49 protein-coding genes (2 of these 49 cut by a window edge) are annotated in these 57671 nt (G+C 40.7%); 7 read left to right on the forward strand and 42 right to left on the reverse strand.

Going from position 1 to position 57671, the window contains the following annotated elements; all coding sequences use genetic code 11:
* The 5 genes from GQY27_RS00265 to glpX all read right to left on the reverse strand — a co-directional run.
* On the reverse strand, nt 1-1411 hold the 5' portion of the coding sequence (locus GQY27_RS00265) for a response regulator (protein ID WP_160031523.1). 170 nt of this gene lie to the left of the window's left edge; the window shows 1411 of its 1581 coding nt (coding positions 1-1411); the start codon lies at nt 1409-1411; the stop codon falls past the left edge of the window.
* Nucleotides 1399-3228, reverse strand: coding sequence for a cache domain-containing sensor histidine kinase (locus tag GQY27_RS00270; RefSeq protein WP_236570413.1), 1830 nt, complete (start codon nt 3226-3228; stop codon nt 1399-1401). The genes GQY27_RS00265 and GQY27_RS00270 overlap by 13 nt, the downstream gene beginning before the upstream one ends.
* Nucleotides 3229-3553: 325 nt before the next feature.
* Nucleotides 3554-3775, reverse strand: a complete 222-nt coding sequence (locus tag GQY27_RS00275; RefSeq protein ID WP_160031524.1) for a hypothetical protein — start codon at nt 3773-3775, stop codon at nt 3554-3556.
* 74 nt (nt 3776-3849) lie between these two features.
* Nucleotides 3850-4371 carry a hypothetical protein gene (locus tag GQY27_RS00280; RefSeq protein WP_160031525.1) on the reverse strand — a complete coding sequence of 174 codons (522 nt, stop codon included), beginning with the start codon at nt 4369-4371 and terminating at the stop codon, nt 3850-3852.
* A gap of 190 nt (nt 4372-4561) precedes the next feature.
* Nucleotides 4562-5680: a class II fructose-bisphosphatase gene (gene glpX, locus GQY27_RS00285; protein WP_236570414.1), complete on the reverse strand. Its 1119-nt coding sequence runs from the start codon at nt 5678-5680 to the stop codon at nt 4562-4564.
* 257 nt (nt 5681-5937) lie between these two features.
* On the opposite strand from glpX, the gene GQY27_RS00290 reads away from it, so the two are divergent.
* A complete protein-coding gene (locus GQY27_RS00290) occupies nt 5938-6723 on the forward strand; it encodes a glucose-1-dehydrogenase (protein WP_160031526.1) in 786 nt (261 codons plus the stop codon).
* 406 nt (nt 6724-7129) lie between these two features.
* The gene (locus tag GQY27_RS00295) at nt 7130-7690 is read left to right on the forward strand and encodes a hypothetical protein (RefSeq protein ID WP_160031527.1); all 561 of its coding nucleotides are present in this window, start codon (nt 7130-7132) and stop codon (nt 7688-7690) included.
* Nucleotides 7691-7834: 144 nt separating this feature from the next.
* On the opposite strand, the gene GQY27_RS00300 is transcribed toward GQY27_RS00295, so the two are convergent.
* Both GQY27_RS00300 and GQY27_RS00305 read right to left on the reverse strand, forming a co-directional pair.
* Nucleotides 7835-8623 (reverse strand): AAC(3) family N-acetyltransferase, encoded by a 789-nt coding sequence (locus GQY27_RS00300; RefSeq protein WP_160031528.1) that lies wholly within the window; start codon nt 8621-8623, stop codon nt 7835-7837.
* 59 nt (nt 8624-8682) lie between these two features.
* Entirely contained in the window at nt 8683-9963 is a 1281-nt protein-coding gene (locus GQY27_RS00305; RefSeq protein WP_160031529.1) for an SGNH/GDSL hydrolase family protein, read from the reverse strand.
* A gap of 356 nt (nt 9964-10319) precedes the next feature.
* On the opposite strand from GQY27_RS00305, the gene GQY27_RS00310 reads away from it, so the two are divergent.
* The gene (locus GQY27_RS00310) at nt 10320-12023 is read left to right on the forward strand and encodes an RICIN domain-containing protein (RefSeq protein WP_160031530.1); all 1704 of its coding nucleotides are present in this window, start codon (nt 10320-10322) and stop codon (nt 12021-12023) included.
* 143 nt (nt 12024-12166) lie between these two features.
* Here GQY27_RS00310 and GQY27_RS00315 read toward each other — a convergent pair whose 3' ends face one another.
* From GQY27_RS00315 to GQY27_RS00325, 3 genes are all read right to left on the reverse strand, one after another.
* Nucleotides 12167-12475 (reverse strand): hypothetical protein, encoded by a 309-nt coding sequence (locus GQY27_RS00315; RefSeq protein ID WP_160031531.1) that lies wholly within the window; start codon nt 12473-12475, stop codon nt 12167-12169.
* Nucleotides 12476-12488: 13 nt separating this feature from the next.
* A complete protein-coding gene (locus tag GQY27_RS00320) occupies nt 12489-12911 on the reverse strand; it encodes a hypothetical protein (protein ID WP_160031532.1) in 423 nt (140 codons plus the stop codon).
* 185 nt (nt 12912-13096) lie between these two features.
* On the reverse strand, nt 13097-13678 hold the full coding sequence (locus GQY27_RS00325; protein ID WP_160031533.1) for an LOG family protein: 582 nt from the start codon (nt 13676-13678) through the stop codon (nt 13097-13099).
* Between the two features lie 85 nt (nt 13679-13763).
* Here GQY27_RS00325 and GQY27_RS00330 point away from each other — a divergent pair, with 85 nt between their 5' ends.
* Nucleotides 13764-14081, forward strand: a complete 318-nt coding sequence (locus GQY27_RS00330; RefSeq protein WP_160031534.1) for a MazG nucleotide pyrophosphohydrolase domain-containing protein — start codon at nt 13764-13766, stop codon at nt 14079-14081.
* Nucleotides 14082-14255: 174 nt separating this feature from the next.
* Here the strand turns inward: GQY27_RS00330 and GQY27_RS00335 are convergent, their stop codons facing one another.
* The 11 genes from GQY27_RS00335 to GQY27_RS00385 all read right to left on the reverse strand — a co-directional run bounded on the left by GQY27_RS00335 (nt 14256) and on the right by GQY27_RS00385 (nt 28096).
* Nucleotides 14256-15062 (reverse strand): polysaccharide deacetylase family protein, encoded by an 807-nt coding sequence (locus GQY27_RS00335; RefSeq protein WP_160031535.1) that lies wholly within the window; start codon nt 15060-15062, stop codon nt 14256-14258.
* Nucleotides 15063-15317: 255 nt separating this feature from the next.
* Nucleotides 15318-17078: a thiol reductant ABC exporter subunit CydC gene (gene cydC, locus GQY27_RS00340; protein WP_160031536.1), complete on the reverse strand. Its 1761-nt coding sequence runs from the start codon at nt 17076-17078 to the stop codon at nt 15318-15320.
* A gap of 13 nt (nt 17079-17091) precedes the next feature.
* A complete protein-coding gene (cydD, locus tag GQY27_RS00345) occupies nt 17092-18858 on the reverse strand; it encodes a thiol reductant ABC exporter subunit CydD (RefSeq protein ID WP_160031537.1) in 1767 nt (588 codons plus the stop codon).
* Nucleotides 18858-19871 (reverse strand): cytochrome d ubiquinol oxidase subunit II, encoded by a 1014-nt coding sequence (gene cydB / locus GQY27_RS00350; RefSeq protein WP_160031538.1) that lies wholly within the window; start codon nt 19869-19871, stop codon nt 18858-18860. Before cydB ends, cydD begins: the two co-directional genes overlap by 1 nt.
* Nucleotides 19858-21267: a cytochrome ubiquinol oxidase subunit I gene (locus GQY27_RS00355; RefSeq protein WP_160031539.1), complete on the reverse strand. Its 1410-nt coding sequence runs from the start codon at nt 21265-21267 to the stop codon at nt 19858-19860. Before GQY27_RS00355 ends, cydB begins: the two co-directional genes overlap by 14 nt.
* A gap of 254 nt (nt 21268-21521) precedes the next feature.
* The gene (locus GQY27_RS00360; protein ID WP_160032003.1) at nt 21522-22160 is read right to left on the reverse strand and encodes a response regulator; all 639 of its coding nucleotides are present in this window, start codon (nt 22158-22160) and stop codon (nt 21522-21524) included.
* Nucleotides 22161-22378: 218 nt separating this feature from the next.
* Nucleotides 22379-23215 (reverse strand): formylglycine-generating enzyme family protein, encoded by an 837-nt coding sequence (locus GQY27_RS00365; protein ID WP_160031540.1) that lies wholly within the window; start codon nt 23213-23215, stop codon nt 22379-22381.
* A gap of 134 nt (nt 23216-23349) precedes the next feature.
* A complete protein-coding gene (xynA, locus tag GQY27_RS00370; RefSeq protein ID WP_160031541.1) occupies nt 23350-23985 on the reverse strand; it encodes an endo-1,4-beta-xylanase XynA in 636 nt (211 codons plus the stop codon).
* A gap of 296 nt (nt 23986-24281) precedes the next feature.
* Complete coding sequence (gene araA / locus GQY27_RS00375) at nt 24282-25706, reverse strand: L-arabinose isomerase (RefSeq protein WP_160031542.1); 1425 nt, start codon at nt 25704-25706, stop codon at nt 24282-24284.
* Nucleotides 25707-25782: 76 nt separating this feature from the next.
* Nucleotides 25783-26478 (reverse strand): L-ribulose-5-phosphate 4-epimerase, encoded by a 696-nt coding sequence (gene araD / locus GQY27_RS00380; protein WP_160031543.1) that lies wholly within the window; start codon nt 26476-26478, stop codon nt 25783-25785.
* Between the two features lie 16 nt (nt 26479-26494).
* Nucleotides 26495-28096 carry a xylulokinase gene (locus tag GQY27_RS00385; protein ID WP_160031544.1) on the reverse strand — a complete coding sequence of 534 codons (1602 nt, stop codon included), beginning with the start codon at nt 28094-28096 and terminating at the stop codon, nt 26495-26497.
* A 343-nt stretch (nt 28097-28439) separates the two neighbouring features.
* Here GQY27_RS00385 and GQY27_RS00390 point away from each other — a divergent pair, with 343 nt between their 5' ends.
* Nucleotides 28440-29522 (forward strand): GntR family transcriptional regulator, encoded by a 1083-nt coding sequence (locus tag GQY27_RS00390; RefSeq protein WP_160031545.1) that lies wholly within the window; start codon nt 28440-28442, stop codon nt 29520-29522.
* A 68-nt stretch (nt 29523-29590) separates the two neighbouring features.
* Here the strand turns inward: GQY27_RS00390 and GQY27_RS00395 are convergent, their stop codons facing one another.
* Entirely contained in the window at nt 29591-30487 is an 897-nt protein-coding gene (locus GQY27_RS00395) for a LysR family transcriptional regulator (protein ID WP_160031546.1), read from the reverse strand.
* Between the two features lie 135 nt (nt 30488-30622).
* On the opposite strand from GQY27_RS00395, the gene GQY27_RS00400 reads away from it, so the two are divergent.
* On the forward strand, nt 30623-31813 hold the full coding sequence (locus GQY27_RS00400; protein WP_160031547.1) for a coenzyme F420-0:L-glutamate ligase: 1191 nt from the start codon (nt 30623-30625) through the stop codon (nt 31811-31813).
* A 174-nt stretch (nt 31814-31987) separates the two neighbouring features.
* Here the strand turns inward: GQY27_RS00400 and GQY27_RS00405 are convergent, their stop codons facing one another.
* The 4 genes from GQY27_RS00405 to GQY27_RS00420 all read right to left on the reverse strand — a co-directional run bounded on the left by GQY27_RS00405 (nt 31988) and on the right by GQY27_RS00420 (nt 34552).
* Complete coding sequence (locus GQY27_RS00405; protein WP_160031548.1) at nt 31988-33151, reverse strand: erythromycin esterase family protein; 1164 nt, start codon at nt 33149-33151, stop codon at nt 31988-31990.
* 37 nt (nt 33152-33188) lie between these two features.
* Nucleotides 33189-33710, reverse strand: a complete 522-nt coding sequence (locus tag GQY27_RS00410) for a hypothetical protein (RefSeq protein WP_160031549.1) — start codon at nt 33708-33710, stop codon at nt 33189-33191.
* Nucleotides 33635-34153 (reverse strand): LPXTG cell wall anchor domain-containing protein, encoded by a 519-nt coding sequence (locus GQY27_RS00415; protein ID WP_236570415.1) that lies wholly within the window; start codon nt 34151-34153, stop codon nt 33635-33637. The genes GQY27_RS00410 and GQY27_RS00415 overlap by 76 nt, the downstream gene beginning before the upstream one ends.
* Before the next feature lie 105 nt (nt 34154-34258).
* Nucleotides 34259-34552 carry a putative periplasmic lipoprotein gene (locus GQY27_RS00420; RefSeq protein WP_160031550.1) on the reverse strand — a complete coding sequence of 98 codons (294 nt, stop codon included), beginning with the start codon at nt 34550-34552 and terminating at the stop codon, nt 34259-34261.
* A gap of 288 nt (nt 34553-34840) precedes the next feature.
* On the opposite strand from GQY27_RS00420, the gene pelA reads away from it, so the two are divergent.
* Entirely contained in the window at nt 34841-35788 is a 948-nt protein-coding gene (gene pelA / locus GQY27_RS00425) for a pectate lyase (RefSeq protein WP_160031551.1), read from the forward strand.
* A gap of 168 nt (nt 35789-35956) precedes the next feature.
* On the opposite strand, the gene GQY27_RS00430 is transcribed toward pelA, so the two are convergent.
* The 16 genes from GQY27_RS00430 to GQY27_RS00505 all read right to left on the reverse strand — a co-directional run.
* On the reverse strand, nt 35957-37048 hold the full coding sequence (locus GQY27_RS00430) for a CHAP domain-containing protein (RefSeq protein ID WP_236570416.1): 1092 nt from the start codon (nt 37046-37048) through the stop codon (nt 35957-35959).
* A 96-nt stretch (nt 37049-37144) separates the two neighbouring features.
* Nucleotides 37145-37948, reverse strand: a complete 804-nt coding sequence (locus tag GQY27_RS00435) for a hypothetical protein (protein ID WP_160031552.1) — start codon at nt 37946-37948, stop codon at nt 37145-37147.
* Nucleotides 37949-38171: 223 nt separating this feature from the next.
* Nucleotides 38172-40142 carry a hypothetical protein gene (locus tag GQY27_RS00440; RefSeq protein WP_160031553.1) on the reverse strand — a complete coding sequence of 657 codons (1971 nt, stop codon included), beginning with the start codon at nt 40140-40142 and terminating at the stop codon, nt 38172-38174.
* Nucleotides 40143-40228: 86 nt separating this feature from the next.
* Complete coding sequence (xynC, locus tag GQY27_RS00445) at nt 40229-41908, reverse strand: glucuronoarabinoxylan endo-1,4-beta-xylanase XynC (RefSeq protein WP_328802921.1); 1680 nt, start codon at nt 41906-41908, stop codon at nt 40229-40231.
* 124 nt (nt 41909-42032) lie between these two features.
* Nucleotides 42033-43418 (reverse strand): ABC transporter substrate-binding protein, encoded by a 1386-nt coding sequence (locus GQY27_RS00450; RefSeq protein ID WP_160031554.1) that lies wholly within the window; start codon nt 43416-43418, stop codon nt 42033-42035.
* 26 nt (nt 43419-43444) lie between these two features.
* Entirely contained in the window at nt 43445-44263 is an 819-nt protein-coding gene (locus tag GQY27_RS00455; RefSeq protein ID WP_160031555.1) for an alpha/beta hydrolase, read from the reverse strand.
* A gap of 105 nt (nt 44264-44368) precedes the next feature.
* A complete protein-coding gene (locus tag GQY27_RS00460; protein ID WP_160032007.1) occupies nt 44369-45361 on the reverse strand; it encodes an endo-1,4-beta-xylanase in 993 nt (330 codons plus the stop codon).
* A gap of 181 nt (nt 45362-45542) precedes the next feature.
* A complete protein-coding gene (locus GQY27_RS00465) occupies nt 45543-47864 on the reverse strand; it encodes a glycoside hydrolase family 95 protein (protein ID WP_160031556.1) in 2322 nt (773 codons plus the stop codon).
* A gap of 27 nt (nt 47865-47891) precedes the next feature.
* Entirely contained in the window at nt 47892-48389 is a 498-nt protein-coding gene (locus GQY27_RS00470; protein ID WP_160031557.1) for a DUF1854 domain-containing protein, read from the reverse strand.
* Nucleotides 48382-50580 carry an ABC transporter ATP-binding protein gene (locus GQY27_RS00475; RefSeq protein ID WP_160031558.1) on the reverse strand — a complete coding sequence of 733 codons (2199 nt, stop codon included), beginning with the start codon at nt 50578-50580 and terminating at the stop codon, nt 48382-48384. Before GQY27_RS00475 ends, GQY27_RS00470 begins: the two co-directional genes overlap by 8 nt.
* 118 nt (nt 50581-50698) lie before the next feature.
* Nucleotides 50699-51649, reverse strand: coding sequence for a carbohydrate ABC transporter permease (locus GQY27_RS00480; RefSeq protein WP_160031559.1), 951 nt, complete (start codon nt 51647-51649; stop codon nt 50699-50701).
* A 17-nt stretch (nt 51650-51666) separates the two neighbouring features.
* Nucleotides 51667-52578, reverse strand: coding sequence for a carbohydrate ABC transporter permease (locus GQY27_RS00485; RefSeq protein WP_160031560.1), 912 nt, complete (start codon nt 52576-52578; stop codon nt 51667-51669).
* Nucleotides 52575-55139 (reverse strand): DUF5696 domain-containing protein, encoded by a 2565-nt coding sequence (locus GQY27_RS00490; protein ID WP_236570417.1) that lies wholly within the window; start codon nt 55137-55139, stop codon nt 52575-52577. The genes GQY27_RS00485 and GQY27_RS00490 overlap by 4 nt, the downstream gene beginning before the upstream one ends.
* A gap of 16 nt (nt 55140-55155) precedes the next feature.
* Nucleotides 55156-55782, reverse strand: coding sequence for a YIP1 family protein (locus tag GQY27_RS00495; protein WP_160031561.1), 627 nt, complete (start codon nt 55780-55782; stop codon nt 55156-55158).
* Nucleotides 55779-57239 carry a hypothetical protein gene (locus tag GQY27_RS00500; protein WP_160031562.1) on the reverse strand — a complete coding sequence of 487 codons (1461 nt, stop codon included), beginning with the start codon at nt 57237-57239 and terminating at the stop codon, nt 55779-55781. The genes GQY27_RS00495 and GQY27_RS00500 overlap by 4 nt, the downstream gene beginning before the upstream one ends.
* 16 nt (nt 57240-57255) lie before the next feature.
* Nucleotides 57256-57671: the 3' end of a carbohydrate ABC transporter permease gene (locus GQY27_RS00505; protein ID WP_160032009.1), read on the reverse strand. Its footprint extends 448 nt past the window's final position; only the last 416 of its 864 coding nucleotides appear in the window; its start codon lies off the right edge, out of view; the stop codon is at nt 57256-57258.

The following is a 57671-nucleotide window of genomic DNA, read 5'->3' on the forward strand; positions in this document are numbered from 1 at the left end:
CGACAAACGTCTGACCCGTTTCCTTCTTCATAAGTCTTCCCAAGTGTCCTGGGCTGATAAAAAATACAGCAGCGGTGCTTGCAAGTCCCACATTAGGATCCCTCATATGATTCTCTAAGTACGCTTTCACCTGACTGATCAGATTACCTGCTTTGACCTGATTCTTCATGTTAATAATATTTGAAATGGTAAGAACGTAACTTTCGAGTATTCTTTTTAGTTCTGGCAGATTATCCGCCGTTAGAATGGAAACGAGTGTCTCTGTATTCAACGTATGCTCGTCCTCGATGCCCCGCTCCATCGCTGCGCGCTGGCACTCTGTAATCACATCCATGGCCGCCGTACGGAACTGCCCTGCACTGGAAAATGAAGCATCAAATATTTGTGTTAACATCTGAGCCGCCCTTTCTGTCGAACCGACGCTGATATAGAAATGCAGCTCCTGAAGAACCTCTGGCTTAGATCGGTAATGATCTTCCCTGCCTTCCATGATATCTTTGAAGCAGACCACCTGATTATGACCTGCAAAAATTTTATAATGAAGTGCCCTGTTCGCTTCTTGATAACTGAGATGAACTTCTTCGATATTGCCGCGCTTTCTCCCAATTCCGATGTTTACGAAACATGGAAGTGAATCTATGAGAATTAATTTAAGGGACTCACAATCGTCGACAATCCTTCCATCTCCGCTAAATGAAATAATTACAATACGGCCCTCTGTTTCGGATAATATAATCACTTCTGAATCTCGTGAAAAAAATGCCTCTATTCGTTTTTTGCATTCCATTCCGAGCAGAATCAGTTGTTCCTCCGTCTGCTTCTCTTGGGATGTAGAGATTTCTATAATAGCTAGCTGGTATGCGGCTCTGCAGTTGAACATAGGAAATCTAAAGAATTCGGCTTTCTCATGAATTTCTTCTATAGAAAGAGTTCCTTTAAGCCATTGATATAGAAATTTTTCTCTGAGATAGGGAAAATTCTGCTCCAATTCTTGCTTCAGCTTCTCCAGTTCTAGATCCCGTCTACGTTCTTCATTAATTATACGTTTTAACTTTTCGGTAACATGGAGTAAATCGGAAGCTCGAATCGGTTTAAGAATAAAGTCAGAAATTCCAATTTTAATACTCTGGTGTGCGTATTCAAATTCATCATGACCAGTAACAACGACAATTTTAATGTCCGGATATTTTTTTAACACTCTGCTGCTAAACTCAATTCCGTTAATATAGGGCATATAAATATCTGTGAAAATGATGTCTGGTCTCTGTTTATCTACCATATCCAGGGCTTCCTGAGCATTTGAAGCTTCACCTATAATGATCAAACCTTGCTCTTCCCAATTCATGCGCATTCTAAGGAGACTTCGAATCAGATATTCATCATCCACAATTAAAACTTTCAATTTTCCCACGAGGTATCCACTCCATTCGGTATCGTAAGTGTAATATGTGTTCCTTTCCCCGGTACGCTGTTAATATGTATACAATCCTTGTTGCCATAAAATATACGCAATCGTTCCATCGTTCCCCATAGTCCAAAACTCTTGATTTCTCCCTTTCTCTCCGTAGTAAGAATTTCCTCAATTTGTTCTTTCGACATGCCAATCCCATCATCAGATATGGTTATTATTACTACATCCTCCGCACTTCGTGAACTGATTCGGATTGTACCTTTTGTTCCACTGGGCCTTATCCCATGATAAAGCGAATTTTCAACCAATGGCTGTATAATCAGTTTGGGAATCGGGGACTGACAGCTGTTTTTATCTACATCAAATTGTGCCTCAAACGCATCTTGATAACGTACCTCCTGAATTTTTAAATAATTACGAACCATCTCTATTTCTTCACCGACTGTGATTACCTCTCGTCCTTTACTCACACTGATGCGGTAATAGCTTCCCAAAGCTTCAACCAGCTCGCATACCTGTTCGTTTAATCCCAACATGGCGAGTGAAGATACGGAGTCCAGCGTGTTATAAAGAAAATGCGGTTTGATTTGGGACTGGAGTACATTTAGTTCTGCCTTCCGAATTGTTTTTTGTTCTTCCATCATGCGCTTGAGCAGTTGATCAATTTTTTCTATCATGTGGTTATATCCGTTATATAGTTGTTCAAATTCATAACTATTAAGCTCTACGTTTATTTTCATAAAGTTACCGCTTTGCGCCCTGTTCATGGAACGAAGAAGCTTATGAATTGGATTAATAATACTGCGTGAAATGATAAATGAGCTCAAAAAGAAGATCACTCCATTAACCACCAGCAAAATCAGCGCAAGAAGAACAAGCGATTTATTGGTAGACTTCGTCGTATTGTACGGTGTGATGCTCACAAATTTCCATTGATTCTCCTCGCCCAAAACATACGAAGTCGTATATCTCTGTGAATTCAAACTCATTGTAAGGACTCCTGATCTGTTTTGCTGAAATTGCTCTTCAAATCGGTCTTTGTTTGTTGCAAGGATTTCTTTAAAGACGGCATCACTTTGAGCTTCAGCGGAATCAGCTACGATGATCTCATTGTTTTCATCTAAAATAGCAATTTCAAGCAGGTTTTGACGGAGCAAATGAGAATAGGCCTGTACAAAAGCATCGTCTTTAATATTAATAACAAGAATCCCAAGACGAGATGTATTGTCTATGTCCCGAATCAAACGAATGAAGGATACGAAGTTTCCATCAGGATCACTCTCTGAAAAAGTTCCGCTGCCATTTAATCTCAGCATATACTTTCCTTTATTTTGTACCACTTGCTCATACCAGGGAGCATCGTCTAAATTTACTCCCGTTAAATACGGTGATTCCTCTGTCTCTACTGAGAAACGATGGCCTGAATTATCAAAAATATGAACAGAGTCAATCACTGGAACCGCTTGCATAAGATTGTACAAATAAGCGCTGACTTTAGACTGGAGTTGAAGGTTGGAATAGACGTTTCCTTGCCTTAACAAGCTTTGCAGGTTAGGATCTGAAAATATCATTTTGGAATAGTTATTTACGTTGTCGATCATTAAATCCACATTTGCCTGTATAGAAGTAATGGTCTGCAGTGATGCCTCATTTACTTTTTTCTGAGCTGAATTGGTAGTTATTTGATACAAGACCAAGTAACTGAAACCGACGGTAATTAAAATGACCAGGAAATAAGAAAAGGATATTTTAAAAGCTAATTTTCTAGGTTTGTGGTGAAATAAAGATCTTATACTTCTTATCATCTGATTTGTCACTATACAATCCCCCACCTCTTATGTTATATCTCGCCTTTTTAAATATAATCTGAATCAACTACATAACACACATGGAAATGGTGAAATTGTAACTATATGTTTAAAGAAGAAACATGCTCTTCTAGATCCAGCACAGATTATAGCAACTAAAGGTTGTATGAAATTGTTTTTAGTGTCAGAGTAATAAGAAAAAAGCCGCCATTAGCGACTTCGTTTTGTATGTATTAAGATAAACAACCTTTTAAGTTCATGCATTGAGAAGGAATGAAATATAAATCATTTTTTCTAATGTTCTTCTTTAAGTATTTTTCACGTTACTCTCTGTTCATCTCGTGTATCTTTCAACATCATCAGTGTATGTGTTTCTCTTATATTGATCCATCTCCGAATTGACACTATTCTTCACTTGTACGATCGTTCCCCACCCTGAGATAACTAACAAGAGAACTCCCATTAGTGCATATGCGAGAGTGAAGTATTCCAAATAAAAATTTAATACAATACCGCCAATGACAAGAATCAAGCTGCTCCACAAGATCCACTTCATAATGCTTCCTCCTAATAAAACGATTGAAATTCTTACTTTATTATTCCTTCTACGAAATATTTAAAGAAGCGTTTCTAATCCCGCATGATTTCTACATTCGTCACCCTATCTTGTTCGTCAAAATCAAACACAAGCCACTCACTATCAATAGAAATAAAGCCACGCTCATTGCCAAGATAATACACCGACCGATTAGGTGCTTGAAAATAGGCAGTTTCCGTTTCTTTGCCAAGTATTGATTCTATCGATAATGCATCCATACCAACAAAGTCGTATTTTGCTAACAGGTCGTCTACCATCCAAACACGGTTCTCCGGCTCAGCTACCCAATGAACCATCGTAAAATGTGATTTTTGCTCATGCACCCATAATTGGTACACAGCTCCCGCAAAAATAGTTAAACATATCACTAATGCTGCATGGGTGCCCCAACTGCCTGCTTTCCGATTGACCATATATAATGCAATCAATAAGATAAGTGGCAATACTATACCGGTAATACTGAACAGATTAAAAGTGCTATGCATCAATTGAATCCAGCAATAATAACCCGCGAATAAAACAATGAATAATAACACATATATTCTCCACATCATTTTCACAGTGCAGCCCACCTTTCTAATTTGAGATCTACAAGCAAGGAAAAGTATAAGCAAGATGATTGTACCATCGTGAACCTTTTATTATTAAAAATAGCGCTTATGGTCTTCTTCTATAGAATAAGGAATTCTAATGTTCGAAGACCACAAACGCATATTCTGCTCCATACTCAAACAGGTCTGAACATCAGCCTTTTTTCGCTGTTTCTATCACTGGCCCTTGTCCTGATTCTCTTACTGTTACTTTCAATGACTCAGCGAGACTCTCCTCTTTTTGTACATTCACCTGCTGCTTAAGTTCACTCGCTTCCTCCGATTCCTCTGCCGCTTGTGCTTTTCTAACCTTATGAAGTACTTCCTTCCCTGGAAGGAAATGCTGTGTTCGTATGTAGCGAATTGTTTTGGTTTTGACTCTCATGACAATGGAATGTGTCTCCGCTCTGTCGTCAGCAAGATATCGTACTCCCCCGAGGATTTCACCAGGGGTCACTCCGGTAGCCGCAAAAATAACATCGTCCTTGCCGATCATGTCCTCCATCGTAAGCACTCGATAAGGATCAGCAATTCCCATCTTCAAGCAGCGCTGAAATGCATCCGCATTAGCAGGCATGAGTCTTCCCTGGATTTCGCCGCCAAGGCAAGACAACGCAGCTGCCGCAAGTACTCCTTCAGGTGCTCCACCTGAACCCACATAGATATCAATACCTGCTTCGGGAAATGCAGGTGCCATGGCTCCTGCCACATCACCGTCACTCAAAAATTTAATTCGAACGCCCACCTTCCGTAGTGTCTTGATAATGCTCTCATGACGATCACGATCCAAGATCATTACGGTCAGGTCAGAAATATTTTTGTTTAACTCTGCAGCAGCTTTGCGAATGGTCACATCTATGGGATCCTCAATACTTACTTTTCCTACAAGTGCAGGACCAACAGCGAGCTTTTCCATGTACATATCGGGCGCATGAAGCAAATTTCCTTTATTCGCAACTGCGATAACGGAGAGTGCGTTGTTAAGTCCCTTCGCTACAATTTCCGTCCCTTCCAGAGGATCGACTGCAACGTCCACTTCAGGACCCTCACTGTTTCCAACCTCTTCGCCAATGTAGAGCATGGGCGCTTCGTCCATTTCACCTTCTCCAATGACTACGGTTCCCTTAATAGACACCGAATCGAACATGGCGCGCATCGCCAAAGTCGCTGCCTCATCCGCACTGTTCTTATCACCTCTGCCCATCCAAGGAGCAGAAGCCAATGCTGCAAGTTCGGTTACCCTAACGATCTCAAGCGCCAATTCACGTTCCACTTATCTACACACCCTTTCTCCTGTTTGAGACTTATGATAATAGAAGTAGAATCATAAATCTACCAATACGTTCCATGTTTTGTGTGTAAATGGATGAAAATTGGATGAATATTTCTTCATACTTTTTTAAAATTAGCCTGCTTTCAGAATCACAATACCTCATGATCTTTAAAATTCAAAGCTAAACTGCTTACTTTTATGTAAAGAGTTTAATAATAAATAGACAGCTAAACTTATTCATTCTTCAGGAGGTTACTATGTATACAGAATTGGAAGGCAAAACAGTCATCATTACGGGTGCATCTACGGGATTAGGAAAAGCAATGGCACTAAGATTCGGCCGGGAGAAAGCAAATGTAGTCATTAATTATCACAGCAAAGAAGAAAACGTGAAAGAAATCATTCAAGAAATCGTCCAAAATGGAGGCCGTGCGATCAGTCAGAAAGGCGACGTTTCAAAAGAAGAGGATATAAAAGCACTGATACAAAGCGCACACGAAAGCTTTGGGTCAGTTGATATTTGGGTTAATAATGCGGGAATTGAGAACGAAGTTCCATCGGAAGAAATGACACTCGAGAACTGGAAAGAAGTAATGGATGTAAATCTGACCGGTACCTTCTTAGGATGCCGTGAAGCGATCAGTTACATGCTGGACCATCAAATTAAAGGGAAAATAATTAATATATCTAGTGTTCACGAGCAGATTCCATGGCCTCATTTTGTTCATTACGCAACTAGCAAAGGCGGCGTCAAATTAATGACCGAAACACTGGCACTTGAATTTGCACCTAAAGGTATCCGAATCAATAATATCGCGCCAGGTGCTATTGAAACCCCAATTAATGCGGTGAAGTTTGCAGATCCAAAATCGAGAGCCGCTGTTCAAGATCTGATACCGATCGGTTATATTGGGAAGCCGGAAGAAATTGCATCCGTAGCAGCTTGGTTAGCTTCAGACGAATCCAGCTATGTGACGGGTACTACCATTTTTGCTGACGGAGGAATGACGAAATATCCTTCCTTCCAAGGCGGTAATGGTTAAGTTAACGTATATAACTAGATCTTTCTTCGCATTTTATTCTATAGAAATGAGATTTGCTATAACAGTTGAAAATATAAAGGCGTACAAATAATAACTTTAGTTGTTATTCGTACTCTTTTTATTCTATTCTTATCGATTAGTTCGATCAATTCCCTCTTTTTTCTGCTTCCTCTATACTATCAAATCTTTGCAAGACACTATTAATCTCATTAACATCTCCATGCAATTAGTTTCCTAGGTTTCTTTCTATTCTTTTTGCTTATTTCAACCCTCTAATCATATCCCTTTTTCATAGATTCTACTTACAATTATTGAGGAAATAGTATTAAATAGATAAAACAAACTATAAGGACTTCTATCTTGCTTAAAATGTATGGTATGATCGTTGAATAAGGAGAGGATTTTTATGCGTAAGAAGAAAACTTGGATCATCCTTCTAGCTTGTCTTGTTGTGCTTTTCTTCGGAGGAAAGTGGGCATATGATACCGTAATTCATACGGCTGCAAATCAAATATCAGCAGAACTAGCTAAGCCGGAAGTAGAACAAGCAATTAATCAATTGAAAGAAGAGTATTTAACAGGTGACTCCAAAAATCTAACAAACGATTTAAAAAATATAGCAAATGAAAACAAAGGTATAACTCAAGATGAGATTAAAGGCTTAACCAAAAATGATACTTCAGATATAACTAAGAACACGAACAATTCAACAAACAATACTGCGAAAGATAACACAGTAGAAACCTCCTCTAAAGATAATAAAGAGGACAAAGAGGATGCGGTGTTCAAAAATCAAGATGAGGCTTTAAAATTCGTCGTCAGCCGAGTATCCGTATCTGATCTAAAATATGTCAAGGAAATCGCATCTGAAGGGCTTACCGAAGAAAACAAACAGAAACTACAAAAAATGGCGCTAGAGAATTTCACAGTTGAAGAAATCGAAGCTGTACTCGAAGCGTTACAATAAAAGTTCATATCTATTCGTACATGGTGCTAAACGGTACCAATCTAAGACTAAATGAGCAAATAATCAGATAAAAAGCAACCACACCTTAATAAAGTGGTTGCTTTTTACGTTTTCTTCTATAGCTTTATTGTAGATATTTAAATATTACTGAACGGACTTCACTAATAAGTACTCACGATCCAAGGGGTTATTATCTGAGAATAAATCCGGATTTGCTTCAAGCATTTCAGTGATGATGCTCGCCGTCTTAGCTGCATCACATACCCTGACAGTGGCATCTCCAAGCTGTCCTTTAACCATCGCACCGTTATTTTCAAGAACCTCATCTACTTTCCAAAAATGCTCTGACCACGATAACCCGCAATGTCTGCGGGACGGTACAGAAATTTCGGTTCCATCGGGTAAAACGGTGTAAAGCATCTCATGGGTATCGGTTAATCTGCCTGGTATGTCCACCCACTCTTCCACTCCGTGAACAAAGGTGTTGCGTTTTAAATCGACCCCAACTAATAATATAGTCGCTTTTCGATCTAATAGTTTTCCCCATGCGGAACCTCTAGCACATGGAGTATCAAACCGATGATCATCCTTAGTAAACTCTACTGCATCCTGACCTAATGCTGCCACCGAATGAGTAGGATGTAAGGAACGCACAACATCTTGCCGTTTACGAAAAAGCTCAGGCAGGATTCCAACACAGGAAGGTGACTGTTCCACATTAAATCTTGGGTTATCTCCATTTATGTACGACCATGTGTGGGTTGGCAGCACCAACAGACCGTCCTTCATATATCCTGAAAACGCATCCAAAACTGTTTCTGCACCGCCCTCGACCGGCCCGATACTCTTCATCGAAGAATGTATCAATAACGTACCTTGCCTATCAATGTTCAGCTCTTCTAATTGTTTCATTAAACTTTCTACCGTGTACATGTTTATCCCCCTCTCTGTGGGCTATTATATCAAACTTGCAGTACCGCGGTAACCTTTACTTATGAAACATAGCCGAATCCTAGGATTGTAAATCGCTTATTTTCCTGTCTTTCTTCCATTCTAATCTCAATCGTATGCTCATCCGTTTCCTGTTCATTGTATAATAAAATCGCATTACAATGAGTCCAATTCACCTTATGCGGATCCGCTGTCCTTACCCGTTTACCATTGACCCAAATACTTGCAGTTCCAAAATCCTCATTTCCCGAGTCTTTAAAAACCATGATGAGCCGTTTGCTTCGCAAGGTCATCTTAAAATAGTGTTTATCTGATGTGCTTGTATGCATCCAATTATTAGGAAATAATATAGTACCAAACGAATGATCATCCATCTCTGCCTTCTGCAGATCAGTATCTACCTCCTGAAAACCACCTTCATCAATTACAGCAATATGGTCGCCGTTCAGGCGATCCAGCAGTTTTATGTCTACAAAATCATTTCCGATCAGCGGCGGCTTCCCACTTGCATCATCTTCTATGTCAGGTAAAGATCGGTCGACCTCTTCAAATAACTTTCCAAGACAATCGCTCATGATCTGATGCCCTGCATTCGTTGGGTGATAAATATCGTAAAAAAAATCTTTTTTAGAAATGACGTTTCCTTGTTCCTTGGTCCACTGAAATTGATCTACTACGGCATCCTTCACACTAACCATAGGCAGCTCATAATGCCAGCCGACAGGAGCGAGCCGATCTTGAAGATTCCAATCACTTTCAAACACGCTAAACAATAAGATGACCGCTGGCTTGTTTTCTGCACCAAGTGCTTTAAGGACAAGACTTTCGTAACAATTCCCTTTTGTCTCATCGTCAGCATCATTTACAGCAAACTCTATGATCACGATATCCGGCTCGGCTGCACCATCTCTCAGCACATCTCGTTCATAACGGACAATCCCAAGCTCTGAGGGCGTCCCCCCCACACCTGCTTTAATCAAGCGTACGGAGCTCTCATCTTCTCCAGCGAACATACGCTTAAATAGATCATATGACCGGTAAGCATAACAATTTAGATGAAGCGGCACTGCACCCGCCCCGTGAGTAATCGAACCTCCAATAAAAGCCACCGTGACAGGCTCACCACGTTTTGCTTTCTCAATTGCCTTTTTCAGTCTATAGTTATTTCCTTTGCTTAAAAGCGACTTATCTATCATATTACGATAGGCTTGTGATTCAAAATCAATTGCAGGCTCATCCAAAGATGAAGGAACTTGGGAGGGATCGCGCGGTGCTGTCGGACCCTTCGCTTCATTCATTGAATCCTGTGCAGAGTTAGACATGTATCATCATCCTTTCGATTGCGTTTTATTAGGGATCTTCTAAGTAATCATAATGGTTTTTGGTGTGCCGGTTTACGCGTTCATCCCATTATTGTATCTGTAATTTTCATTTACGCCTACCTGCCAATATTGGTTTGAATCATGAATCTATCACACATCAATATTTTGACAGGTTGTTATCTTCTCTAATAAGATTGTACACTCCTTTTGCAAGCGCATACAATACTGGGTTATCTAGTTGCTTTGATGATATCTGCACTAGATACTCTTAGAAATGGAGGTGATTTTCCTTATATCCAGCAGCCAAAGTCACACATACTTGGAACGCAAAAAATCATGAAGGAGTTGACTGATTAATGCAGAGGAGAAGTATGATCTGGACAGTAAAATGCCTGCTCGTGGTAACCCTTATGATCCCGATATTACTGAACGGACAGACGGCAAATGCATGGGAAGGTGTGCCTGCACCAAAGCTTCACGTTAGTGGAAACCAGCTGGTAAACAGCAGCGGCCAAACGGTTTTATTAAATGGATGGCATCAACCAGGGGGCTCCTACTGGACTTACCAGGCTAGTAATTACTATTTAGATCGTAACGGCGGTAACCGACATGCAGCAATTTTGGAATATTTAAAGGATATTACGAATACGTTTACCGACACTTCTCCGAAATATGGAAACAGCCATGGATGGTATATGAATCAGGTTCGCCTATTTATCGACAGAGAGGACATGGGCGATGTTGCAGCAGGCACATACAATTTTGCTGGTGCACAATCATTTACGCAAAACGTCCTTATTCCTTATATTGAATATGCCAAGACTAGAGGCGTTTATGTAACAATCGGACTCGATTTTACACTGAAAGACAATCAAGCCACCACGAAAGAAAATCTTGATAAGTTCAATCAAATCTGGGGCTATCTTGCCTCTGAGCCGAAGATTAAGAGTGCAGATAACGTGATGTTTGAACTCGTTAATGAACCAGTGCTGTCTTATGCTAACGGAAAATGGGGAGGTCATCCAGGCCAATCTGATTTTGTAGATCACTGGCGCGCACTTAATGATTTCCAGAACTCCATGATCTCAACGATACGAAGCAAAGGTGCAGATAATGTGATTTGGGCTGCAGGATTAGGCTGGGATCAGTACTATCAGCTGTGTGCATCTCACCCGCTAACCGATCCGCTGAACAACATCGGGTATTCTGTCCACTGGTATCCAGGTTATGGTGCCAAAGATGACTATACAACCTTGCAACAGCAATGGGATACCAATATCAAGCCTTGTGCTGATAAATATCCTATTAATATTACAGAAACAACTTGGTTCAAAACACTTCCTGGAGATTCATCCTATTGGGAGCTGTTTAATGGTTCCAATGAAGGTTTTGGCAAAAACACAAAAGCAATCTTCACGACTGCAGGCAATGTCAGTATTGCCGTTCATATGAATGGGTTTTTGCTTGGCACAGGCCCAAGAAGTACTTTTGCAGACCCAACGGCCGGTTTGTTGTATGACGGAAACACTTCTCGGGATGGCATGGCTCGCTTTATTTTCGAATGGTATTATGAGCGTGCGCAGATGAACCCTTGGAATGGGGTCTGGAACGGAATCACATCCGGCAGCACCTATAAACTAATCAATCGAGCTTCTAGTAAAGCCATTGACGTGCCTGGAGGTCAGAACACAAATGGACTACAGCTTCAGCAGTGGCCTGATAATAATGCAACAGCTCAGCGCTGGGTAGTTCAGGACCTAGGCACTTACAACAATTTTTACAAACTTAGCAGTGTAAGTTCAACCGATCATAAAGTCATGGATGTACGAAACGGAACGAAAAACAACGGGGAACCGATTCAGTTATGGGAGGACTTAGGCAATACTGCGCAACAGTTCAGATTAATTAAACTAAGCAGCGGGTATTGGAGCATCCTTAATATGAATAGCAATAAGGCTGTAGAGGTAGCTGGCTCCTCAACGGCTGACGGGGCGAAGCTACAGCAGAACCTTTACCGCGGTAATCTTAATCAACAATGGCAATTAGTCAAAGTAGACTAAGGAAATGATTGGATTGTAAAGATCACACAATAAAACACGAAAATATATACAAAGAAAATAACCGGAACTGAACCAAGTTCTGGTTATTTTTCTATTTTACCTACTACTAGACTTTACATATTAGCTGTGATCTTCAACACCAATTAAAAAGATATTGTTGCTTCTGGCACGATATCACCAGTATTTTTGACCCTAACTGCAACTTTATCCTTATATTTGTCAACATTAAGCCAGCCGATAAAATCATCTGGACCAAACACATTTACATAATCAGCAAATGATATCTCTCCATCACTTTCCACAAACTCTGTATATATTCTAAATGGGTGATTTCCTTCGATCGTTCTCATCCAGCTATCAAATTCATGTTTTAATTTCTCTAAATTAGTACCAACCTCATCGATTACATTATAGTAAAATGGATCATCATGTATCATAATTGCAATAATCATAATAGTAATCACCTCATGTCAGTTTTAGGATTTTCATTCCCTCAATTAATCCGGGAGCGAGGGTTACTACCGATAGAAAGTATTCTATTAAATCCTCATACGTAAGCAGCGCGATATACCTACTATGCTTATTTAGCAGTTCTTCCTCATTCTCTTTAATATCAATTACAATCATTTCTACCGTATTATTATAAAAATAATGTCTTTCCCCTCTTTCGTGAATTCCAATGGAAGCTACCGCATAAATAGTTTTCAGATCTTGAAGCTCACAATTCGAGAGAACTTGTTCTAGTATCGATTTTATGGTTGTGATATTTATCTTCTGTTGAAAATCAGAATTTTGTTCTGGTGAAAAAAACATTTCTGATTGTCTATAAGTATCAATGAGCTGATTAATAATCTCGACATTTTTTTGTGCGATCAGATACATTATCATTTTTCACCTCCTTGGACGTACTATAAAATTGATTCAACTAATAAAAAAAGAGCATCTCCCTATGATGGGTTACGGATGAGGTGAAACCTCAATCCCCATCTAGAGAATACTCTAAAAAGAAAGTTTAAGAGGGAAGCGATACAAGACTCCCCCTTAAATGATTCTAAACTCATACTTGCCTAACTTTACGTCTGAGACTGTGTAATATATGTTTTTATTGCAGGAGGTTCATAATTCTGGAACAATCGAAGCAGTTCTCCTATATCCTCCGAAGATATCGCCATTCCTCGGTATTTTTCCTGTAGAAAGCCCTCTTTCACCATATGATCAAATAGGGTTAACAGCGGATCATAATATCGATTCACATTCAGAAAACCAAAAGGTTTTTGATGCAGCCCTAATTGAGCCCATGTAAAAATCTCAAAGAACTCTTCCAAAGTACCTGGACCGCCTGGTAACATGATAAATCCATCTGCTAGTTCAGCCATTTTCGCTTTTCTTTCATGCATGGATTCTACTACAATGAGTTCTGTTAAACTTTTGTGGGATATCTCTCTTTCTTCTAGGAACCTAGGCATGATGCCAGTAACATGACCCCCGTTTTCTAAGACCGCATCTGCTACTGCTCCCATGACCCCTACACTGGCTCCTCCGTACACAAGGCCAATATTATGTCTCGCTAATTCTTCTCCTAACCTCTTAGCCGCCTCCTTATACTCAATACTTGCTCCATCGCTTGATCCACAAAATACAGCTATTTTTCTCATTTAACTCTCCCCCTTATACCATATATTGTATCAAACAACTTATTATATGTTAAACTAAACTGTGCGATAGAGAGGATGAATACATATGGATGTAAGAGAATTTCAAAAGTGGGTTCAGCTATACTATGAACAAAGGGGATGGTCTGAGTTAGATATTTTCATTCGTATTGGGTTTTTAGCAGAAGAAACGGGTGAGGTGGCTCGCGCTATAAGAGATTTGGAAATCGGTAGAGATCGTCCCGATGAATTATCCAGTTCATATCTGGATAAGAAACAAGAGTTAACAGAGGAATTAGGCGATGTTCTAGGCAATCTCACTGTTATAGCAAATAAGTATAATATTTCTCTTGAAGATATTTTTCTATCACATAAAAATAAGATTTCTAAGCGATATTCAGAATAGATAGTTTACTTATATGGTCACCCCTGCTTCTAAGCAAGAGGTGACCCTATTTTATTTTACCGCTAGGATTGTTTCTTCCCTTCTCATCGCATGGACCGTTTGCATTACTCCATTAACAACAGTAGCTACCAGTATATTCGTCAAATTTCTGTTTTTACCAATCAGGCTATATAATTAGAATAACGTTAGAGTCTCTCCCCCAGGAATTTTAACTGGCTGCTCGTCGAGCAGTATCCACACACTCTGAGCAGAAGGGTTAAAGACCAAATGTTGATCTGCTGAAAATCTAAGATTCTTGTATGCCTTTACATAATCAACGATCTCTATATTCGTGGCATACCATATATCTTCTCGCCCGCCAATATACTCGCAGAACTGTTCTATGACATCCCAATTGTCTTTATCATCAAATTCGTAACTATGACCCCATACATACATCAGATTAATATTCTTTGGAGGCAGAGATACAAACGTCTCGGCATACTGCATCAGATTCTGATTGTGGTGACAGGTGGCTTTCCACTCCAAAAAGTTTTCTGGAAGCTGATATCCGCCCGTTGTCTGCACTACCCTTGCATATTCAATTCCGAAAACAGGCAGCATTTCGATAATCTCCTGGCTGTACGAACCATTAGGATAAGACATTCCTCTAACCGGATACCCAAATAGCCGTTCCAGATTCTTTCGATCATCCATGATTTCATAGAGGACTTGCTCCTTAGGACAGCGGGCAATCGAAGGATGAGTAACCGTATGTACGGACACTTCATGACCTTGATACACTTCGAGAGATTCTTCTTCACTCAGCCTGGCCCGATACCTTGTATCGCCAAACATCCCTGAGTTAATATGAAAGGTTCCCTTGATTCCATTCTTGTTAAAAATCGAAGCCAGTCTCCTGTCAGACAGGACACCATCGTCATAGCTCATCGTGAGTGCTTTCAGCTTACCTTCTGGATAACAGCTAAGAATTTTTGGCATAGGAATACAGCCCCTTTTTCATATGATAATCACCTACAAATTGTAACATACAAATAAACCATAAATTACATGATAAGTAATTTAAAAATCAAATAAGGAGAGTGTATAAAATTCCTATACTGCAATAAAAACTGATTAATACATAACAAAAAAGAGCGAAATGATAGCTACATCCTTCTAATGATAGCCAACATTCGCCCTTTTCTGATTTTAATCTATGAACAATTCTTATCGGATAACCTTACAGTGTTCCCATCACAATGAATATGAAAAATGGTCCAACTCATATAGATTTCGATATCTATCATTTGCCATTAGCGTGTGATGACTTCCTCTCATTTTTACGAATCCATCCTCCATAAAAATGATCTCATCCATTTGTTCAAGTCCCGTTAGATGATGTGTAACCCATACAAGTGAGCGATCCTTCAGCACATCAAGTATAGTATCAATCAGTTTTTTCTCTGTGATTGGATCTAATCCCACAGTAGGTTCATCTAATAACACAATGGGACGATCTTGGAGCAATACACGCGCCAAAGCAATACGTTGTCTTTCTCCGCCCGAGAAACGACTTCCTGCCTCATGCATAGAAGTATGAATGCCTTGCGGAAGACCACCGATAAGACGATCAAGTCCTACCATCTGAATCACTTGATGTATTTGCTCATCATCAGCGTCTGGACATGCCAGCCGAATATTATTGGCAACGGAAGTATCGAATAAATAAGGGGACTGATTCAGAAAAGAGAATAAGTTATTCTGTCCCCCATCTGCGGTATTTTCATTGATTCGTATGCTGCCTTCAGAAGATAAGATCGACCCTTGGATCAGCTGAAGAAGTGTTGACTTGCCAGAACCGCTTCTCCCTAAAATTGCCACCTTTTTACCTTGAGGGATTTGTAAATTCACCTGACGAACTGCCCATTCCTCCGATCCCGGATATCGGAAACCAACCTCCTGCAATTCAAGCATAGCAGACTCTAGGCTATCAAAAGATGCTACTTTATCCGCAGCCTCTCGATATTTCATTTCCTGAGCAACCATGTTAGCATCTTGTTCCATCTGCTTAATTCGCTCGACAGAACTGCGATATTCCGGAAGTTCCATAATGGCATTACTCGTCCGAAGCAGGGTATCCATTAGCGGAAAGGCTACCAAGCCAAACGCAGCAATCCATACCACGTCTAGCTTTCCTTCTGCCGCAAAATTACCTGCCCATAATGTCATACAAATGATAACCAGGCCAGATAGGCTATAAACAAACCAGTTCAGCCGCCAGTCATATCTTCTTAAATATTGATTAATACACGTGGATGCAAGCTGTGTTTGCTTAAATTCCTCTATAAATCGGCCGCTCTGTCCGCTCATAATCCAGTCAGTCAATCCTAGTACCGCATCCGTAAGTTCCTGATAAGTACGACTACGACGCTCTTTCCATTCCTGTCTTCGTCTTATGGTACTGAAGAGTGCGATACAAGGGATGATAAAGGCAAGAATACCTACAAAACATCCTAACCATAAAGCAAACTTCACATCATACATCCCAAGCGCAGTGATTCCAATACCAAAGAGCAAAACAGAAGAACATACAGGCAGAAGTGCTCTCAAATATAAATTTTGTAGCCCCTCGATATCCTCTGCTAACAGGCCTAACACTCTACCCGTACTAATACTGCGCCGAACCGTCAGCACGTGGGGTTCGATCGTTTGATACATTCTTACTCGCATTTGTCCAAGCACTTTTAAAATCGTACTATGGCTCAGCAACCGTTCTGCATACTGAATAACACCTTTACCAAATCCAAAGGTTCGAACAAGTACAATGGGTACATAAATCATGAGTATATTTTCCGGACGCAGTGCTGCTTTTGATATCAGCGCGCCTGCGGTATACATCATAGCAGCGGCACAACCAGCGGACAAAAAAGACAGCATAATGATAAGCAAAAACAACCAAGCATATTCCCTTACGTAGGAAGCAACCCAGGTTGGCTGCTCTTTGTTTTTTTGCATAAATCTCCGCATTTTATATGCTCACTTCCCCTTCTGCTTCATCGCTCCAATTTGCCTTGGTCAGCCAGGCGTTCGAAGTTCCGCAATCGGTAAGCTCGCCATGATTCATAAGCCATACATATTCCATCTCTTTCATCCAATGAAGGCGGTGTGTAGCAAGTAGAAGATGTTTGTCTGCGAGCAGTTTTAGTATGGTCTGCTTTAGTTCCCACTCGGTTTCAATATCAAGGCGAGAGGTCGGTTCATCCAAAATAAGAATAGGTCGCTTGCTGAGCAGAGCCCTTCCTAAAGCAATCCGCTGCGCTTGCCCCCCGCTAATACTTCTGCCGCCTTCTCCAATCGCTTCATGAATACCTGAAGGCAGTGCATCAATAAGTGAACGAAGACCTACGACATCAATTATTTCTTCCGCTTGCTCGGCAGTCGCATCTGGACAATAGAATCGCAAATTATCCAGAACCGATTGACTGAAAATATGGGGATGCTGCGGAATAAGAGCGACTTGCTGCTGCCACTGAATCCGTACATTTCCTTCAATCTTGATTCCATTTACATGAAATGTCCCTTCTGCTGGTTCGATTAATCCTGCAAGTAAGTGGAGCAAAGTCGTTTTTCCGGCACCGCTCATTCCGACCATGCCTAATTTAGCAGTCTGCGCTGAAAAATCCGCCGAAATGGTGTTCAATACCGAATGATCATTCTCTCCTTTTACAACAACATCAGATAATGTAATCGATAAACCGGAGGACAAATGAAATGGATCTGCATCAAGCGGCTGAACTAGTTCCTTAAGGTCAGGTTCAAAATGCGAATTCACATTCCTATCTTTTCTACTGGCATCCTGCGCAGCTAACATCCCTTTTATCGATTGCCAGGCTTCACGGCCATCAAGAGAGGCGTGATAATCGGAACCCAGCATCCTTACAGGTAAAAACACCTCCGGAGTCAGCAAGAGCACAGTGAGCGCTGCTGTAAATCCCATTGATCCGCCAATAAGTCTGATCCCTAAGCTTACTGCAACCATCGCAATAGACAACATACTAAAGAAATCAAGAGCAAAAGATGATAGAAAAGCAACTCGCAATGTTTTCATCGTCGCTTTACGATAATTGTCACTGACCAAGCGAATCGTTTTCCCGTGTTCTTTACTTCGTCCTAGATACTTTAAGGTCTTAAGACCGCGAAGCGCATCGGTATAGTGATGAGACAACATCTGATAAGATGTCCATTGCCGCTCAGCCTGTGTTTTTGCAGCAAGACCAAGCAGGATGAAAAATATAATAAGAAGAGGTAATGTAACCGTGAGGATACCACCTGATATTAGATCAAGCTTCATGGTCCATCCCCAGAGTACGAGCGTTAAAACCATCATATCTACAAATCTAGGAATTGCTAGCTCCAGATAAGTACGAACCTTGTCTACCCCTTCCATGACGAGCGTAATCTTCTCCGCACTGCTGCCAGAAGTATGGCATAGATTACGTTGCCCGAATATGCTCTCAATCAGCTGCTCCCTCATTCTCTCTGTTGCTTCCTCCGCAAACCGCCCAGATACTTTTCGCTGCATCCAGACGATCGTATATCTAGCAATGAGACATACAAAGAATAGAGTGAGTGGTTTATAAGCCATTTCTAGTGGTTGTTCTTGAAATAACATGCTGATTCCTTGGGCAAGAAATAGAGCTTGACCTATAATTGCTGCACCAAGGAGCAAAGAAATCAGTCCGAGAACCGTCAGATGAATTTTAATCCCTCGTAAAGTGAACCATGATTTGTCCATTAGTGATCCAGGAGCTCCTTCTCCGATACTCTTTTACGGAATACATAATAGCTCCAGCACTGATAACCGAGTACGAACGGAAGAAAAATGGCGGCCACAATCGTCATTGACTTCAACGTATACGGACTTGAGACCGCATTATAGATGGTCAGGTCATAGGCACTGTCAAGCGAACTCACCATAACACGTGGAAACAGTCCAATGAATAAAGTAGCAAAAGTTAATACAACAAGCAGACTTGTCGCTATAAAACTTAACTTTTCTTGTTTTTTGCGTAACCATAGCGCTGCAAGTACAAACACGACAATTCCTAAAATAATAGCCGCGATTAACCATCCACCGCGCTTTGAATAGAGATCCGTTTCACGGGAAGTAAGGAATGCAAGTCCCGCAAGGAAAAATGCCGTAATCGGCAGTGTAACGAGGGCGTATTTGTTCGAACGCTCTCTCAAATCCCCTTCTGTACGCAGTGAAATGAAAACAAAACCGTGGAGCAGACACAAGGTGAGCACGGCAACGCCTGCCCATACGGTATAAAGGTTTATAAGATTTCTTCCTTCTACAGCAATGTTCATATCACTGCCAATAGGAACTCCTTGTACAATCCCAGCGAAAATAATCCCCATCAGAAGTGGAGTAGAACAGCTGCCGATGATAATACAGATATCCCACAGTTTCCGCCAAACAAGCCCGCTCATTTGATTGCGAAATTCAAAAGCCACTCCCCGCAAAATCAGTCCAAGCAGAATGAATGTAAAGAGTAAATAATAACCGCTAAGCAGAGTTGAATACCAATGAGGAAATGCGGCAAACATTGCTCCAATCGCGGTAATCAACCATACTTCGTTCGCATCCCAGAATGGTCCAATCGTTCTAATCAGCATTCTTTTCTCTGAATCGTTTCGCGGTAAGATGCCGAGGGACATGCCCACCCCAAAATCAAAACCTTCAAGAAAGAAAAAACCTACAAAAAGAACGGAAATGAGTAAAAACCATAAATCATTCAGTGACATGACGATCTCTCCCTTGATGTGTATATGGATCCTCTATCGTCGGTAATGCATTGTCATTGTGATATGGGCCCTTACGAGCTTCACGCACAAACAGGAATGCTAAAACACCTAGTAAAATAAGGTACAGACTCGTAAAGGAAATCACAGAAAATAGAACCTGGTTACTAGTCACAGAAGTAGATACAGAATCTTCAATCGTAAGCAGTCCAAAGACAGTCCAAGGCTGACGGCCAATTTCTGTCATGACCCACCCAGCCGTATTACCGATAAATGGAAGCGCGATTGCCCAAGGCATTATTTTCAGATACCAAGGTCGTGCCTGATCCAGTCTTTTGCGCATAGCCAGGTAGATTCCGTAGAACGCAAGCAGGATCATAGCACAGCCGCTTGCAATCATGATTCGAAAACTCCAAAAGGTGGTTCGGACTGGAGGAATGTAATCACCAGGCCCGTAAGCTGCCTCATATTCTGCTTGTAATTCATTCATTCCAGTAACTGCTCCAGAAAATTCACTATATGATAAATAGCTGAGAATATATGGGATTTTAATCTCATATGTATTCTCTTGATTCTCTGGATCGATAACAGCGAATACTGTCCATGGTGCAGGATCCTCACTCGTATTCCATAGTCCTTCACTTGCCGCCATCTTCATAGGCTGTGTCTCAACAAGATACTGGGCTTGTCCGTGACCAAACAGCGCTACGCACATTGAGGAAATACCTGCCACAATTACAGCTGTAGTAAAGGAAGATTTGAAAAATTCCATGTCTTTTTTTCGCAGCATTTTAAATGCACTAATTCCCGCTACAAGAAAACCGCCTGTTGCAAAAGCAGCAAATATAGTATGCGGGAATTCCCATAATACCTGACCATTGGTGATGACTGCCCAAAAATCAGTCATTTGCGCTCTTCCGTCTACCACTTCATATCCGACAGGATGCTGCATAAAGGAATTAGCAGTCAAAATCCAGAATCCGGAGAGCATAGTACCAATCGATACGAGCCATATGCACATTAAATGCAGTTTTTTAGGTAACTTATTCCAACCAAACACCCATAGTCCAATAAATGTAGACTCTAGGAAGAAAGCGAGTAAAGCTTCAATCGCAAGCGGTGTACCAAATACATCGCCGACAAAGCGTGAAAACTCCGACCAGTTCATTCCAAATTGGAACTCCTGGAGAATACCGGTCACAACACCAAGTGCGAAGTTGATCAAAAGAAAATGTCCCCAAAACTTCGCCATTTTTTTGTACAATTCTTTTTTTCGTACCACGTACATGGTTTCCATAATGGCAACCAGTAAGGATAAACCAATGGATATCGGTACAAATACAAAGTGCAGAATTGTCGTTGTAGCAAACTGAATTCTTGCTAAATCAAGCACATCCATGATGTACTGCTCCCTTCGCGTAAGATATAACTAACCCATTATACCCAGGAGTTTAGAATCATACATGGCTCATAAGGGGGATGAAAATTGAAGAATACGCGACAACAAATTGACAACTTTGTGAAAAAAATAACTTATATGCCGTTGTTGTGACATTCATCATATTCTTATATGAAACAAACCCAAATTGAAAGACCTCCGATACTAAAATATAGTTCAACATTTGTAACACCAAGCAGTTCTCAAATCATTCCTTAAATAATTCCTTGCTCCATAGCGTACCGGGTCAATTGAACTCTGTTATGAACCTGAAGCTTCTGCAATATATTTTTAAGATGATTCTTCACTGTATATTCTGAAATTTCATATCTTAAAGCAATCTCTTTATTCGTCAGACCCCTAGCCACCTCATATAAAATATCCTGCTCTCTTGAGGTAAGGTGATGCACTGTTAATATTTCTTTTCTTTTCGTAATTTGCACTTCTTTCAAAATTTCATAAGCCAGTTCTCTACTCAGGGGTGCTTCTTCATTCAGTAAGCAGTCTAAATATTTAAGCCAAGTGGATTGATTTAGATTCTTAAATAAATAACCTTGAGCCCCATATTTAAGAGCTTCAAGCAGGTTCAGCATATCATCTGATGCCGTAACCAGAACAATCTTGACGAAGGGATAACGTTCTTTAATGTGTTTCGTAGCTTCAAACCCATTCATCTCGGGCATTTCAATGTCCATAAGAATAAGATCTGGAAGCCTTCGCTCCACAAATTCTATGGCTTGTAAACCGCCCTCTACTACACCGATGACTTCATATCTCTCCTCTGATTCTAGTATCTTACATATTGTATTTCTTGCCTGTGCGTGGTCATCAACCACCAGAACTTGGGTTTTCATGGTGTCCATTAATGAGTCCCTCTTTTTCTATCTTTGTTTTAAATCCTGCTGTCATTTTCAGTCTCGCTTAAAAGGCTGCCGTTGTACCGGCAACCTTTATCATTGTGCTAAGTATAAACCCGTTCGTCAAGAAGAAAAAGCCGCAAAAAGCGACTTTTCGGGCGGATATCCATGAAATTGATTCTAGTTCTGTTAAGAGACTTGTTTAATAGCGTACTCTACTCACCTCGTACAACACGAAATCCTTGATCCGGGCCAAAACCGTTGGGATCGAACTTACCTCGAAAAGGTATCTCATTGCTGTTAACGTCACCGATCCAACCGCCGCCTTTTACAATACGAAACGAATCTTTGTTACTCTCATCTTCATACCAGTCCCAACACCATTCTCTTACATTACCTGACATATCATAAATTCCTAGTTCGTTAGGCTCCTTAAGCCCTACGTTTTTCGCCTTTGTTCCGTTATTTTCGATCGCAGGCCAATTCCAATCACCTGATAAGTATTTTTCTCCCGCGTTTCTCCAGTACCATGCTACTTCATCTGCTTGATCGCTGCCGCTGTATGTGTATCCTTTGCTCATTTGTCCTCCGCTTGCGGCGTATTCCCACTCCGCTTCTGTCGGCAGTCTATAACCGTTAGCTCCCTCGTTCACCGTAACAGTCCATTTTATGGGATCATTTTCATTCTTATTGTTCGGATCTTTCTTGCTCTTATCTATATTATAAAATGTTTTTAAACCCTCTTTTTCACTTCTTGTATTACAATACTCAATCGCATCATACCAACTTACCATTTCGACGGGTAATTGTTCCCCTCTAAAATTAGATGGATTACTTTCCATTACATCTACCCACTCTTTTTGAGTCACTTCATATTTACTCATATAAAAGTTTGGAATGGTTACTTCCTTGTCATAATAATTGGAGTTTTCATTAACAAATGACCCGCCTTCCACGAGTACGAAGTTATCTTCTTTTGCTGACTTTTGTTGTGAACAAGCACTAATTAGAACGAGTAATAATGATAACAAGAAAATAGATCGCTTTTTCATTCATTTGTCTCCTTTTACGTATAGAAAAAAGTTATAGGCCGCTAAGGGCCTATAACTTGTCTCCGGCAAAGCCGAAAGACTTCTTTTTTAAAGAGTGAACTGCAAAGTACTCCTTAGTACCTTCGATCAGAGTGTTACCATACGGTTACATTCGAGCTGCCGCTGCTTTGGTAACCCTCTGTCGCTAATACTTGATAAGACCAACTGCTTCCGAGGTTCATCCCAACATTCTTCCATGCGTTAACATGGTTGCCAAACGTGATGGACGCGTTAACTCCGGTTGGTCTTTTGGATTGACGAACACTCCAGTACTGTGTAAATGTTTGTGTTCCGTCTATGGAAGGTGCATTGTACCTTGTTGTTGTGTAAATATCGTAAGTACCTCCATCACTAGTCACGGTCCCTTTAAAAGTTCCCGTCGGTCTATATGTGCCCCAGCTATCAACGACATAGTACTCAATCAATGAGTTCCTAGTCCATCCATAGAGGGTTAAGTATCCGTTACCTGAAGGAGCAAAGACACCCGCATTATAATTAACAGTACGGGTCGGTGATCCCGTGGTCCAGCCTTTACCGACAACAAAATTGCCCGTATTACTCCAGTTGACACTGTAATTCCCGCCAGAGCCATTGACCGCATTCACGGTTCCGCCGCCATCTGTCCAATTTTGCCAATAATCGGTTGCTGCACTCGAGGTTGCTGCAAAAATTCCTAAACTCATGGACACTGCAAGGATTACGGCTCCAACTTTTTTCTTCATCTTAAACATAAACTACCTCCTGACCTATTTTGGTTTCATTCTCGCTTTACAACATACAGCAGTTTCTTGGTTGTTTTTTGTTTCCAGAAGCAACATACCTATATCTGCCTGTGTCATCATTATTGAACTTGTATTATCACCTCCTTTACGGAAAGATTATAAATTGAAAGCGCATACAAAAATACTATGCAAATTAAAGGTTTTACTTCACTTTTCACAGGTAAATCGATTCCAACAGAAGAAAAGCCGTCCTTTTCAGGACGGCTTTAATGATTTATTCCTATATTATGGAAGAAAATAAATAATTACTTGATTACAACATATTCCAGGTTAACGAGTTTAGCGTAAGTTACAATTTGATCTGTAGTTAAGTTTAGAGATACAACGGTATGGTGGCCGCCGCCATTTTCGATCCAAGCTTTAACCCCATCTTGGAAGTTTGGTTTCACGTTCCAAAGTACGCGAGCTACGGGAAGTTTTGGAGCTGGAGTTGTTGGCTCGAAAGCAGTAACTTCGTTGATCAAAAGCTTGTAGTGTGTTCCGAAGTCAGCCATAGATACGACAACTCCGTCTCCTTGTTTTCCGTCGAATACCAAACGAGCTGGATCTTCTTTATCGCCAATACCGAGCGGAGAAACGACAACTTTAGGTTTGCTACTAGCGAGTGTTGGATCCACTTCAAGCATGTGAGATTGTAGGATAGACTCTTGACCAGCTGTGAGTTCATAAGTGTAATCTTCCATAAAGCCTGTAGACTTATTATGGCTCATGACTTTGAGCAAACGATCCAGTGCTGCTGTCTTCCAGTCGCCTTCTCCAGCAAAACCATATCCTTGTGCCATCAAACGTTGAACCGCAAGCCCCGGAAGTTGTTTCATTCCATGTAAATCTTCAAAGTTTGTTGTGAAAGCATTGTAGCCGCCTTGATCCAAGAAACGTTTGATCGCGATTTCATAGCTAATTTGTACTTTCACACTTGCTTCCCAAGCTTCTTTACTGTAAGTACCGTATTCAAAATCATACAATTCTGCATACTCAGCAAACAAATCGTTGATTTCTTCTTCTGTAACTTCATTGATAACCTGAACAAGGTCACCGATACCAAAGTAATCAACCGTCCAGCCAAATTGAATCTGTGCTTCAACCTTATCTCCTTCAGTAACCCCTACATTACGCATGTTGTCACCGAAACGAGCAACTTTGATATGGAAACTTTCATTGTAAGCAACCGCTACGTCCATCCACTCTGCAATTTGTTTTTGCACTTCAGGACGTTCCCAGTAGCCTACAACAATTTTATTTTGTTTGTTCAAACGTGCATTAATGAATCCATACTCTCGATCTCCATGAGCAGCTTGGTTGAGGTTCATGAAATCCATATCGATGGTTGCCCAAGGAATGCTTTCGTTATATTGAGTTGCTAGATGAAGTAAAGGTTTTTGCAACAGTTTTGTTCCGCGAATCCACATTTTTGCTGGTGAGAAGGTATGCATCCAAGTAATTACACCAGCAACTTCATCACGATAGTTCACTTCTTTCATAATGTTTGTAATCTTATCTGCACTTACTGCAAGATCTTGCAATACGAGCGGGTAAGGAAGAACACCGCTATTATTTAATGCGTCCGTCATTTCCTGAGCGTGAGCTTTCACTTCAGCTAATGCTTCTTCTCCGTATAGATGCTGTGAACCAACAACAAACCAAAATTGTTTTGTGCTAACTGTTGTCATATGAATCCTCTTTTCTGTAATTTATATTGAAATCAATATCATAAGTTATTAAAACGATGTCAATAATTCAGTGTGCTTACTTTTGTCCGTAATAAGCGTTTTTTCCATGTTTACGTAAGTAATGTTTATCTAAAATGCGCTGCGGCAATTCCTCGGCAAAATGATTTAAATTTCTAGCAAATAAGTTCATTTTCGAAACTTCTTCCAGCACAACACTATTCATTACTGCGGTTTTTGCATCTTTTCCCCAAGTAAATGGTCCGTGACCTTTAAGCAAGACACCAGGAACTTCCATAATATCGATACCGCGATTCTTAAAAGTCTCGATGATGACATGACCTGTTTCCGCTTCATAACCGCGGTCAACTTCCTCTTGTGTCAAGAATCGTGCACATGGAATAGAACCATAAAATGTGTCTGCATGTGTAGTTCCCATGACCGGAACATCAAGTCCCGCTTGAGCCCAGATCGTTGCCCATGGAGAGTGCGTATGAACAATACCGCCGATTTCTGGATAATGTTTATATAGTACTGCGTGAGTTGGCGTATCCGAAGATGGTCTAAACTCCCCTTCTACCACGTTTCCGTCAAAATCAACTACGACCATATCACTAGCTTTCATCGTTTCATAGTCAACACCGCTGGGCTTAATGACAAACAAACCGCTTTCACGATCAACTGCACTTACATTGCCCCACGTATATTTAATGAGTCCTTGTTTAGGTAGATCGAGATTGGCTTGAAACACTTCTTCTTTCAGTTGTTCTAACACCGGATTCCCTCCCCTTTTATGCTAAGTTGTCAACAGCAGCCTGCTCAATCGCCAGACCTTTTTTGTACCGTTCAATAAAGATTTCAAAACCTTTGACATCAACTTCATCCGGATGAACTTCCTCGGCCACAACATCTTTAAAGACTTTTTGGTCCAGGAAATCTTCTAAACTTTCGTCTGCGTCTTTATTCATCAAGTAAGATGCAAGAATGGCCATTCCCCATGCGCCGCCCTCTCCAGCTGTGCTTGTCACAGATACAGGGACATTCAGTGCAGCTGCAACCATCTTTTGTCCAACGAGAGGCGTTTTAAACAGGCCGCCATGAGCTAAAATGCTGTCGATTTCTACATTTTCTTTTTTCGTCAGAATGTCCATTCCGATCTTAAGAGCTCCAAATGCAGTGAAAAGATGCGTTCTCATAAAATTAGCTAAATTAAAGTTACTTTCAGGGGAACGGACAAAGAGAGGTCTCCCCTGCTCCAAACCTGTAATATTCTCACCTGAGAAATAACCGTAACTTAGGAGTCCGCTGCCATCTGGGTCTGCTTCGAGTGCCTTATTGAACATGACACTGAATAGTTTTTCTGTATCCGCTTTATACCCCATCGCTTGAGAAAATTCGCGGAACAGCCCCATCCAAGCATTAATATCACTAGAACAGTTGTTGGCATGTACCATTCCAACAGGACTGCCATTCGGAGTGGTTACCATATCAATTTCCGGATGTAATTCGGAAAGATCATTTTCTAATACAATCATCGCAAACACGGAAGTTCCTACGGAGACATTCCCGGTGCGTTTTCTGACACTATTGGTAGCAACCATTCCTGTACCCGCATCGCCTTCCGCAGGACAAAGTGGAATACCTGGTTGTAAATTTTCTGATTTATCAAGGATTTTGGCTCCAGCTGCCGTTAATTTACCAGCTTCTTCACCTGAGACATATACTTTAGGCAGAATATCTTGCAGCTTCCAAGGATAACCTTTGGCTGAAGTAAGTTGATCAAATTGTCTCATCATCGATTCGTTGTAATCTTTTGTTGATTCATCAATAGGGAAAATACCTGAGGCATCACCGATGCCGATTGTTTTATGATCTGTAAGTAAAAAGTGAATGAATCCAGCCAGCGTAGTGATAAAACGAATACGAGGCACATGTTCTTCTTCATTAAGAATAGCTTGATATAAATGAGCAATGCTCCAGCGTTCCGGAATGTTGAATTGAAACAGATCCGTTAACTCTTTTGCTGCCGCACCGGTTGTCGCATTACGCCACGTTCGAAACGGAACAAGCAGCTGATTATTTTCATCAAATGCCATATAACCGTGCATCATTGCGGAAAATCCAATAGAACCAATCGTTTGTAGTGTTACTTCATATTTCTTCTCTACTTCCTGCTTCATTTCGCTATAGGCTGCTTGCAGCCCGCTAATGATATCCTCTAAGTTGTACGTCCAAAATCCATCGACTAACTTGTTCTCCCACTCATAACTCCCCGAAGCAATCGTTTCAAAGTTATTCGCAATGAGGACTGCTTTGATTCGTGTGGATCCAAATTCGATACCAAGTGAAGTTTCTCCCTTAGTAATTGCTTGTTTGATATTTAGCTGGCTCATTCTAACGGTTGTCCCCTCTCAGATAGCACTTTTAAAAACCTTTTGATCGAAAGAAGGCGCTTTCCTTTTGTCAGATTCAGTATATTTTTTGTTCGTACATTTGTCAACAATATTTAAAAGATATACATACAAATTAATAACGGTCGTTCCTTTTTATTGGAATTTATGTATAGATAAAGATATGATGTGACATAAAGCTGCTTAGCGAATATAATTATTTTGAACTTTGTACATAAATAAGATAAAATAATTGTTTTGATTAGATACGAATGAAATTTGTACTTACAACTATTTTATATAAATTGCATGTATTAACTAACAACGATGAAAGAAGTGAACTCCAGTGAAACCAAAATATCAATTTATCATTGACGATATAAAAAGTAATATTCTCTCAGGCATTTATAACGTCGGGGAACAGATTCCTACAGAGTCTGCATTACAAGAACAGTACCAAGTTAGCCGGCAGACCGTACGAAAAGCGATTTTAGAACTGTCTAACGAGGGTTTTCTCCGAAGTGAAAAAGGATCGGGTACTTATGTCAGTAACCAGTACCGATCTAAATCAAATGGAAATTCGAATAATAAAATCATCGGCGTCATCACGACTTATATTTCTGATTACATTTTCCCCTCCATTATCCGGGGTATTGAAGGAAGGCTTAATGAGGATAATTACTCACTGCTATTAGCAAGTACAAATAATGATGTCGCACAAGAGAAAAAGGCATTAGAAATGATGCTCTCTTATGGTGTAGATGGTTTAATTGTGGAACCTACCAAAAGTAATTTATATAATCCCAATATTGCTTACTACCTAACATTCAAAGAACAAGATGTTCCTTTCATTATGATCAATGCTTATTATGAAGAGCTTGAAGTCCCTTTCTTTTGTCTTGATGACGTACAATCCAGCTATCTAGCAACAAAAGAATTAATCTCAAAAGGACATAAAAAGATTGGAATTATCTCAAAAATGGATGACCTGCAAGGTAAATATCGAATGAAGGGGTATATTAAAGCGCTGGGTGAAGCTAAATTACGGTTCCAACCGGAGCAAGTGCTCTCATTTGATACGGAGTCAAAGCAGAATTTATCCGTTAACATCAAGAATTTTCTAATTGAAAATAGAGATGTGCTGACAGCGATTGTTTGTTATAACGATGAGGTAGGGCTCGAAGTCGTAAATGTGTGCAGACAGCTGGATATTTCGATACCAAATGAATTATCTATTATCGGTCAAGACAATTCTTATATCGCAAAAAATGCAAACATTAAACTAACAACGCTGACACACCCGCAAGAACAAATGGGACGAGATGCGGCAGATTGGGTCATCAAGAAATTGCAAGGTAAAAAAGATCTTCCTACGACCACTTATTATCAGCCGGTATTAATAGAAGGTGAGACTGTAGTAAAAAAATGAATTTACAGAAATTCAGTTCACTGAAGAACAGTGTACATTGAATCTAGTAGCAAAAAGCTCAGTCTAAATCAAGTAGACTGGGCTGTTTGGTTTATACTTTCGACAAATTTCTGTGCAGCACGGGATAATGGAACATTTTTTAAATAGCATATGCCGATATTTCTTTTTGGGATTTCTTCTTCTAGTATGATCTCGTGTAAGTCTCCTCTTTCGAGGTAGTCCATTGAAAACTCTTTAATGACACAGGAAATGCCTAAATTAATTTTTGTGAACTCTAACAATAAATCATGCGATCCAAGTTCAAAGACGGGAGAAAGATGGTGTCCTCTTTTCTTTAAAAAATCTTCCACGTACATTCTTGAGTTCGAGTTTTTCTCTAGAAAGATTAGGGGCATATCCATTAAGTTTTCTAAACTAACCGGTTTTGAAATCAGTTCTTTGTATTTTTCCCCGCACACAAATATATCTTGAATTTCCTTACAAGGAATGACCTCTAACTGATCCCCTTGAATGGGCAAGTTGCAAATTCCAAGATCCGCTTTTCCCGTTTTTAAGAACTCACAGATTTCCATAGTTGTTCCATTTATAATATTTAATTTGATGCCAGGAAATTCTTTGTGAAACATCTCCAGGTAAGGCAGTAAATAATAACGAGAGATAGTATCCCCTACACCGATTCGCAGCTGTCCTGTCTTTAAGGACTTGAATTCGAGCATTTTATCTTCAGCAGCATGAATAATCCCTAGTGCAGAATTTATATGTTCATTTAATAATTTACCTTCTGTTGTTAAAACTACACCTTTTGACGTTCGATAGAAAAGCGAAATCTCTAACTCCTTCTCCAGTTTTGTAATCGCCTGGCTCACTGCAGATTGGGTCAAAAATAGTTCTTCTGCCGCTTTAGAAAAGCTTTTGTGCTGGCTGACGACATTAAATACGCGATATAAATCTAATTTTCCGATCATATTAATTCTCCTTATATCAAACATTACAAATATTAATTTTACTTATAACACTTTTCAGAGGTATAGTAAAATCATAGTGTTTAAACATTTCGTTACTAAGATACATAACGTGAACTCGGTAAAGGGGAGATTATTATGTCAAGAGCAGTAGGAACCGTTGTACGTGGACTTCGTGGTCCGATCATTAACCAAGGTGATTCTATTGAAGAAATCGTAGTGGATACGGTATTAAATGCAGCAAAAAGTGAAGGATTTTCGATCGAGGATCGTGACATTGTTACCATAACAGAATCCATTGTTGCTCGTGCGCAAGGGAACTATGCGACAATCGACCATATTGCGACCGATATAAATGAAAAATTCGGTGAAGAAACCGTTGGTGTTATTTTTCCAATTCTTAGCCGTAACCGATTTGCTAACTGCTTGAGAGGGATTGCTAAAGGCGCGAAGAAAGTCATCTTAATGCTAAGCTACCCTGCGGATGAAGTAGGTAATCACCTGGTAGACATTGATGAACTGGATGTTAAAGGCATCAATCCTTGGACGGATGTATTATCAGAAGATCAGTTCCGTGAACATTTTGGTTATAAAAAGCATCCATTTACGGGTGTGGATTACATTGAATATTACAAATCTCTCATTGAAGCAGAAGGCACAACTTGCGAGGTCATCTTCTCTAATAATCCTAAAACCATTTTAGAGTATACAAAATATGTTCTGACTTGTGATATTCACTCCCGTTTCAGAACCAAACGCATTTTAACGAACAATGGTGCTGAAAAAGTATTTGGTCTTGATGATATTTTATCCAAATCCATTAATGGCAGCGGCTTTAACGAAGCTTATGGACTTCTTGGATCTAATAAAGCAACGGAAGAAAGCGTGAAATTATTCCCGAATAATTGTCAACCGATTGTTGATCGTATTCAAGAGAAATTGAAAGAACTAACAGGTAAAACTGTTGAAGTGATGGTGTATGGAGATGGAGCTTTCAAAGATCCAGTGGGGAAAATTTGGGAACTAGCAGATCCTGTTGTCTCCCCTGCCTACACTGAGGGACTGAGCGGTACTCCAAATGAAGTGAAACTGAAGTACTTGGCAGATAACAACTTCTCTCATCTTCGTGGTGAAGAATTACAACAAGCGATTACTGAGTTTATCCAGAATAAAAACGATGATCTCGTTGGTGAAATGGAAGCTCAAGGTACTACGCCACGTCGACTAACCGATCTCATTGGCTCATTGTCTGATTTAACATCAGGCAGCGGCGACAAAGGTACACCAATGATTTACATCCAAGGTTACTTCGATAACTATACAAAATAAGATAAATACAAATGTCTTTATCCTGTAACGTGGAAGACAAACCTTTGGATATGATTGTTACATCACAACCCGGTTATCATGTTTCAACATATTTTAAAATGCACCTTGCTAAATTCAGTTTTAGCAAGGTGCATTTTTATTTTGGTTAACGTCTCTACTTGGATGTACAGACGATTATAAGTAATGAGGTGGTGAAACCTTTTTCACAAAAAACACTCCACTCAATTGCTCAGCTGGAATAATAAATTTCCTTGCCGTTCCATGCTCTAGGATCAGTGTTTTCTCAAAAATCCACTTATTGTATGTTTGCTCCGTGACATTAGAGAAATCAAGAAACGATACAGAAGACTCGGTATGATTCATGTAATCCTCTAGACTCCTTTTTGGAGGAGGGCCTATTCTATAGACTGTTCTATTCAATAAATGTGCCTCTCCTTCATACATAAACAGCCCCAAATGATAGGAGTCATCCATCAACGTTTTGCTTATTAGTGAACCCATGGGTCTGTAATTATTAGATGTCTGATAATTTTTATAAATATGAGCATTGTGAGCCCAAATTATTATCTTTTCATTCGGATATAATTCACTACAAATCCATTCTAAGTTAGCTGCCATGATTTTATCCCGATATTTCATAAAATCTTGAAAGTTATTTGTTAAATGATTTAGAAAAAGGCGCCTATTTTCGAGTTCTTTCTGAATGAATGTAAAGGGTAAGTCTAAACCAAGATTAATAAAATTCTTTTTCTTCTCCATTAGAAGATCGAGTAATTGATCTATAGTCTGATTTAGTTCATTTTGAATGAATTTATACTCTTGCAGCGTCTCTTTGGGTATCCTCTTCCTTCTTCCTGTATAATTGCTAATACGACCAAACCAATGAGCTGTGTTCTCTTCTACACTTTGTATGTTCTGTATAAATTCTAATGGAAAATCAATATTGATTTTATTTAAAAACGCTATCAACAAACTCTGTTTGCTGGAGGGCTGAAAATCAAAACCGATCAGATTAAAGTCCTTGCTAGCTTTTAATGTTTGGAATAATGAATATGTTTCTTCTGTTTTCCAAAATGGAAAGACAGAATGGTCTATGAATTCATCAACTGAAAGTTCATCTTTTAGAAAGTTCGAGGTATAACATTCCGTAAGTCCGCTCTCGAATGCTATCACTTTAAATCCCATTTTATGATACAGAAAATCAATCAATTTGGTCTTGAGAAGATTATGCTCAGCAATACCGTGACCATTTTCACCTAGCCATACATTTCGTTTATCCTTTAGAATGTTCTCTAAAAAGGTGAAATGATCCGATTTAGATTCGGACAAGGTATCCACAAGATGAGCATGTTCCTTTACCCACTCTACTGACCTGTTATATGTTCTCTTCCTCGACTGAAAAATTGTCACCCTCATCCCCCTTTCGATCAATGAATCCTGTGAAATATTTAAAATGTAGTAATGTATATATTGCGACAAAACCAGCATATATGGCATTCCCTATATACGGCTGACTTTGATAACTCGCTGCTTGAAGGAAGCTAATACCGGAAAATAAGATGGAATAGATCAACATGCTCCAGTAACCCCATATTTCATGCTTTAAAAAACCATAGGCTATGATCATGGCAATCACTACTAATGCTAGTTTTACAAATAATTCTGGAATAAAAGGTACGGAAAATCTTTCATTGAATGGTGGATTTTGCTCCATATTTATTGTAAACAATACCACTAAAGCACCAAATATCTGAAACCAGCCAATGATCTTAATGCCCATAGGATTTTTGATTATAATGCCTCCCTCTGTAACTAGCTGGCTTATTTCTTTCTTACTCTTCTCCCTACCAAGAAAGCCACGAGAACAATCAATACGATTCCAAGCGCTGTCATCCATATGTCTGAGCTTATAGAATTCAATTCTCTTGAATGATCCACTTGTTCTGTAGGTGCTTTACCTTCACCTAAAATCGTTAAATCTTCTGCTGCTTGAGCTAATACACTCGTCCGATCACAAATAATAGTTACAAGCTCTTCTCTGTCACCATACATAGAAGATGATTTGGCATATACTAAATAATCCTCCCCTTTTTTAAATTGAATCCCACAATCACCCCCACCGCCACCGGTACGAATGATGATTTGAGATTCTGAACCACCCTTCCAGATCTCACTGATTTCAAATAATACAGTATTTGATAAAAATCCATTTGTTCTCTCTTCCTTCACTTCAATTACGCGTCCTGAGAAAACGGCTCCTGATCGACTAAGTTCATCTTGAACGCTTTTAGGCTCCACACAAGAACAAGCATATGCATTTGAAGGTATGGAGATTGTCATGATGCTCACTAATAGACAAATTGATAGAATTATATTTATTTTCCTCTTCATCATCATCATTCCCCCTATTCATATTCTGATGTCAATGTAACGACATTCAAGAATCTAATTATTATCTTTAACGATCTTAATTTCATTGATTGTCACATAATAGGTGGTTTCCGAACGCATCTGAGGTCCCTCTCCGTCTTTTGGTTCACAGTCTTGCTGAATAGTAATCAGAAATCCATCGCCCTTTTCTTGGCTGTCATTAACCTTATTAAAGGTTTCTAAGTCATTTCCACAGCCAGGAACCTTATCTAGTGCCCTGCTTGAAGCAGTTTCTAAGGTAAGGTCTTGTTCTGAAGCACATCCAGATAATAATACGGATAGTAAAAATATAAAAAGTAAATTACGCATGACTTCCCTCCTTAACCTTCTACTTCTTAAACGCACCAACTCACCATTTGTTCCAACTAAACTTGTCAAGCGATTAAAATTACTACCTAATCATTGCAAAATATACACATATTTTGTTTCTGTTTTATTATAATAAGGTATATTATATGAAAGCGTTTACAGAATTCTGTTTCTGAGCCTGTTTAACCACTTTTTCTTAGAGGATTAGGATAGGTTTGATACAGTGTATTTGCTTCACATGTAAAACCAAAATGAACAAAGGAGCTGGTTTACCTGCGTAAAACAACAATGAAAGGAATTCCCTTTCTACTCGCTTTAACAATGTTCTTCTCCACTCTAAGTATTCTGTTCTTATCTCCTTCTGCCGTAAATGCCGCTTCTGGCGAAACGGCAAGCATCTCAGACATTTTAAAATACCAACAATCCGATGGCGGTTGGAAAAAGGATTATACGACAACCAGCGGAGAGTGGGCCAAGTCTACGATTGATAACAAGGCCACTTATACCGAAATCAGGAGACTAGCAGCTGAGTATCAAAAAACGAAAGATAGCAAGTATTCTGCTGCAGCGATCAAAGGAATTCATTTCTTGTTGAACATGCAATATGCAAGTGGCGGCTGGCCGCAAGTGTATAACAGCTCCGGTTATCATAAACACATTACTTTTAATGACAATGCCATGATTAACGTAATGATACTGCTGGATGATGTGGCTAACAAAAAAGGAGATTTCACCTTTATCGACAGCACTCTAGCCGGAAGATGTACAACGGCAGTGACAAAAGGGGTAAGCCTTGTTTTGCAAACGCAGGTTGTTGTCAATGGAAAACTAACGGTTTGGGGACAACAGCATGATTCAGTTACATTAAAGCCCGCTGGGGCAAGAGCATACGAAGTTCCTTCTCTCTCCGGCCAAGAAAGTGTGGGGATTGTTAAATTCCTCAAGACGAGATCTTCCACAACTCAAATTGCCAATTCAATCAAAGCTGCAGAAGATTGGTTTAAAGCTGTGAAAATTACTGGAATCAAAGTTGTAAAAACGAGCGATGATGTCATCGTGACGAGTGATCCGACTGCTCCAGCAATTTGGGCACGTTTTTATGAAATAAATACAAATAAACCGATCTTTGTCGGTCGCGACGGAATTGTTAAATACAAACTTAGTGATATTGAGCAAGAAAGACGAGTAAATTACTCATGGTACGGAAATTGGGCCAATAATCTAGGGATCTATTAAACAATGTACGTAATAATACGGAGTAACAAACAAATAATTAAATAAATAATTAAACAACCAGTCTCCGACTTAGAGGCTGGTTATTTCTATATTCACGTTCGCTTATTGTTTACATCGCTGATTGTAAAATACTCCGAAACAGTATATACATCTTTTCTCCGCGTAGGATTATTGGATGGGGAAATACTCTCCATTGAATTGATACTGGTAGCTTTCCTTTATTCGAATATATCCGAGTATACAATGGTTTCTATCTCTATATAGAACGCCGGAAACATTCTTATTGTTTACATTACCTTCTGCCACCATAATTTGGGGACCATCACAAGCTAACACGATACCAATGTGATCATGAGAATGATCAGATAATAGTTTTTCATATATAACAATATCACCACGAGCCGGACTAAACTCTTCTTCATTAACGTCATAAAAAAATCCAGTATCGGGCAGTTTTGCCCAATCTAGCAGCGCTCCAACTCCGGCAAGCCGATACATATGGTTTGGATAACGAATTGGCAGTAATATTCCCGCCTGCATACAGCAGTGATATACAAATGCAGCACACCAGTTATTCTCTAGCACTTTATATATATCAACGTCTGGCCAATACTTGCAAATCTCTCTATAATCCTCATTTTCAGGTACGCCAATAATATTCTTCTTTGCCAAGGTTTCTGCATAATCAGCAAGCATAGAACGTCTGTCTTCTCTGTGTGGATTTATTAATTTCACATCGATATGATTAGCGGTAACAAGCGCTTTTACTGTTTCTTCCGGCATTCCTAACTCTCTAAGTACATTTTGTAGTCTATGTATATCCATTGTAGGTACATGTCTTTCGGTATTGTGAAAGTACATCTGCAGTAAAATAGCATCTTTCAAAATTTCCTCATAGGGACCATGACTGCGCTGCCGATCATCTTGATAAAAAATCGATCTAAGAATAATAGACATCTCTTCATCAGAAAAGAGTTCGGAGCTGCGTAAGATAGGTCTTATTGCATCAGCACTATTGTGTCCTGGAAAGGACTTTACTCGCGTCTTAACAAAATAGGAATTGTGAAGCAGCCCCGCGATTACGGCAAATTCCGGGTCTTGTCCTCTCCTTATAGCAAGCATTAAAGCAAAACTTGAAACCCCAGACAATTGTGACCAAACCTGATGTTTCTTTAAGTTGCTGTCTTCAACTAGTAGAATATTATCAAAAACAAGAGATTGAACAAAATCAAGTCTCCTTGATTTCTTATCACTTATCAAAATTATACCTCCTCATCTCGAACGATCGCAGACTTATCTTTTACATATTGATCTATCTTACGACATTATGCCGTATCTATCCTAGCTTGTATATTTCTAGCGCCCCTCTCCATTTACAGCAATCATCTGAACCACCGTTCGGGAGTCACCCTTTAGCTTGACGTTACCGGCGAGCAGCTGTGAGGAACCATCTCCGTCTAGAAAAATGCCTTCCTGTAATTTCCCAGCAGCAACACTGCTCTTTATGGCAGTACGAAACTGCTTAGCCGTACATTTGGTAGAAGAAACAATAAGGTAGATGTCTCCTGATGTATCATAAGCCATTGCACTTCGCAGCCGCTTATCGTTAGGAAACGGAAGCCCTTCTTCATCGATTGCAATTTGATACCATCTGTTATCATCCATCAGGTTCATACTTACTCCACCCTGTGCCCAGAACTTTGTCTCATCTGAAATCCGGAGATCGCCGGCACTTGCAACTCGCTGAACGTCAATCTTCTTAGTAATCCGATCGTATACCATCGTTCCACGGTCGTATTTGGTGTTAAACCAGCCTGATCCATATTCTTTGACAACTCCGTTAGCAGGAACACCATCCATCACTGCAATACTAAGTAACTGATCTTCCCAAAAGAATCCGCCATTCATTCCAGGGAACCCCGAACGCACCACATTGTCGTTAATCGTCAGCAGCGATATATGATCTGGTTCCGTCTGCAATACGTGTAGAGTAACCCCATTGTCAGTAGTTATTTGGGTATACTTCAGTCCATCAGGAGTGTCTTCTATACTAATAAAGGGCCATGCAAATACAATGCCAAGTGTTAGCATGAAAATACTAAAGAAGATCAGTAAAGAACGTCTTATAAGGGCTACCCTGTCAATTGCTTTATCTCTCAATACGCACTCCTCCTACTGATTAAGCACCTTATATTTGACATCAACCTTATGAAATCCTTCTCCTATACTTTTATATAAAAAACAGCCGATCATATTGACCAGCTATAATTAATTCAATATTAAACTATAAATCATTACTACATCAGTTTTGTTCTCGAATCCTATCCTGTACATGATAATGTCTTATATAACTACAGAAATAACATTCCTTATAATTGAGATATTATTGGGTCTCCCAGTAGTCACCAACTAGACCTTCAATAATACTTCCGCTAGCCCACGGCATGAGACAAAACCATGTACTGGCTGGGGAACCATCACTATATTTTTCGGTAACCAATCCTTCAGAATGACAAAACCGTTCAGACATCCATCCTTTTTTTCCAAAATCAAATTCACCATCATAACGATTATATGTTTGACATCCCCAGCGAACGGTATCCATCAAACGCAAATATACATAAGGATCATCACGCTTTTCGGTATAATAGTATAACTCATCTACAATACTGCTGGACATGGGATGAATATGTGGATTAGCTACTGAGGTTACACTGCCCCCACTGCTAGACCAGCCGAGCGTACTAAGCGGAGGAATTTTCACCGGCGAATTATAACAAAATTTGAAAGTAAACTCATAACAAATAGCATCACGCATATGGTCTAGATACAGATCATCTTTCGTTAATGCATGAAGATATCTGACTGCCCGGATGTAAGCTAAAATTCCTTCCGAATCCACAGCCTTCTCTGCATCCAATGGGGCACCGTAACATTCCATGCGTTTTACGTAAGTCTCATAATAGTGTTGTTCACTATCTTTAAGACTTTCTATATAGGACTCATCTTCAGTTAGCCAGCTGTAATAAGCCATTGCAGCCAAGCACCAAGCACCGCTAAATGCGTCATATTCAAGTCCAGCACCTGTTTGTTCTGATAGGATGGTCGGATATTCATGATCTGAATTCTTTGTTTGTTCTAATTTATCCAGAACATCTTTAGCGAAAATCAACCAGTCATCATGAGAAATACCTTTGATTCGTTTCTCATATTCGTATGCCTTCAAAATATAAAACATGGCTTGTCCTGAAAGGTAAGCAGAATGTCCCGGTGTGCGCATACCGTCAAACCACCATCCTTTGTTACTCCATTCACCATTATGGTAAGCACTATATGGGAGACCTGTCTTTGGATTAAGTGAGTTTTCAATAATATTTGTAATACAAGAAATGGCTTGTTCCCGCATAGCCTCATCTCCCAGTCGCAGAGCTGCCATAAGTACAGGTGTAGCAATGGTTAGGCCATTCGTCCAACTGATAGAAATAATTTTATTATATCTCCATCCTCCTGTTTGTTTATCTTCAAATACAAAAGCAGAATAATGGCGTTCCTCGGAAAGCCAAGCATATGTAAAAATTGCACTGGATAAATCACTTGCAGCTGTTTTAATATCGCTTCCTTCCCTTGGCTGCTGATGATAACGATAATAAAGATGTTCTAGCGCTGTATTGATGCCAAGTTCTGATTCAGCTTCATATTCATACAGATCTACCGCAAATTGAATCGTCTCTCCTGCCTGAATTTCAAAGCAATTGTCTTCAAGCGGGGCTCGTTCTTTGACTAGACGAGATTTAATAAAGTGCAATGGTGCGTTTTCATAACCAAGCGTATACCCTAATGTCCCTCGGTCAAGAGAGCATGTATATCCGCCATACTGATAAAATTCTCCTGTTTCGCCTGGGTACCACTGCTGTTTCACTCCATCTTTCGTAATAAAATAAGGACTCGCACATAGTCCATAGACTTTTCCACTGTCATATACAAATGCAGCGGGATGCGACAAACGATCACTTCTAACCATCCACCATGAAGAGGAGGGCCTTCCTGGGTTCCCTGGTCTCAGTCTTGGAAACTCATTAGGAACATTCTGCGGAGCTTCTCCCCGGTTTAATCCATACATAAATGCAGGCAGAAAAAACCGAGGATTCACCTTTTGAAACGGCAATTCTACATGGATTACACCCTGCCATGGATTACTTTCTTCGTTGCATATTGTGATAAGTGCCTGGATCGGAAATTCCGGATTGCCTATATTTCTTTTTTTATTTATTTTTGCTGTCAGTCCGTTCTCTTGTAGTTCTCCGTATTCCTTACTATCACTTGATTTACTTCTTGCGGTTATAATGAATTCCATGAGATCCTCCCATCCTCTAATCAGGAGACTGGCTCACCAATCACTCTTTTTCCTGAATTGGTAAGCCAGCCATATTTTCAAGACAATTAATACTGTGCAGATACTTCAATTTTATCGATATTTGGACCTTCGGTTCCTGTCGTCACCATCTTTACTATATTATTTCCACTGTTCATAGGAACCTGTATCGTTTTTTCGCCCCATGTTCCCCATGCTCCCGTTGCGGAAAAAGGAACGTTACTTAATACCTTTGTTCCGTTAACATAGATATCAAGATTTCTAGTGCCGGACTCCAGTCCATACCGAATTTTTATATTTTTCGTTCCTGTCACTGCGCAGTAGATCGAATTCCACTGAATTGCCGAGTTTGAGTCAGCACTAAAATTAACATATCCAGTTCCGCTGTATCCACTGTAGAGAGATTCGACTACCGCATCTGTCAACGTTGTACCAGACTCTGCTTCATAGGTGGTAGACTCACTTCCACTGACACTTCCTAAATCAGCTGTAAATGTCATGACACTTCGAGCAGGCAGTTGGACGGTAAAAGAATTATTCGTTACCGTAAGATCGGTACCTGCTGCCATGCTTCTGCTGCTGTCAGTAATCCATGTGGATACTTTGGAAGCAGTTCCATTTTGCAAATTAAATTTCTGATTCACACTTGAAGCTCCGCGGTTAACCGCTACAATTACAGCCTTGTTGTTACCTTTGTAGGCAGAAACGAATACATTCGTGTCCGGATTCTTAGTGGCATCAACTCTTACATATCCTGGACGAACAAATTTCGAAAAATGAGCCATACTGTATCCGCGTTTACTGATCGTACCATCTTCATTCATCGGTCCATATTGTCTGCGAATATACCACCATACATAGGCCTGAAAATCCGCTTCTACCATCGCGTGATGCATATGATAAGCAACATCCAGCGCTTCAGGCCAGAGATTTGCTGAGTTATTATTGCTATTCGGATAATATACTTCCGTCATCCAAAGCTCTTTTCCCGCTCCTTTTTGTTTAAACAGTGGATAAGCAAAATCAGAAAAATTTGTACCATAGGTGTGTGCGCCAAGAATATCCATATTAGCGAGAGCTTGCGGATCATTCAATATGGGATCTGACATATTTTTAAGATAAGAAAACGACTCGGGAGCAATTACTTTCCCCTGAATAGAACCTGCATTCTCTTTCATAAACCGCAGGATTTCTTGAGGTGTCCACCAAGTCCACTCATGAGCATAGTCTGGTTCATTTTGGACAGAGATCGCGTACAAATCAACACCGTTCTCTTTCATATAAGAGACAAAATCATTTAGATGCTGTGCATAAGCTGCATATTTATCATACTTAAGCCGCTTTGCGCTCGTATCCCCATTACGATTGAACGTCTCTACCATACTACTTGGAGGATTCCATGGTGATGCAAAAACAATAGCGCCTTGTTCAATGGCACGTTTCGCCGTTGGCAATTCCTTGTACCAATTGCTTCTATTTTCATCCACATAAATTCGCAGGATAGAAAAACCTAGCTGATTTACTCCGTTACCAAACGCAGTATCTCTTTGAGCAGGAGTTAAATCGCCGATCCATACTGGGTGGTTAATCCCTCCGAAGCCTCGAATGACTTGTTTTTCAGAAGAAAAATTAACATTCACATCACTTGCAGCCACTACTTTCGATTGGTCTGAATAGGAAAATAGAATCTGCATCACAGAGGCAAAAACAAGCATTGCACAAATTGATTTTTTAGTAAGTGAATTCAATTTTATATCATTCCCTCTCTAAATGAATTTGCGATGTAAACTTGTTTTAATAAAAAGCAGTCCGCTCGAAGTTAAATAAATTTAGTCTCCGCTCGGACTGCTTTTTTACTTGGGTTATACTATTTTACTTTTTCCAGACTTCATCAATTGCCGCTTGGAACGGTTCTTTGTATTTCTCAACAACCGTTGATACGGACACGCCTTCTAGAATTTCACCGCCAAATTCATAATATGGCATGCTAGGGTAACCATCAATCGTATCAATTACTTTAATGCTTTCACCAGCAACACGGGCGTTGTTAAGATCGTCCTCATTACTGAAGAGTGTCTCAAATCTAGATTGTTTTGGATAATCGTACATGGATTCAATATCACTCATTTTTTCATAAATATAAACGATTTGATCAGGATTCTCGATAGCACTTGGAATCGTTAAATAGTTAGGAATTGTGTTGTGAGAGTGATATCCGGTTGCACTTGGTCCTTTAGGGAATGGCAGGAACCCGATATCATAATCCGGCATATCCTTCGTGAAATTCTCCATTTCATAATCACTGGAAGCCACCATCAATGTATTACCTTGACGGAAAAATTGACCAGGCTCCGTCCAATCTCCTCCCTCAGTAGGTCTTGCAACAGACTCCGTAGCGAGAGTAGACATGAAGTTTAATACTTCCAATGTTTTTGGATCATCCAGGTTTTGTTTGTCGCCATCAACCAAGTTAGCTTCATTAGCGGCCATAGCCTGAACTAGAATAGAAGCAGTAGCCAGCCCCCAAATATCTAATTTACCATCATTATTCGAATCTTTGTTCGCTTCTTTAGCGACCTGGATAAAGGTATTCCAATTCCAGTTGTCCTCGTTAACATACTCTTGTAACGATTTCATTCCTAATTGATTCATTAAAGTACGGTTATAAAAAATGCCGGAAGAAGCTCCATTAATTCCTGATCTAAATCCGTAACCTCTTCCCTCAAATTGAGAATATTCGTTTGTATACTGCTGAATGAATACTTTTTCGTTCTTAGTATATTCATCTACCGGGTGGAATAAATCTTGCTTAACCAGTGTCGGAATCATCCAAGGTCTAGCTACCCGGATAATATCTCCGAGAGGTTCGCCGGCTACGAGCGATGCAGTTACCTTATCTTGATATTCGCCAAAATCGACGACAACATATTCGATTTTAAAATTATGTTTTTCCATTAGAGCATCCAAGTTTTTCTTCACTTCAATACTGTCTGGGTTATCTTCCTTTACCGATTCATCGTACCAAGATACCCATTTAAGTGTTCGGCCGCCCATGTCAAAATCCATCTCAGGTGTCCCGGTGGCTTCTTCCTCTTCTACTGCTGCTTCCTTCTCTGTATTTGTGTCTTCTGATCCCGCATCAGTACTTACATTTCCCGGTTCTGGTTCATTAGCTGTACCTCCGCCGTTACCACTGCATGCTACGATGAACACTAGCAGAAAACAGCATAACAGCATTCCCATCTTACGCATCCACATGTTTATTCCCCCTATAATTAATAACCTCAAGATACAGCGCTTTCATTTCTTGTTTCTATAGCCCATTTCAAAGCATCAGCTATATATTCATTCCAAAAATCCCATGTATGAGCACCTGAAGTTTCGACATATGTATGATCGACATCTTCGCTCAATAAAAATTGATGCAACCGCTGGTTGACATGAAGTAAAAAATCTTCTGTTCCACACGCCAAGTATATTCGCGGTATATCTACCTCTTCTGTCTTCAGACAGCGAATCAGCTCCTCTGGGTCTTTATCACTTCCAAGAACAAGATCGAGGTCGCCAAATACACTTTTGTAATAATCGTAACTAGCAATTCCATTGTGTACGTCTGGCCTCATATCGGGTAATGAGTAGGGCAGCAATGCTGACGACAAGGCAATAATCCCTCCAAAATGGTCAGCATACTTTAGTCCGTTACGTATGGCGCCATATCCGCCCATTGACAGCCCGCCGATAAAGGTATCCTCTCGCTCAGTGGATATGGGGAACATACGCCGAGTAAATTGTACGAGTTCACGTCCAATATATTCGCCAAGCCATTCTTCTCTCTCTTCATTATCGAGATAGAACTTATTTTCTCCTGCAGGCATAAACACGGCCACATGATGCCGATCGGAAAGTTCTCGTATCCTTGAATAACTAAGCCAATCCGTATGGCTTCCGCAATAACCATGAAGTAAATACAGAGATTTCAGACCTTTCGTGTTTTCTTTAGAATCTGGACTTTCCTCTGCGGCTTGATCAAGCGGCAACAATGCATTGAAGGTCACCTCTCTTTTCATACACTTTGAAAAGAAGCTAATTTGCATTACAGCCATATCCTTCCTCCTTTCTTTTATAATCGGTTTTATCAAAATTCAGGCTTAAATTCACAAATCCCTTATCGTTTATCTTATAATCCTATATTTATTCGCTATACAATCTTAGGACTGAACAGCATCAATTACATCCCAATAGGAAGCTTTCGGTTTATGCTGTGTATCAAAGAGAAATGGCCAGTTTTTACGATTACGGACAGGAAAATGATCCAGCCAAGTGTAATCATCTGCGGCGCCCCAAAAAGTAACGGAAGTGATGTGATCACTGTACTCCTTAAATAATCGGAAGAACCCGGCATAACGCTCAGCTTGGAGTTCAAGCATCTCTTCCGTTGGTGCAGTGAGATCCGTCCTCTTATCCTCATGAGCAAAGAGCGATACGTCCATTTCTGTAATATGAAGTTTCATTCCGAGACTTGCATATCGTTCAATCGCTTCCCTTATGTGATCCAACGTCGGATGTAACAGGTTCCAGTGTGCTTGCAGACCAACACCATGGATGGGAACCCCCTGTTCGATCAGCGACTTGACAAGTGCATAGATCTTTTCACGCTTTTCAGGAACAGACTCGTTGTAATCGTTATAGAATAAAAGCGCATTCGGGTCCGCTTCATGTGCATATTCAAATGCTTTTGCAATAAAGTCTTCACCGATCACATCAAGCCATCTAGACTTACGCAGTATTTGTTCACCGCTGTCTGATACGGCTTCGTTAACAACATCCCAGGCATAAATACTTCCTTTGTAGCGTCCAACTACTTCATCGATGTGAGATTTCATTCTGGTAAGTAAAGTCTCCCGGTCAGCTTTGCCTCCTGAACTACTTTCAAAAACCCAGTCCGGGGTTTGATTATGCCATACAAGGGTATGGCCTCTGACTGCCATGTTGTTCTCCATTGCAAAAGCAACTAGCTGATCTGCTGCTTCAAATGTATACCTTCCCTCCTCTGGTTGTATTCTTTCAAATTTCATTTCATTCTCTGCTGTTACACTATTGAAGTGCTGTGACAACAGTTCTTTCTGTGTAATTAATGTCATCGGATTAACAGCCGCTCCAATGTGAAACAGCTCCCTATAAATCTCATGGAGCTTAGGTATGGCTACCTTCTGATCGACTGTCTGATCTGCCAATTTTGCTGACCCCCTCTATCCTCATTCGGAATTGGATGACTGGCATAATGTGGTGGATGTTCTTCTCAAAAGTTTAGCTTTTGCTTTTATCTACAACAACCTGCTAAACGGTAGATTTTTTCGGTACAGAATAATGAAATCCATACTTTCACAGGTGTTTTTCAACATCAGGATCTACAATCTCTATAAGATAGATTTCGTCCGCTATTGTATCGAAATGTACTACATCACCATCCCTGACCGTCTTGATGTTTGTCCCCGTTTCGGTCCTAACCATTAACTGATTTCCTTCACTTCGAACTTGGCATACGGTGCTGAATTTCGCGTGCACAGCAGCCTGTAGAAGATTGTTCTCTTCCCAGTGAATGGTAACCTCGAATCCTCCGCGTGCCCGTAGACCGCTAACCATCCCGGAGGTCCATGCTTGCGGCAAGGCAGGAAGCAAATCAATAATCCCTTCATGGCTTTGCAGTAACATCTCCGCAATACCGGCTGTTCCGCCAAAGTTCCCGTCAATTTGAAATGGGGGATGGTTATCCAGCAGATTCGGCAGTGTTGAACCACGTAATAGATCGGATATATTCCTATACGCTTCCTCTCCATCACGGAGTCGTGCCCACATATTGATGATCCAGGCCCGGCTCCATCCCGTATGTCCTCCTCCAAAAGAAAGCCTGCGATGTAATGTGACCCGAGCGGCCTCAGACCATTCTGGCGTAGTTCGCGGAGTGATCCTAGAACCGGGATGAAGTGCAAATAGATGAGAGATATGCCGGTGGCCTGGCTCTACTTCTTCATAGTCCTCCATCCATTCCTGAAGCTGTCCGTGACGACCGACTTTCGGCTGAGGCAGACATGAGCGCACTTTTCGAAATTGTTCACGCATTGCATGATCGACATCTAGCAGTTCAGCCGCTTCAATACAAACCCCAAATAAATGGTCAAGGATTTGACTGTCCATCGATGGAGCAATGCATAGTGCACCTGTCTCATCACTTGGTAGACGATATCTATTTTCTGGCGAGACCGATGGTGAAGTCACTAGCTTTCCATCCGAAGTTTCTATCAGATAATCCAGAAAAAACACCGCAGATTCCTTCATTGTTTCATATGATTTTATAAGAAAATCTCGGTCTAATGTATAGCAATAATGCTCCCATAGATGAAGACATAACCATGCTGCTCCCATTGGCCAGACTGTTGAAGATATCCAAATATCTTGAGGGGCCGTATCTCCCCACAGATCGGTATTATGATGAGCAACAAATCCACCGCAGCCGTACATCTGGCGTGCTGTCACCCTTCCATTTGGACGCATCTTCTCTATCAAATCAAATAAAGGCTCGTGACATTCGGCTAAGTTGCACATTTCCGCCGGCCAATAATTCATTTGAGTATTAATATTGATCGTATATTTGGAATCCCACGGCGGTGTAAAATGTTCATTCCAGACCCCTTGTAAATTTGCGGGCAATGAACCTGGTCTACTACTTGAAATAAGTAAGTAGCGCCCATATTGAAAATAGAGCTCTATTAAACGGAGATCTTCCATACCTTCCTGCAGTGCAGTCATTCGCACATCCGTTGGCCGGTTGTCAAAATCTTCATCTGTCTTGGCAAGGGATAGGGAGACTCTTTTGAACAAACGCTGATAGTCAGCAACGTGCGTTAGCCGCAGCTGTTCATATCCTTTCTGTTTCGCTTCTCTCACCGTTTCACGGCTATACAGTTCGGGGTTCTCATATCGATAAGTTGTTCCTGCCGAGACGAGAATGACGGCTTCATCTGCTTGATCGACGAGAAGAAATTCCCCGCAGTTCGTGACCTCTCCCCCACTGACTTGTATCTCGACAACGGAACTGATTTGAATTCCGTCCTTACCACCCGTTCCTGCACTCATGATAAGCCGGCCCTCTGATTCCGTATGCAGACTATCTATGAATCGCTGTCCTCCCCGTGTAAACCGGAGTCTGAAGGATACCGCATTTGTTTTGTCAGCTTTGATTCGCACAGCAATAACCTCATCAGGAAAACTCGCCACATGCTCTCTTTCGTAACGTATACCACGCCATTCATAATGTACGGTAGATATACTGTGCTCAAGGTCAAGCTCTCTCCGGTAATTGACAACTTCCGATTCTTCATGACCAAATTCCATAGTTAGTTCACCCAGCGGTTCATAGTGTCGCTGGCTCTCCGGCGTTCCGGATAAGGACATCGCAGCAAGTTTTTCAGCTTCGCTAAGACGTCCCTCATGAAGTAACTGGCGAATTTTTGGAAGATGATGAAGCGCATCCGAATTATTACGATTCATGGGTCCTCCAGACCAGACCGAATCTTCATTCAATTGGATACGTTCCACGTGAGTCCGTCCGAAGATCATTGCTCCGAGTTTTCCACTTCCGATTGGCAATGCTTCGTTCCAGCTATTCGCAGCTTTCTCATACCATAATTTCAGCGTTCCACTCATCGATACGTACTCCTTTCATCATAAGGTTTAAATGATTTCTTGAAGTTGTTTCTGGCTGTGGGAATCTAACATCCGCCAGTCCTTGATTTCGCATCGTTTCCCATTCATATCTGTTATAATAATCCAGCCTTCTCCAGGGTAGAGAAGATGTTCATGGAGATTTCGCATCACCATTCGAGTCGGTCCTAAGTTCGTTTGTAATTCCCATATCCATAAACTAGATTTATTTTTTACACTGTCTATGCGTGACACTTTTGGCAAGAAGTAACGAAGCTCAAGCTCTTCTTTCAGTACGCACGCACTTTCTTTGTCCAGCTCCTCAATCTCGCGGACAATGCCTAGTTCTTCGTCCTCCGCATTTCGGATGGAGATATAGGAAGAATCATATTGAAATGGGAAACAGCGATAGACAATAAGTTCGTCGTAATATTTCTCATTCACCGTACCTTGTATGACCCCTCCCTTGTTTCTTGAGAGGATAATATCTTGCTGTCTTAGCAGCCGAATATCAAATTGTTCAGCCATTCACGCCCACTCCCCTAATCTGTGACATTTCTTTCTGAGCATCGACTAGTTTTCGGTATACCCCATCCGGTTGGTTAAGCAGCTGCTCATGTGTTCCGACTTCAGCAATCTTACCCTTGTCCAGGACAACTAGTCGATCAGCATTTCGCAGGGTTGACAGTCGGTGAGCAATAGCAAACGTAGTTCTGCCTTGTACGAGACGATTGATTGCTTCTTGAATTTGCCTTTCTGTCTCCGTATCAACAGAGGCTGTAGCTTCGTCTAAAATAAGGATGCGCGGATCATGAATGATTGCTCGTGCGATCGCGATCCGCTGTTTTTCTCCGCCAGACAGCTTATGTCCTCTTTCTCCTACTCTTGTATCGTAGCCATCTGGCAATCTAACGATAAAATCATGTGCGTTTGCGATTTTTGCCGCACGCATGACTTCTTCAGGCGTTGCATCATGTTTGGAGTAGGCAATATTGTCAGAAATCGAGCCATCAAACAAAAAAGTTTCCTGTAATACAACGCCGATCTGACTGCGAAGATCATGCTGACTAATCTGCCGAATAGGAACTCCGTCAATACGAATCGTCCCTTCGTCCGTATCATAGAACCGGCATATTAAGTTAATAAATGTTGACTTTCCTGCACCTGAATGACCGACTAGTCCAATCATCTCTCCAGCTTTCACTCGTAAATTCACATCTTTTAGTACGGGATGATGCTTTTCATACCCATAGGTCACTTGTTCAAAATCTACGTCGCCTTTGATCGTTTTTATCGGTACGGGATTACTGGCTTCAGGTACTTCAGACGGTGTATCCATAATCTCGAATATACGATGAGCTGCTGTGAATGCATTGCTCGCCCAGCTTACCATTTGGCTGATCCATTGCAGCGGTCCGAATAACATCCCAAGATAAGTAACAAGCGCCAATAGTACGCCTAGCTGAATTTCATTTCCGAGAACTTTTCCCCCGCCGTAATACCAAATGAGCAGGGTCCCCACTCCAGCAATGAGCTGGAAAGCAGGAAAAATAAACTGCCATAGTCCTTCCGTTTTGATATTATTTCGAACCACTTCCAAATTGGCATGATCATAACGTGACATCTCTTCCTTTTCACGTCCAAATGCTTTCACCACCCGAATCCCTTGCATGGATTCTCCAACCATCGTGTTAAGACGGAATATAGATCGCCACTGCTGGTATAACCTCCGGCCAATCTTAGGCCAGATGGTAACTGATACGATGATAATGAAAGGAACGGGCAGCAAAGCGAGCAAGGACAGTTGCCAATCCAACCCGAAAATGATGACACAAATCGCTGCGATTCGCAGCATCTCTCCACCGACATACATCACACCATCTGTCATGAACTGGCGCATGGATTCTGCATCACTATTCACTCGGCCGATAAACTGGGAGGTTTGCCTTCTATCAAAATAGGCGAGTGACAGCCTCATAAGAGAACGATAAATATCATTACGAATGTCGCCCATCAGCTTCGAGCCAACCCAAATACCGATATACCCGCGGATGGTTTGCATTAATGTCATCATAACGGTTGTTGTTCCGAGCGCTAATACGAAAAAGAGCAGTGTTGAGACTGCCGCCTTCGGCTGAAGCACATCATCGATAATTAGTTTTATTAAATAGGGCGGAGCTAATTCTACAAGTGTTGTAAGAATAAGCAAAATCGCCGCTATAACCATTCTTAATCGGTAAGGTTTCGCGTAACGGAGTATTCTTGCAGCCGCCTGACCTTTGTTCATACAAAACTGGCAAACCTGTGTCCCCTCGCTAAGTGGGAATTCGCATGTTGGACAGCGGCGCGGCAGGTCTTTCTCTGAAATCATCGGGATCGTCTCTTCTTTAACAAGTGCTTCAATCAGCTTCGCTGCGAAACCAAATATGGATGAAAGTTCAGCAGTATACCGACCAATCGCTATAGGCCCTTCCTTTGTATCCACAAGCAGGGTCCCACCGCCGATTCCTTTTGCGGTTCTCGCTTTACTTATTTCTGACAAGGATATGATTTGTTCGGGCAAATCCCCCGTTCCCCACAAGTAGATCACATCGTCTGTCACTACAATCCATTGCTCACCAAAACTACCGCTTCGAAGCAGGTCCGTTTTCGCGCTAAACAGCACTTCCCCCGTTACTTGCTCCGCAATAACCTTCGGAATCTGATCGTAATAGGACATAGCACCCTCCACATAAAAATGATTATTCATTTACACCCGTGATTTTTGAACAAGTAAAAGCGCCTTGCACAAGCTCTTAGAGTGGCAAGACGCTTTCTTACGAAATGATCCTATTGGACTATCCGACAATACCTGTTCGCTCTATACTTTCAACAAAGTAACGCTGAACGAATAAATAAATGATAATTAGCGGTAGAATCGCAAGCAGAATACCCGTATCCTGCACCATACTTAAGTAGAATGGATCTGCTTTTGAAGCATCCCCTCCTGAGAGTTCGATTGCCAGATTATAAGGCAGTGATGACAATTGGGTTGACATAACCTTACTTGAAGTCAGATACGTTGTTGTATAGAAACTGTCATTCCACTGCCAGACAAAAGAGAAGAGAAGGGTTGTAACAATAGCGGGAACGGCATTCGGTAACATGATTCGAAGAAATGTTTTACCTACACCTGCACCATCGATATAAGCCGCTTCTTCCACCTCTTTTGGAACACCTCTAAAGAACTGACGGAAGATAAAGATATATAATCCAGCTTTCAGTGAATTTGCTGTCACTGATGTCAAAATAAACGGCCAATACGTGTTAAGCAAATTAATAGATTTTCCACCTGTAAATAACGGAATAATCCCCATTAGATTAAAATCTTTTAAGTTCAAATAGATAGGGATTAGAATCGTTGTCGGCGGAACGAGGATCGTCAAGATCACTCCAGCAAACAACAGATTACTTCCCTTAAACTTCAGACGGGCAAAACCATACCCAGCAAATGCACATGAAATCGCTGTCAGTATCGTCGTTGTTGCGGATAATGCGAATGTATTCAGTAATGTCTCCCAATAATCCATAATCTTAATGGCATTTATGAAATTATCAAGCGTGAAATTCTGTGGAATCCACACCACAATGGGAGAATACAAGTCGTTCTGATGCTTAACTGCCGTTGAAATTTTTTGAAGTATCGGAAACAAAATGACAAACGATAATCCTATAATTAGTGTAAACCGGACGATTATCCATAACCATTTCTTCCAATTATCAAGTGATATAAACCTGGAAAAGATCATCCTTACCCACCTTCTTCCTAATCCTGATAAAAGACTTTTCTAGATACGAGATACGTGCTGATCAACAGGATAATGGCTATTGCCACAAAATAAATCCAGGCCATTGCCGAGCTAAGACCAAAATTAAAATTCACGAAACCCGTATTACGAATTAGCTCCGTAAGATCATTACGAGAGAAGGAATCGATAATGGTATAAATCATATTTACCAGGATAATCGGACTAACCATGGGAAAGGTGATTTTCCAGAAAGCTTCATATCCTGTAGCACCCTCGATCTTCGATGCTTCATACAATTGAGGCGATATGGTCTGAATGGCTGCCAGGAAAATGAGGATCTGAACTCCAGATTGGCTGACAATCTGATAAATTCGGTCCACAGCTCCCGTCAAATAATCAACGATGGTTTCACTGACACCCGCCTGAAGCATCAGGTTCGAAAGTTCAAAACTGCCAAACCCTCTTAGAATACCTGAGCTCTGACTTTGGTCATTAATCGCCTGAACCAAGCTTGAGCTCTCTAAGCTCAGAATGATACCAGAAGACAAAATGACTGGTAAGAAAAACACCGATCTGGCTATCGACCGTAAAGCAAATTTCTGATTCAAGAGAACCGCCAGGAACAAGCTAAAGATGACAATCAGCGGTACATTGACCACCATATTAATGATCGCTTCCGTCAATGTACGGTTAAAGCTCGTATTGACTGTTAATGCTTCGATATAATTCTTCATTCCAGCAAACGATATGGAAATCCCCGATGAATTTGCTTCTACATTGCTGAAACTGTATCTGAGTGAAGATAACAATGGAACCAAAAAGAAGAAAATGAAACCCAATGCCCATGGCAAGACATAGATGAATCCCCAAAATGCTTTTTGTTGTGCGTAAGTTCGTTCTTTCAATCCAAGCTTCATAAAGGACTTCATGAATCTGCACCACCCGTCACATAACTCTCGGCTTCGATTGTTCGCCCGTCGAATGTAACGGCAGAGCGATTATAATTCACAATAATGAATAAGCCATTCTCATATTCTGTCCGATATACACCATCAGCAAGTTTCTCATGATGAGTAATGCTTTCATTCTTCACGTTCTTCAGGATTGCATTGACTTCACGGTAGATATCCGAAGCCTCATCGATCCATAGTTTGTAATTCACGGCATATAAATGACTGTCTTCTGAATCTTTTACTTTGTAGTTAGGTTCGTGAATCCATTCAAAATATACATTAGCCCCATATTCCAAACTTTTTAAAATGTATGGCTTCACATCGGTGTACGTAGATAGATTATAAGGGTCGCCTGTGTAATCGATGTATCCACGCACGACCATTTGATAAAATGGAATCTCTTCGTCTTCAATCTTAAACTTACTGCTCGTCATCGGTGCATTCATAATGTCTGTAAGGTATGGAAGTGTATAAGCATTTCCGCCCTCTGCCAAAACATCGATCCCCGATTCTTTTATTTTTTCAAGAGACTGTATGGATAACTGCTCAGATTCTATCCGATCAATCAGCTTATTTTTACGAAAATCACTGTTAAGTACATCTGCCAGATCTCTCAGTGAAATACCGCCTGTATCATATTTCTGGAATTCCTTTAGTAAGTCTTCCATCAATGCATTTGCTGTCTTTGGAGAAATAATGTACGAAGGCAGTCTGCTGCGATCTCGGCGTCCCATAGCTACATCGAGAGGATACAGCGTTGCAGGATCCCCTTTGAGCGTTCTTGCTGCTTCTTTTGCTTTATTAAAGCTAGAACCTGAATTGGCCATTAAAACGGCGACGTCTGGAAATAATGAAATGTTCTGCTCTTTTGCAAACGAAGCGAAGGATTTCATTCCTGACTTCCCGCCAATCGCCTCATCAACCGAGATTTTTTCAGGTACCTTATGATTGAGTCCTTTGTTAAACCATCCAGCATATTTGAGCTTAATATCACGGATATCACGTTCTTGTAATTCCGAAATAATGTCCTTAGCTTGATCGAAGGTAGTTAACGGTTCTAATGCCTGATAAGGAATGCCGGCAAAATGCTTTTGTTTTGAAATACTGCCAATCAGCTGTAGATAAAACGGAATATTATCCGAATTTTGTTCTGATTGTTCTTTTTGCGGAAGACCATTGTTCTGAGTTAGATATTGTTGATAATAAGTTGCCATTCCTGAATAGGAGGCTTGATTACTGCCAAGGAAAGCATACCGAATCGTAAAGTCGGTCGCCATTGGGCGCTCTTGAAATGAAGGAATGGAACGTTGTTGTCCATTCGCATCCAAGGTCAAATCTCTCTTATTCAGTACGGTAAAGCTTGGGTATACATAGTTGTAACTGTTTACCTTGCCGCTAATATCCGCATTGACCGTTGCTGCAGGTGCTCCTTCTTCAATAATACCGAGGAATGCTGCATTTTCCCGCATAATACCGAATACCGGCAATCTTATGGCTTCCGTACTTAGCGCATCTTCCGTTCGATCCATGGTTTTATCTGTACCATAGACCGGTTGTTGATAAGCAGGATACTGCGTTTTTCCATTGTTAAAATGAATGAGTGCACCTGATCCGTCCGGTACGAATAGAGAACCTTCCTCCTTTGAACTTCCTGCCCCAAAGTAACTAAGAAGAGACAGCGTTCCAAGAGGATATTTTTCCGGGTATTCAATTCGATCCGCAGGCACTCTTGCTACAAGACTGTCACCGTCCAGCGTGTATTCAATAGAAGCTAGGAACAATCGAGGTTCTGGTTTCGTTTGATCCAGGTTGTTTTCTTCAATATCGATGGCAAGCTCTTCTTCCGTATACCCTGCCTCTTCAAAAGCTTTGAGCGCTCGGTCGAGCTGAAGACCCTTTAATGCACCATCATTACGAACGAAAACCTCGGCATCACTGTCTTCTGTGTAAACTAGCATAAGTGCCCGCTGATTCGTTTTATCTAATTTAGCGAGAAGTCCTTCATAGCGCGTTTTACTGATCTTCTGCGGCATATCCTCAGCTGACTTGGCACTTGTCCCGAATTGATAATTCACTCTTACTCCATTCTCAATCGGTTCAAAATTAATTTGCTTATGCATCACTGCATCTGTATATGAGTTAACCGAATTCACTTGACCAAACGAGTTGTAATATTGAAGTTTCAGCTGCGCAGATAACTCACTCTTATTGACACCAGCAGCCAAAGCATCCGTATCTCGGTCAGAAGGATTGCTGTACCAAATTTCACCGCTGGCTTTATGAATGACCGCTACTGATCCAGATTCTTCGTCCACGAGAAATCGTAATGAATCATTTTCGGCTACTCCCTTCATATTCGCTGCACGGGAATCGGTAAAGGAAGCTGTCAGCGGCTTACCCTGATCAAATATTTTCGTCTCGTTCTTCGTTTGATTTGCGCTGACCAGTTCAGCTGAATTCGTACCAGAACAACTGCTGAGAAGCAGGCAGCAAACGATACCTACACCAATAAGTGCTTTTTTGGAATTCATATTCATCTCTCTCCCTCCTTCCCTAACTCCTCATAACCAGTTCTTGATAGATGACGGATATGAAGGACACAATTTGCTGAACCAGACTGAAAAACAGCATACCGATAAAGGCCATAAACCCCATTGCAACCACCGTTAGTAGCATAATGCCAATGGTTTTTGCAGGAGTGAATTGATGTACGGTCATATTGCCTACGAATAGCAGGAATAGAAACCATAAGATAGAAAGCGCATTGGAAAAATAATAAAACGTGGCTTCCTGTAAGGAAATGATGTTACTCAGCCAAATCCAAGGAAAGTTAATGATAACAAGGGGGAGTAAGGCAAAACATGTCGATGTAAAGATTTCAACAAATTTCCCTTCTCCATCCATAAGCGTAGTCAGTGACCAGTTGGCAACGCACCAAAATAGTACGGGAACAACGATATATACGACTTCCAAAAGACTATTCATGTCCTTCGGGTTATACAAGTTGACCAAAATACCACTGTACTGTGTGCTTAAAATATTCGTAATCACCAGAAAAAACAGAATGAGGTAAGAGATCATCAAATTCTTTTTCTGGCTTTGCTCATATTTCAAATCCCAAAATCCGTTAAACGGATGCACGATAAGCTGTAAAGGGAATGTTACGAGTTCTTTATTCAAGCAGACACACCTCTTTTTCTCCGCACGGATTTTCGGTATATACGAGCTCCTACGAAGGCCACAACACTCAGGACGAGTAAAGTCATGATCGTACCGAAATAATCTTGTAACAATTCTTTGCGGTAGAGCAGGAACGACTTGGAGTAATTAGCCAGATCCATACTTCGATCAAAATAACTCATTGCATCTTTATAATCCCCTTGTCTTAGCAGCGCTTTACCGATTCCAGAATAAGCAAATTCTAAATTTGCGTTCATATTTATCGTTTCATTAAATAACTCATAAGCTTTCTCTTCATCACCGCGATAATAGCTGCGTACAGCTTCATTAAGTGTTCTTCCATAAGCAGTCGTACGGAACAAAGTGATTTCACCCAATGCTTTATCAAGCACGATAAAGTCATCTCCTACACGTTCAATCGCTGTCGGTGTTTTAAATTCACCAAGCAGGTTACCAATACCGCCAAAGATATACATTAAGTGTCCATCTCCATTATATGTGAAAATTCTCCCGCGCTTCGAATCCAGCACGCTGTACATCTCACTATCGGAAACTTCGATATCAATCAATCGGGAAGGGCCTGCATCTACCGTATAATTAATATCGCCTTGGGGGTTAAAATAACCGGTTCGCCGCAAGATATCATTGCCTTGTGCGTTCAGTTTTTTAATATTGTCTCCCCACTGATCTCCGTTGGTTGCATAAATAAAACCTTCGTTATCAATGTCAAGATTCGTAAATTCCGTAGGTGTATACATAATCATCTGACTGCGCTGCGCTTGTGTGGAGATTCGCTTCCAAAAATAATCGATAGGATCGATTTTCACTCGGTTTGCACCAATAAAAGAAGTGAATACTCCCTCAGCATTAAATTCCATAAATCCGTCAAATACACCCGTCGACATGACGTACAGACGCTGTGCATTATCCATTACCACACGTACGGGCTGAAACTGAAAATTAGCTTGCAATAGATCCGACTCCGGCGCCCCAATCACTTTTACTAAATGAAAATCCTGGTCTAAATGAACGATTCGGTTGTTTCCTGTATCCGCAACGATTACATGATTCTGATCTGTAACGAACAGCCCTTGAGGATTGGAAAAGGTATCCTTCTCCCCATCATGATCGAAAGAGGTAATCGTAACCGCATCAGTGAAGCGATTATTCATTACAACAACTCTGTTGTTACCCGAATCAAGCACATAAATCCGCTGATCACTTGATACATGCAGATCACTAGGTTCTTTTAATGGTCCTACACCAAGATCAGCTCCGCTATACAACTCGGTTGCCTGATAGGCTGCAGGCGCTTCAACGGTCTCTCCCCAAAAAGAATAATTATACGAAGCTCCATCACCAGCAGCATTTGTCACTCCCCCGCCCAGCGTAACACCAAGCATGAAGCAGATTGCTGATAGGAGCAGCTTCTTACCTTTCGATTTCGTCTTCCGCATCGTGCAAGGCTCCCTTCTAATCCTTCATACCTGATGTCGCCATCGTCTGCATAACACTGCTTTGGGAAATAATGAAAAGCGTAATTGGTACAATCATCAGCAGCAGTGCAACGGCTGCCCCGACACCTGCTCTGGCGATACCACCTTGGATAATCTGACCCAGCGCATAATGAAGTGTCTTCAAATTTTCGCTGTAGATAAAGCTTCCTCCGTCTGATCCCCATAGTGCTGGAAATTGCAAAATCATTAGTGTAAGCCAGGCAGGCTTCACATTCGGCATAATAATACTCCAAAAAATACGATATTCAGTTGCTCCGTCAATTTTTGCAGCTTCGATAAGTGCATCCGGAATCTGTTCCATGAACTGCTTCATTAAGAACAAGCCAAGCGGAAAAGCAAGAGACGGAATAATAATAGAAGCATGTGTATTAA

The organism is Paenibacillus sp. An7, from assembly GCF_009870785.1.
GTDB lineage: Bacteria > Bacillota > Bacilli > Paenibacillales > Paenibacillaceae > Paenibacillus.

Excerpts from the sequence above, each read along its gene's own strand:
- GQY27_RS00355 (WP_160031539.1), bottom strand. The coding sequence starts at position 21,267 with ATGGATGTGCTTGATTTAGCAAGAATTCAGTTTGCTACAACGACAATT.
- GQY27_RS00315 (WP_160031531.1), bottom strand. The coding sequence starts at position 12,475 with ATGATTATTGCAATTATGATACATGATGATCCATTTTACTATAATGTA.
- GQY27_RS00455 (WP_160031555.1), bottom strand. The coding sequence starts at position 44,263 with ATGGCTGTAATGCAAATTAGCTTCTTTTCAAAGTGTATGAAAAGAGAG.
- GQY27_RS00280 (WP_160031525.1), bottom strand. The coding sequence starts at position 4,371 with ATGATGTGGAGAATATATGTGTTATTATTCATTGTTTTATTCGCGGGT.
- GQY27_RS00310 (WP_160031530.1), top strand. The coding sequence starts at position 10,320 with ATGCAGAGGAGAAGTATGATCTGGACAGTAAAATGCCTGCTCGTGGTA.
- GQY27_RS00330 (WP_160031534.1), top strand. The coding sequence starts at position 13,764 with ATGGATGTAAGAGAATTTCAAAAGTGGGTTCAGCTATACTATGAACAA.
- GQY27_RS00415 (WP_236570415.1), bottom strand. The coding sequence starts at position 34,153 with ATGACAATCTCCATACCTTCAAATGCATATGCTTGTTCTTGTGTGGAG.
- GQY27_RS00440 (WP_160031553.1), bottom strand. The coding sequence starts at position 40,142 with ATGGAATTCATTATAACCGCAAGAAGTAAATCAAGTGATAGTAAGGAA.
- GQY27_RS00450 (WP_160031554.1), bottom strand. The coding sequence starts at position 43,418 with ATGTGGATGCGTAAGATGGGAATGCTGTTATGCTGTTTTCTGCTAGTG.
- GQY27_RS00465 (WP_160031556.1), bottom strand. The coding sequence starts at position 47,864 with ATGAGTGGAACGCTGAAATTATGGTATGAGAAAGCTGCGAATAGCTGG.
- GQY27_RS00395 (WP_160031546.1), bottom strand. The coding sequence starts at position 30,487 with ATGATCGGAAAATTAGATTTATATCGCGTATTTAATGTCGTCAGCCAG.
- cydB (WP_160031538.1), bottom strand. The coding sequence starts at position 19,871 with ATGTCACTGAATGATTTATGGTTTTTACTCATTTCCGTTCTTTTTGTA.
- GQY27_RS00385 (WP_160031544.1), bottom strand. The coding sequence starts at position 28,096 with ATGAGCCAGCTAAATATCAAACAAGCAATTACTAAGGGAGAAACTTCA.
- araA (WP_160031542.1), bottom strand. The coding sequence starts at position 25,706 with ATGACAACAGTTAGCACAAAACAATTTTGGTTTGTTGTTGGTTCACAG.
- cydC (WP_160031536.1), bottom strand. The coding sequence starts at position 17,078 with ATGCAAAAAAACAAAGAGCAGCCAACCTGGGTTGCTTCCTACGTAAGG.
- cydD (WP_160031537.1), bottom strand. The coding sequence starts at position 18,858 with ATGGACAAATCATGGTTCACTTTACGAGGGATTAAAATTCATCTGACG.
- GQY27_RS00290 (WP_160031526.1), top strand. The coding sequence starts at position 5,938 with ATGTATACAGAATTGGAAGGCAAAACAGTCATCATTACGGGTGCATCT.
- GQY27_RS00500 (WP_160031562.1), bottom strand. The coding sequence starts at position 57,239 with ATGCGGAAGACGAAATCGAAAGGTAAGAAGCTGCTCCTATCAGCAATC.
- GQY27_RS00490 (WP_236570417.1), bottom strand. The coding sequence starts at position 55,139 with ATGAATATGAATTCCAAAAAAGCACTTATTGGTGTAGGTATCGTTTGC.
- GQY27_RS00305 (WP_160031529.1), bottom strand. The coding sequence starts at position 9,963 with ATGTCTAACTCTGCACAGGATTCAATGAATGAAGCGAAGGGTCCGACA.
- GQY27_RS00365 (WP_160031540.1), bottom strand. The coding sequence starts at position 23,215 with ATGAAAAAGCGATCTATTTTCTTGTTATCATTATTACTCGTTCTAATT.
- GQY27_RS00410 (WP_160031549.1), bottom strand. The coding sequence starts at position 33,710 with ATGGATGACAGCGCTTGGAATCGTATTGATTGTTCTCGTGGCTTTCTT.
- GQY27_RS00325 (WP_160031533.1), bottom strand. The coding sequence starts at position 13,678 with ATGAGAAAAATAGCTGTATTTTGTGGATCAAGCGATGGAGCAAGTATT.
- GQY27_RS00335 (WP_160031535.1), bottom strand. The coding sequence starts at position 15,062 with ATGCCAAAAATTCTTAGCTGTTATCCAGAAGGTAAGCTGAAAGCACTC.
- GQY27_RS00300 (WP_160031528.1), bottom strand. The coding sequence starts at position 8,623 with ATGTACACGGTAGAAAGTTTAATGAAACAATTAGAAGAGCTGAACATT.
- GQY27_RS00400 (WP_160031547.1), top strand. The coding sequence starts at position 30,623 with ATGTCAAGAGCAGTAGGAACCGTTGTACGTGGACTTCGTGGTCCGATC.
- GQY27_RS00295 (WP_160031527.1), top strand. The coding sequence starts at position 7,130 with ATGCGTAAGAAGAAAACTTGGATCATCCTTCTAGCTTGTCTTGTTGTG.
- GQY27_RS00420 (WP_160031550.1), bottom strand. The coding sequence starts at position 34,552 with ATGCGTAATTTACTTTTTATATTTTTACTATCCGTATTATTATCTGGA.
- GQY27_RS00475 (WP_160031558.1), bottom strand. The coding sequence starts at position 50,580 with ATGTCCTATTACGATCAGATTCCGAAGGTTATTGCGGAGCAAGTAACG.
- GQY27_RS00275 (WP_160031524.1), bottom strand. The coding sequence starts at position 3,775 with ATGAAGTGGATCTTGTGGAGCAGCTTGATTCTTGTCATTGGCGGTATT.
- GQY27_RS00485 (WP_160031560.1), bottom strand. The coding sequence starts at position 52,578 with ATGAAGTCCTTTATGAAGCTTGGATTGAAAGAACGAACTTACGCACAA.
- GQY27_RS00470 (WP_160031557.1), bottom strand. The coding sequence starts at position 48,389 with ATGGCTGAACAATTTGATATTCGGCTGCTAAGACAGCAAGATATTATC.
- GQY27_RS00360 (WP_160032003.1), bottom strand. The coding sequence starts at position 22,160 with ATGAAAACCCAAGTTCTGGTGGTTGATGACCACGCACAGGCAAGAAAT.
- GQY27_RS00320 (WP_160031532.1), bottom strand. The coding sequence starts at position 12,911 with ATGATAATGTATCTGATCGCACAAAAAAATGTCGAGATTATTAATCAG.
- pelA (WP_160031551.1), top strand. The coding sequence starts at position 34,841 with ATGAAAGGAATTCCCTTTCTACTCGCTTTAACAATGTTCTTCTCCACT.
- xynA (WP_160031541.1), bottom strand. The coding sequence starts at position 23,985 with ATGTTTAAGATGAAGAAAAAAGTTGGAGCCGTAATCCTTGCAGTGTCC.
- GQY27_RS00480 (WP_160031559.1), bottom strand. The coding sequence starts at position 51,649 with ATGATCTTTTCCAGGTTTATATCACTTGATAATTGGAAGAAATGGTTA.